Below are 57,671 nucleotides of genomic sequence, written 5' to 3'. Positions count from 1 at the left end.
TGCTCGACGTGCGCTCGATCACCTTCGGCGCGCGCTGAGGGGCCCGCCGCGATGGCCGAACTGACCCCGCAGGAGCGCCTGCAGCCCTCGCTGCTCGACCGGCTGACCGACCTGGCGCCGCACGAGCCCGAGGAGAGCCGCGAGGCGCGCGTGATCACGGCCGCGAAGCTGCGCGAGTGCGTGACGCGCGATATCGCCGCGCTGCTGAACTGCACGCGCCAGTGGGAGGACGAGGACCTGCCCGGCCTCGAGCAGGTCGGCAACTCGGTGCTCAACTTCGGGATTCCCGACCTGGCCGGCAGCGCGCTGTCGGGCATCGACGCGGGCGAGCTGCAGAGCCGCATCCGCGCCGCGCTGCTCGACTTCGAGCCGCGCCTGATCGCCGATACCGTGCAGGTCAGCGTCAGCACCGACGATTCGCGCATGGACAGCCGCTCGCTGTCGTTCCGCATCGATGCCGAGATGTGGGCCCAGCCGATGCCGCTCGGCCTCTACCTGCGCACCGACGTCGACCTCGAAACCGGCGAGTTCCGCGTCTCGCCAATGTTCGGCTGAAGCCCCATGGATCCCCGCCTGCTTCGTTACTACAACCGCGAGCTCCAGCACGTGCGCGAGATGGGCGCCGAGTTCGCGAGCGCCTACCCGAAGATCGCCGGCCGCCTCGGCATGGAAGGCTTCGAGTGCGCCGACCCTTACGTCGAACGCCTGCTGGAGGGTTTCGCCTTCCTCGCCGCGCGCGTGCAGCTCAAGCTCGACGCGCAGTACCCGGTGTTCACCCAGCACCTGCTGGAGATGGTCTACCCGCATTACCTGTCGCCGATCCCGTCGATGGCGGTGGTGCAGCTGCATCCCGACACGGCCGAGGACCTGCCGCCGGCCGGCCACGCGGTGGCGCGGCACACGGTGCTGCGCAGCCTGACCGGCTTCGGCGAGCGCACCGCCTGCGAATACCGCACCGCGCACGAGGTCAAGCTCTGGCCGCTGGAGCTGGCCGAGGCGCGCTACTTCGATACGCCGGCCGCGCTGGCCGCGGCGGGCCTGGTACCGCCGCCGGGGCGCGCCGCGCGTGCCGGGCTGCGGCTGCGGTTCCGCACCCTGGCGGGGGCCGAGGCGAAGATGCTCGCGCTCGACACGCTGCCGGTCTACCTGGCCGGCGCCGACGAGCTGCCGGCCCTGCTCTACGAGCAACTGCTGGCCAACGGCCTGGGCTACACGGTGCGCACCGCCTCGGCCAGCGAGGGCGAATTCGTCGAGCTGCATCACGAGCGGGCCGCGCTGCGCGCCAGCGGCTTCGACGAGGAGCAGGCGATGCTGCCCTACGGCAGCCGCTCGTTCAGCGGCTACCGGCTGCTGCAGGAATACTTCGCCTGCCCCGAGCGCTTCCGCTTCGTCGAATTCACCGGCCTGCGCGCGCTGCTGGCTCGCGCGCGCGGCAAGGAGTTCGAGATCGTGGTGTGGCTCGACCGCAGCGTGGCGCGCCTGCACAACGCGATCGACGCCGGCAATTTCCGGCTGTTCTGCACGCCGGCGGCCAACCTGTTCGAGCGGCGCGCCGATCGCATCCACCTGCAGGGCGGGCGCACCGAATATCACATCCTCGGCGACCGCACGCGGCCGATGGACTTCGAGGTGCACAGCGTGCTGGAGGTGCAGGGCTACGGCGATCGCCAGGAACCCGAGCAGCGCTTCCTGCCGTTCTACGACAGCAATTCGCGCAACTGGCACGGCGGCCAGGCGGCCTTCTACACGCTGCGCCGCGAGCCGCGCCTGCTCTCCACGCGGCAGAAGCAGAACGGCGCGCGCTCCAGCTACGTGGGCAGCGAGACCTTCATCGCGCTGGTGGACGGCAAGGATGCGCCTTACGCCACCTCGCTGCGCCAGCTCGGCCTGCGCCTGCTCTGCACCAATCGCGACCTGCCGCTGCACATGCCGGTGGGCAAGTCCTATACCGATTTCACGCTCGACACCGACGCGCCGGTGGCCTCGATCCGCTGCGTGGCGGGCCCGACCCGGCCGCGCGCGCCGGTCGCCACCGGCGAGACCGCCTGGCGGCTGATCAGCCATCTGCAGCTGAACTACCTGTCGCTGCTGGAGGACGAGGGCGAGCAGGGCGCGGCCTCGCTGCGCGAGATGCTGGGCCTCTACCACGACGAATTCGACGCCGCCGCGCGCCGCCAGGTCGAGGGCATCCGCCAGGCCTCGGCGCGGCCGGTGACGCGCCGCGTGCCGGTGCCGGGCCCGATCACCTATGGGCGCGGCCTGGAGATCACCCTAACCTGCGCCGACTCGGCCTTCGAGGGCAGCAGCGCCTTCCTGCTGGGCTCGGTGCTGCAGCATTTCCTGGCGCGCTACGTCTCGCTGAACGCCTTCACCGAGACCGTGCTGCGCACCCAAGAACGCAACGAGGTGGCCCGATGGCCCGCAACGCCCGGCAAGCGCCCGATCCTGTAGCGCTGGAGGCGGCGCTGCGCGAGCGGCCGTTCGACTTCGAATTCCTCGAGGCGATGCGGCGGCTCGAATGCGCCTACCCGGCCCGCCCGCGCCTGGGCCACTCGACCAAGCCGGCCGAGGATCCGGTGCGGCTCGCGCACGCGGCCACGCTGGAATTCCCGCCGCGCAGCATCGAGCGCTTCGAGCCCGGCGCGGGCGGCGCGCCGGGGCGGCTCTACGGGCTGTTCCTGGGCCTGTTCGGGCCGCAGGGGCCGCTGCCGCTGCACCTCACCGAACACGCGGTGGACCGCGAGCGCAATGCCAAGGACCCGACGCTGACGGCCTTCGCCGACGTGTTCCATCACCGCATGCTGAGCCTGTTCTACCGCGCCTGGGCCGATGCGCAGCCCACCGTGCAGTACGACCGGCCCGAGAGCGACCGCTTTCGCACCTATGTCGGCGCGCTGATCGGCATCGCCACGCCGCGCTTGCAGGACCGCGACGCGCTGCCGGACCAGTTCAAGCGCTTCTTCGCCGGGCGGCTGGTGCCGCAGGCGCGCAATGCCGAGGGCCTGCGCGGCCTGCTGGAGCACTACTTCGGCGTGCCGGTGCAGGTGCTCGAATTCGTGGTCGGCTGGATGACCCTGCCCGAGGACGCGCATCTGCGCATGGGCGGCGCGATGGCCTCGATGGGCCGCAACGCCACGCTGGGCGCCCAGGTGCGCGGTGCGCAGCAGCGCTTCCGGCTGCGCATCGGCCCGCTCGGGCTGGCCGAGTTCAACCGCTTCCTGCCCGGCGGCGAGGCGCTGCGCGAGCTGACGGCCGCCGTCAAGCTCTACGCGGGCGAGGAAAAGGGCTGGGACGTGCAGCTCGTGCTGAAGAAGGAGGAGGTGCCCGCCAGCCACCTCGGGCAGGCGGGCCGGATGGGTTTCAACACCTGGATGGGGCGCTATGCCAAGCCGGCCGATGCCGACCAGGTGGTGCTGACGCCGGTGGCCTAGCGCGGCGCACGCAGCACGGCGCGACGCGCCTTTCATTTCGAACCGGTGGCCGCCGTTGGCCCGGCGCCGCCTCACTGACTACAGGATGGACATCATGGCCGAGATCAGTCGCGGCGCCTTGTTCGGCAAGCTCAACGCGATCGCCTACCGGGGCATCGAAAGCGCCACCGTGTTCTGCAAGCTGCGCGGCAACCCCAACGTGGAGCTGGTGCACTGGATCCACCAGATCCTGCAGGCGCAGGATTCCGACCTGCATCGCATCGTGCGCCACTTCGGGCTCAACCCCTCGAACCTGGCGCGCGACGTGACGGCCGCGCTGGAGCGCCTGCCGCGCGGCAGCACCACCATCTCCGACCTGTCCTCCGAGGTGGAGGAGGCGGTCGAGCGCGGCTGGGTGTTCGCCACTCTGATGTTCGGCGAGGCCCAGGTGCGCACCGGCTACCTGCTGGTCGGCATGCTGCGCACGCGCCATCTGCGCCACGCGCTGCAGGCGGTCTCGGCCGAGTTCGGCAAGCTCAGGCCCGAGACGCTGGCCGACGAGTTCGCCGCGATCGTGGCCGGCTCGCCCGAGGACAGCCTGGGCGCCACCGACGGCTTCCGCGCCGACGCAGTGGGCGCAGCGGGCGCGGCGGGGGCCGCGCCGGGCGAGGCCAGCGGCGCGCTGGCGCCGGCCCAGATGGGCCGCCAGCAGGCCCTGCAGCAGTTCACCGTGGATCTCACCGCGCAGGCGCGCGAGGGCCGCATCGACCCGATCGTCGGCCGCGACGGCGAGATCCGGCAAGTGGTCGACATCCTGATGCGGCGCCGCCAGAACAATCCGATGCTGGTGGGCGAGGCGGGCGTGGGCAAGACCGCCGTGGTGGAGGGTTTCGCGCTGCGCATCGCGCGCGGCGACGTGCCGCCGGCGCTCAAGGACGTACAGGTGCGCACGCTCGACATCGGCCTGCTGCAGGCCGGTGCGAGCATGAAGGGCGAGTTCGAGAACCGCCTGCGCCAGGTGATCGACGAGGTGCAGGCCTCGCCGCGCCCGGTGATCCTGTTCATCGACGAGGCCCACACGCTGGTGGGCGCGGGCGGCGCGGCCGGCACCGGCGACGCGGCCAACCTGCTCAAGCCGGCCCTGGCGCGCGGCAACCTGCGCACCATCGGCGCCACCACCTGGGCCGAGTACCGCAAGCACATCGAGAAGGACCCGGCGCTCACGCGGCGCTTCCAGACCGTGCCGGTGGACGAGCCCGACGAGGCCAAGGCGGTCCTGATGATGCGCGGCGTGGCCAGCGTGATGGAGCGCCACCACCGCGTGCAGGTGCTCGACGAGGCGCTGGAGGCCGCCGTCAAGCTCTCGCATCGCTACATCCCGGCGCGCCAGCTGCCCGACAAGTCGGTCAGCCTGCTCGACACCGCCTGCGCGCGCGTGGCGATCAGCCAGCACGCGGTGCCGGCCGAGATCGACGACACCCTCAAGCGCATCGAGGCGCTCGAGACCGAGCAGGCCATCATCGCGCGCGAGCGGCAGATCGGCATCGAGGTGGAGGCCCGCGAGACGCAGGCGGCCACCGCGCTGGCGGCGTGATCGGGCGCGGACGCGTTCGAGGCGGGCTTGTCGCAGCCGGCCAGCGTGAACGCGGCGAGGCCGGCGACGGCGAGCGAGGCGAGCGCGCGGGCTGCCGGCAGGCCGGGGATCGGGCGGACCGAAAAACGGGAGGAAAGCTTCATGATGTCTGGCGCGTGCCTGCGCTCTCTCGATACGGGAATCGCGATGATACGACGGGCGGGGACCGGCGCTGCATCAAGCTGACAATTGCTTTCAGACCGGGCGCGAAATCTTTCGGATTCGACTGATAGGCGGGGGTCGACGGCCTGCCTATAGTCGATCGCGTCATCGATTCCGCCCCTGGGTTCCCTGCATGATGGATGTCCTCGACTGGCTGCTGGTGCTGGCTGTCGCGCTGGGCCTGACCTTCGCCTTCTGCCGGCGCGCGCGGCTCGCCTGGCCCGATGCGGGCGAGCGGCGCCGGCGCCGGCACGCCGCGCGGCTGCTATCGCTGGCGGTGGCGGGCCTGTGGGCCGCCGCGCTGATCGTGACGCAGGGCGTGCTCGCGCCATTCGACTGGCTCGACGAACCGGCCCTGCCCCCGGTGCCTGCCCTGCTGCTGGCCGCCCTGCTGTGCGTCGCGCTGTCGGCGTGCTGCGCGCGCCTCGGCTGGCGCCTGCTGCGCCCGCGCCGCCTGTTCTCGGCGCATTGACGCCGCTGGGCGCGGAGTCGCGCCTGGCGGTAGATATCAGGCGCACCGGAATCGTACGCACGCGCATCCCGCGCACCATCAAGCAGCAGACTCGCACCACTTCCAGACATGCGCCGGCACCACGCACGTGCCTGGCGCGCGACACGCCATCGACCCACCGAGCCGCTCGCGCGTCACCGTCCCGACACGGTGCGGCTCGCACCGATTTCACGCATCGTTTCACCTGATTGGCCCGAATCTTGCTCGACATGCCCTCTTTTCGAGCAAACACGGGCAACAGGATGGACAGTCTGAAAACGGCCGGCGACACCTTATTTCTCCTTCTCGGTGCAGCCATGGTGCTCGCCATGCACGCGGGTTTCGCCTTCCTCGAGCTGGGGACGGTGCGCAAGAAGAACCAGGTCAATGCCCTGGTCAAGATCCTGGTCGACTTCTCGGTCTCGACCATCGCCTACTTCTTCGTCGGCTACACGGTCGCCTACGGCGTGGAGTTCTTCGACGACATCGGCACGCTGGCCCAGCACAACGGCTACGCCCTGGTGCGCTTCTTCTTCCTGCTGACCTTCGCCGCGGCGATCCCGGCGATCGTCTCGGGCGGCATCGCCGAGCGCGCCAAGTTCAACCCGCAACTGATCGCCACCTCGGTGATCGTCGGGCTGGTCTACCCGTTCTTCGAGGGCATCGCCTGGAACGACCGCTTCGGCATCCAGGACTGGCTCGCGCACGCCTTCGGCGCGCCCTTCCACGATTTCGCCGGCTCGGTGGTGGTGCATGCCTTCGGCGGCTGGATCGCGCTGCCGGCCGTGATCCTGCTCGGCGCGCGCCACGGCCGCTACTCGAAGGACGGCCGGATCGCCGCGCATCCGCCCTCGAACATCCCCTTCCTCGCGCTCGGCGCCTGGGTGCTGGCGGTAGGCTGGTTCGGCTTCAACGTGATGAGCGCGCAGACGCTCGACAAGATCAGCGGCCTGGTGGCCGTCAACTCGCTGATGGCGATGGTGGGCGGCACGCTGGCCGCCTGGTTCGCCGGCCGCAACGATCCGGGCTTCACCTACAACGGGCCGCTGGCGGGGCTGGTGGCGGTCTGCGCGGGCTCCGACGTGATGCATCCGCTCGGCGCGCTGGTGACGGGCGCGGCCGCCGGCGCGCTGTTCGTGGTGATGTTCACCTGCGTGCAGAACCGCTGGCGCATCGACGACGTGCTCGGCGTGTGGCCGCTGCACGGCCTGTGCGGCGCGCTCGGCGGGCTGGCCGCCGGCGTGTTCGGCCAGCCGGCGCTGGGCGGCTTCGGCGGCGTGTCCTTCCTCTCGCAACTGGTGGGCACGCTGGGCGGCATCGCCGTCGCCCTGCTCGGCGGCACGCTGGTGTACGGCGTGCTGAAGGTGTCGCTCGGGTTGCGGCTCGACCAGGAAGCCGAATTCGACGGCGCCGACCTGTCGATCCATCGCATCTCGGCCACGCCAGAACGGGATTAGACGGCGCCTGCGCTCGCCCGCTTCGCGGGCAGGAAGCCGGGCGCCGCCCGCCTTCCTGCCCGCCGCCTCACGCTCTTCCCGCTCCCCCCCGCCACGCCTGCCCTTCCCGTCGACGGCCCTCGTCACCGGCTCCTGTCCGCCTCCCCGGCCGCGACGCGGCTCTCCAGGCACGATCGCGTCGCCCGGCCGCTGCCCCTCGCCACATGCCCGGGCCCACCGCCGCCTCGCCCTGCGCCCTCCAAGATTCCGAAATCAATACATTCAGCATTCAAAAAACTTTCACGAAGCGCACCTACACTCGCGTCCAGTTTTCCAAAATCCTTCGATATGCTTTCCATTGCATGACAAACGAAGGCCGTTTCGATCGACCACAACAACCGGACACCCCATGACCGCGCTGCCCAAAACCTCCCGACGCCAGGCCCTGAAGCTCCTCGTCGGCGCCCCGATGCTGCCGCTCGGCGGCCTCGCCCTGCCCGCGCTGCTGTCCGGCTGCGGCGGCGACGACGACACCCCGCCGGCAGCGGGCAACCCCGGCGGCGGCACCACCCCGGCGGCCTCCTTCGCGGCCGCCAGCTTCGTCTCGATGGCAGCGCCCACGCTGGCCAATCCGGCGGCGATGGCCACCACCACGGTGGGCTCGACGCTGAAGGTGTCCTTCACCGACGGCAGCGCACGCGACTACAAGCTGGCCTACAAGCCCTTCTTCACCACCGGCGACCTGGTGCCGAACGGCGCCGGCGGCACCATCCTGGCCGGCGGCTACTACGACATCAACAATCGCCCGATCGTCGACAGCTCGAAGGCCGGCAGCGAGCGCCAGTTCTACTCGGACTGCCCGGACGGCAGCTCGCTGCTCACGCTGGCCAACGCCAAGGTGCCGGGCGTGAAGGGCAAGCCGGTGTTCGCGGTGGTGCAGTTCGAATACACCACGCGCAACCAGAACGGCGACTCGACCTACGGCCAGCTGCCCTCGCCGATCGCGGTGCTGACGCTCGACCAGGACCCGGCCACCGGCGCGCTCACGCTGGTCAAGTACCACAACGTCGACACCTCGAAGGCGCATGGCCTGTGGATCACCTGCGGCGCGAGCCTGTCGCCCTGGAACACCCATCTGTCGAGCGAGGAATACGAGCCGGACGCGACCCTCGCCGCCACCGACAAGCAGTTCCTCGCCTACAGCCAGAACACCTTCGGCAGCCCCACGGCGGCCAATCCCTATCACTACGGCCACCTGCCCGAGGTGACGGTCAACCCCGACGGCACCGGCAGCATCAGGAAGCATTACTGCCTGGGCCGGATCTCGCACGAGCTGATCCAGGTGATGCCGGACCAGCGCACCGTGATGATGGGCGACGACGCCACCAACGGCGGCCTGTTCATGTTCATCGCCGACAAGGCGGCCGACCTCTCGGCCGGCACACTCTACGTGGCGAAGTGGAACCAGACCAGCTCGGCCGGCGCCGGCGCGGCCACGCTGAGCTGGATCCGCATCGGCCACGCCGGCAGCGACGAGATCGAGGCGCTCGCCAATACGCTGAAGGCCGCCGACATCATGGACCTGGCCACCGCCGATCCGAACGACGCCTCGTACACGAAGATCCACTTCGGCGGCAAGTTCAACTGGATGCGCATCAAGCCGGGCATGGAGAAGGCCGCGGCCTTCCTGGAGACGCACCGCTACGCCGCGCTGATCGGCGGCAGCATGGGCTTCACCAAGCTGGAGGGCACCACGGTCGACGCGAAGGACAAGGTGGTCTACACGGCGATGTCGCGCGTCGAGACCTCGATGGTCAAGGGCAACGCGCTCTCGCGCGACGTGGCGGTGGACCGGAAGATCTCGGCGGGCGCCGTCTATGCGCTGAACCTGAAGGGCGGCCAGCGCGACAGCGCGGGCACCGCGATCGACAGCGAATGGGTGCCGGTCGACATGAGCGCGCCGGCCGCGCTGGTCGGCGAGGACCTGGCCGCCGCCGACGCGCTCGGCAATACCGCCAATGCCGACAAGATCGCCAACCCGGACAACCTGAAGTTCTCGCAGAAGCTGCGCACGCTGTTCATCGGCGAGGATTCCGGGATGCACGTGAACAACTTCCTGTGGGCCTACAACGTCGACACCAAGACCCTCTCGCGCGTGCTGTCCTGCCCGTCCGGGGCGGAATCGACGGGCCTGCACGCGGTCGACGAGATCAACGGCTGGACCTACATCATGAGCAACTTCCAGCACGTGGGCGATTGGGAATCGCCGCTGCACGACAAGGTGAAGGCCACCCTGGACCCGCTGGTGCGAAGCAATTACAAGGATCGTTTCGGCGCCAGCGTCGGTTACCTGACGGCCGAGGCGACCGGCATCCAGCTCGGCAAGGCTTGAGGGCGCGAGCAGGGCAGCCGGCTCGCTGACCGACCGTCCTGTTCACAATCCTGAAACATCGTTTCATCCGTCGCGGCCTTCCCGGCCGTTGCCGCGCGCTGTCGATCCCGACAGCGCGCTTTTTTCTTTTTGTCGGCTTTGTGTGCGCGCCAGGCACGGCCCGCGGCCGTGGCCACGGTGTAAGCTGCGCTTTTGCCCCGCGGGCCAGGCGCGCCCCGGCAAGCTCGTTTCGGTCGAAAATCCCAACATTTGGGAAATCAGCTTCCGACGATCGGGGCAAAAAAAAAGCGCCACGGGGGACCGTGGCGCTAAAAAAGTTCTAGCCATTCCGAGGGCCGTGCTAGAACCTGAGAGACTGCATCGAAACCACGTTATCGGTAAATCTGGCGAAACGTTGTTTCGAAATTCAGGTACATTTTTTCCGTTTCCCGAGGACAAGTCAAGCGAAAAATACAGTCCCGTTGCGAATTTTGCGACATGCCGGCCGGATTTAACCTTGGAAAACAGGGGCCATTCGGCAATATCTCACGACATGAGATGTTGCTCATCAAATGTGCATGGCTCGGCATTTGTCGTACTATTTCGGAAATTTTGAAATTTTGTTTCGGAAAAAAGAGAGTGTTCCGTGTCGATATTGAATAACGCAGCCGCTGCCGCGCGCGATCGGGAATCCTCCACCGACGAGATCTCGGCGCTCGCCCGGGGGCTCGCGGTGCTGCGCCGGATCGCTGCCGCCGATGCTCCCGTCAGCAACCGCGAACTGACAGAATTAACAGGTATCCCCAAGCCGACCGTCTCGCGCATCACCGCCACCCTGGTGAGCGCCGGTTTCCTGTTCCGGCTGCCCGACAGCGAGCGCTTCGTGCTGACCGCGTCGGTGCTCGAGCTGAGCAACGGCTTCCTGCGCAACTTCGACATCCGCGCGCGCTCGCGGCCGTTCCTGATCGAGCTGGCCGAGCGCACCTCGCTGTCGGTCCATCTCGCCGTGCGCGACCGGCTCGACATGGTCGCGATCGACGTGATCCGGCCGCGCTCGGCGGTGCTCGTCACGCGGCTCGAGATCGGCTCGCGGATGGACATCGCCCGCACCGCGGTGGGCCGTGCCTACCTGGCCGCGCTCGAGGAAGGCGAGCGGCGCGAGCTGCTCGGCGCCCTGCAGGCCGCCCACGGCGACGACTGGCCGCTGGTGGTGGCCCGCCTGAACTCGGCCCTCGACGACACGCTGCGCAACGGCTACTCGCTGGCGATCGGCGAATGGCGCGACGGGCTCAACGCCATCGCGGCCGGTTTCGTCGGCCCCTCGGGCCAGCGCTACGCCGTCAATTGCGGCGGCGCCGCCCAGCAGTACCCGCCCGAGTGGCTGCTCGAAACAGCGGTGCCCGCCATGCACGAATGCATCGCCAAGATCACGCGCGAGATCGGCGGCGCGGTGCCGACGCGGCGCGGCTGAAGCCCCGCCACGGCCGCCAGCCGGCCCGGCCGACGGCGACCGCCATCTTGCCGGAGCACGGCTCGGCACGACCAAATCGAAATGAGCGGGCGGCGCCGGCGGGCTGGCCGGCGCCGCCCGCTTCGCCTGGCGCGACACGACATCGTATGGGGCCGCCGCGTCGGCGCCATGTCGGTGCGCGCCCCGCCGGCAGCGGGGCCGGCCGGCCCGCGCCCGCCGTCAGCCAATCGTCAAGCTCGCGTCACCCGATCGTCACGACAAAAAAACATGTGGTTACCCCAGTAAACCGTTGAAAGAAAGTCCTCTGGACGATAGGCCGGCTCGCAACGTAGCATCATGCAACCTCGCGCCGGGGCGCTGCCCGCCCGACGCTCCGCTCTTTCGCCGTCCGACGTGGCGCGCCTGCCTGGCGCACCCGCGCACGACGCCTCCCACGCCCGCTCACGCCAGCGTCAGCCAGATCGAACATGAACAATCAGGAATCGCAAACGCCTCGCTCCCCCGCCCCTCCGCCGCAGGATCCGGCGCCGCGCAAGCGCCGCCGGCCGATCGCGATCGGCGTGGCCGCGCTCGTCGTGATCGGGGGCGCGCTGCTGTGGTGGCATCCGTGGAAGAAGAACGAGGCGCCGGCCAACGGCCAGCAGGCCGGCCAGGGCGGCGGACGCCGCCACGGCGGCCCGGCCGACTTCGCCAACCAGCCGCAGCCGGTGCAGGTGGCCACCGCCTCGCGCGGCGAGATGCCGATCGTGCTGTCCGCGCTCGGCACGGTCACGCCGCTGGCCACCGTGACGGTGAAGACGCAACTGTCGGGCTACCTGCAGTCGGTCAACTTCACCGAAGGGCAGATGGTCAAGAAGGGCGACGTGCTGGTGCAGATCGACCCGCGCCCCTACCAGGTCGCGCTCGAGACCGCCGAAGGCACGCTGGCGCGCGACCAGGCGCTGCTGGCCACCGCGCGCCTGGACCTCAAGCGCTACCAGACGCTGCTCGCGCAGGACTCGATCTCGGGCCAGCAGGCCGACACGCAGGCCTCGCTGGTCAAGCAGTACGAAGGTACCGTGAAGACTGACCAGGCCTCGATCGACTCGGCCAAGCTGAACCTGACCTACGCGCGCGTGACCGCGCCCGTCTCGGGCCGCGTCGGCCTGCGCCAGGTGGATGCCGGCAACTACGTGACGCCGGGCGACACCAACGGCCTGGTGGTGATCACCCAGCTGCAGCCGATGAGCGTGATCTTCACCACCTCGGAGGACAACCTCCCGCCGATCCTGAAGCAGGTCAATGCCGGCCAGTCGCTGTCGGTGACGGCCTACAACCGCAACAACACGGTGCCGCTCGAAGCCGGCTCGCTGGAAACCTTCGACAACCAGATCGACACCACCACCGGCACCGTCAAGCTGCGCGCGACCTTCGCCAACAAGAACAACCTGCTGTTCCCGAATCAGTTCGTCAACACGCGCCTGCTGGTGGACACGCTGAAGGACGCGGTGATCGTGCCGACCGCCGCGGTGCAGACCGGCTCGATCGGCCAGTTCGTCTATATCGTCAAGCCCGACAACACGGTCACGGTGCGCAAGGTCAAGCCGGGCCCGGTGGACGGCGAGCGCACCAGCATCGCCGAGGGCGTGCAGGTGGGCGAGCGGGTGGTCACCGACGGCGTCGACCGGCTGCGCGAGGGCGCCAAGATCACCATCCCGGCCGAGCATCCGAAGGGCACCAGCGGTGCCTCGGGGGCCTCGGCCGCGCATGCCGCCTCGGGCGCCTCGGGCGCGCACGGCCATCGCCATCACGGCGCGTCCCAATCCGCCGCGCAATGACGACGCCTGATCGATGAATCCGTCACGTCTATTCATTCTTCGCCCGGTCGGCACCGCCTTGCTGATGGCGGCCATCATGCTGGCCGGCCTGGTCTCGCTGCGCTTCCTGCCGCTGGCCGCGCTGCCCGAGGTCGACTACCCGACCATCCAGGTGCAGACCTTCTACCCCGGCGCGAGCCCCGAGGTGATGACCTCCTCGGTGACCGCGCCGCTGGAGCGCCAGTTCGGCCAGATGCCCTCGCTGAACCAGATGTCCTCGCAGAGCTCGGCCGGCGCCTCGGTGATCACCCTGCAGTTCAGCCTGGACCTGCCGCTGGACATCGCCGAGCAGGAAGTGCAGGCCGCCATCAACGCGGCCGGCAACCTGCTGCCCTCGGACCTGCCCGCGCCGCCGATCTACGCCAAGGTCAACCCGGCCGACGCGCCGATCCTGACGCTGGCGATCACCTCCAAGACCCTGCCGCTCTCGCAGGTGCAGGACCTGACCGACACGCGCCTGGCGATGAAGATCTCGCAGGTCTCGGGCGTGGGCCTGGTGAGCCTGTCGGGCGGCAACCGGCCGGCGGTGCGGATCCAGGCCAACCCGCTGGCGCTGGCGCAATACGGCCTGAACCTGGACGACCTGCGCACCACCATCTCGAACCTCAACGTCAACACGCCGAAGGGCAACTTCGACGGCCCGACGCGCGCCTACACGATCAACGCCAACGACCAGCTGACCAGCGCCGACCAGTACAACGACGCGGTGGTGGCCTACAAGAACGGCCGCCCGGTGATGCTGACCGACGTGGCCAAGGTGATCGCCGGCACCGAGAACACCAAGCTCGGCGCCTGGGTCGATTCCGAGCCCGCGATCATCGTCAACGTGCAGCGCCAGCCGGGCGCCAACGTGATCCAGACCGTCGACGCGATCAAGGCGATCCTGCCCAAGCTGCAGGAGACGCTGCCGGCCGCGCTCGACGTGCAGATCGTCACCGACCGCACCACCATGATCCGCGCCGCGGTACGCGACGTGCAGTTCGAGCTGGCGCTGGCGGTGGTGCTGGTGGTGCTGGTGATGTACCTGTTCCTGGCCAACATCTACGCGACCATCATCCCGAGCCTGTCGGTGCCGCTCTCGCTGATCGGCACGCTGGCGGTGATGTACCTGGCCGGCTTCTCGCTGAACAACCTCTCGCTGATGGCGCTGACCATCGCCACCGGCTTCGTGGTCGACGACGCGATCGTGATGATCGAGAACATCGCCCGCTACGTGGAGGAAGGCGATGGGCCGCTGGAGGCCGCGCTCAAGGGCTCGAAACAGATCGGCTTCACCATCATCTCGCTGACGGTCTCGCTGATCGCGGTGCTGATCCCGCTGCTGTTCATGGGCGACGTGGTGGGCCGGCTGTTCCACGAGTTCGCGATCACCCTGGCGGTGACCATCGTGATCTCGGCGGTGGTCTCGCTGACCCTGGTGCCGATGATGTGCGCCAAGCTGCTGCGCCACACCCCGCCCAAGGGCGAGCACCGCTTCGAGACGCGCGTGCACGTGGTGATCGACAAGGTGATCGCGCGCTACGGCACGGCGCTGCGCTGGGTGCTGGAGCGCGAGCGCTCGACCCTGGTGGTGGCCCTGCTGACCCTGGCGCTGACCGCCCTGCTCTACGTGTACGTGCCCAAGGGCTTCTTCCCGGTGCAGGACACCGGCGTGATCCAGGCCATCACCCAGGCGCCGCAGGCGGTCTCCTACGGCTCGATGGCCGAGCGGCAGCAGGCGCTGGCCGCCGAGGTCCTGAAGAACCCGAACGTCGACGGCCTGACCTCCTTCATCGGCGTGGACGGCTCGAACATCACGCTCAACAGCGGGCGCATGCTGATCAACCTGAAGAACCGCGACGATCGCAGCGAATCGGCCACGCAGATCATCCGCGACCTGCAAAAGCAGGTGGCGAACCTGCCCGGCATCCAGCTCTACATGCAGCCGGTGCAGGATCTGACCATCGACTCGACGGTCAGCCCGACCCAGTACCAGTTCCTGCTGACCAGCCCGAACCCCGACGACTTCGCCACCTGGGTGCCCAAGCTGATGCAGCAGTTGCAGAAGGAGCCCTCGCTGGCCGACGTGGCCACCGACCTGCAGGCCAACGGCAAGTCGGTCTATGTCGAGATCGACCGCGCCACCGCGGCGCGCTTCGGCATCACGCCGGCCACCGTCGACAACGCGCTCTACGACGCCTTCGGCCAGCGCATCGTCTCGACCATCTTCACGCAGTCGAACCAGTACCGCGTGATCCTGGAAGCCGAGCCGCAGATGCAGCACTACGTGGAATCGCTCAACAGCATCTACCTGCCGGCCTCGGGCGGCGGCCAGGTGCCGCTGTCCTCGATCGCCAAGTTCCACGAACGCCCCGCGCCGCTGCTGGTCACCCACCTCGGCCAGTTCCCGGCCGCCACGGTGTCCTTCAACCTCGCGCCGGGCGCCTCGCTGGGCGAGGGCGTCAATGCCATCACCGCCGCCGAGAAGGCGATCGGGCTGCCGGCCTCGTTCCAGACCCGCTTCCAGGGCGCGGCGCTGGCCTTCCAGTCCTCGCTGTCGAACCAGCTGTTCCTGATCCTGGCCGCGATCGTGACCATGTACATCGTGCTGGGCGTGCTCTACGAGAGCTACATCCACCCGATCACGATCCTCTCCACCCTGCCCTCGGCCGGGGTGGGCGCGCTGCTCGCGCTGATGATCACCGGCCACGACCTCGACATCATCGGCATCATCGGCATCGTGCTCCTGATCGGCATCGTCAAGAAGAACGCGATCATGATGATCGACTTCGCGCTCGAGGCCGAGCGCAACGAAGGCAAGTCGCCGCGCGAGGCGATCTACCAGGCCTGCCTGCTGCGCTTCCGGCCGATCCTGATGACCACCCTGGCCGCCCTGCTCGGCGCGGTGCCGCTGATCGTCGGCTCGGGCGCGGGCTCGGAGCTGCGCCAGCCGCTGGGGATCGCGATCGCCGGCGGCCTGATCGTCTCGCAGGTGCTGACGCTGTTCACCACGCCGGTGATCTACCTCGGCTTCGATTCGCTGGCGCGCCGCGTGCGGCAAGCCTTCGAACGGCGCCGGCCGGCCGCCGGCGGCAACGGAACGGGCGCGTAAATGAACCTGTCGCGCCTGTTCATCGAGCGCCCGATCGCGACCACCCTGCTCGCGCTCGGGATCGCGCTCTCGGGCCTGTTCGCCTTCGTCAGGCTGCCGGTCTCGCCGCTGCCGCAGGTGGACTTCCCGACCATCTCGGTGTCGGCCTCGCTGCCCGGGGCCAGCCCCGACACGGTCGCCACCAGCGTGACCAGCCCGCTGGAGCGGCACCTGGGCTCGATCGCCGACGTCACCGAGATGACCTCGACCAGCTCGGTGGGCAGCGCGCGCATCATCCTGCAGTTCGGGCTGGACCGCGACATCGACGGCGCCGCGCGCGACGTGCAGGCCGCCATCAACGCGGCGCGCGCCGACCTGCCCGCCAGCCTCAAGAGCAACCCGACCTACAAGAAGGTCAACCCGGCCGACTCGCCGATCATGGTGCTGGCCGTCACCTCCGACACGGCCTCGCCGGCGCGCCTGTACGACGCGGCCTCCACCGTGCTGCAGCAGGCGCTCTCGCAGATCGAGGGGATCGGCGAGGTGGACGTGTCGGGCTCGGCCAACCCGGCGGTGCGCATCGAGCTCGAGCCGCACGCGCTGTTCCACTACGGCATCGGCCTGGAGGACGTGCGCGCCGCGCTCGCCTCGGCCAACGCCAACAGCCCGAAGGGCGCGATCGAATACGGGCCCACCCACTACCAGCTCTATACCAACGACCAGGCCTCGCAGGCTTCGCAGTACCGCGACCTGGTGATCGCCTACCGCAACAACGCGGCGGTGCGGCTCGACGACGTGGGCAGCGTGGTCGACTCGGTCGAGGACCTGCGCAACGTGGGCCTGGCCAACGGCAAGAAGGCGGTGCTGGTGATCCTCTACCGCTCGCCGGGCGCCAACATCATCGACGCGGTGGATCGCGTCAAGGCCTCGCTGCCGCAGCTCACCGCCGGCATGCCGGCCGACGTCGACGTGGCGCCGGTGCTGGACCGCTCGCGCACCATCCGCGCCTCGCTGACCGATACCGAGCACACCCTGCTGATCGCGGTGGGCCTGGTGGTGATGGTGGTGTTCCTGTTCCTGCGCAACTGGCGCGCCACCCTGATCCCGAGCGTGGCGGTGCCGATCTCGATCATCGGCACCTTCGGCGCGATGTACCTGCTCGGCTTCTCGCTCGACAACCTCTCGCTGATGGCCTTGATCGTCGCCACCGGCTTCGTGGTCGACGACGCGATCGTGGTGCTGGAGAACATCTCGCGCCATATCGAGAGCGGCAAGCCGCGCCTGCAGGCCGCCTTCGAGGGCGCGCGCGAGGTGGGCTTCACGGTGCTGTCGATCAGCCTGTCGCTGGTGGCCGTGTTCCTGCCGATCCTGCTGATGAGCGGCATCGTCGGGCGGCTGTTCCGCGAGTTCGCGCTGACGCTGTCGCTGGCGATCTTCGTCTCGCTGTTCGTCTCGCTCACGCTCACGCCGATGATGTGCGCGCGCCTGCTGCCCGAGCACGATCCCAAGCGCGAGGAAGGACGCGTGGGACGCTGGCTCGAGCGCGGCTTCGCGCGCCTGCAGCACGGCTACGACGTCACCGTGGTGTGGGCGCTGCGCCATCCACGCCTCATCATCCTGTCGCTGGTGGCCACCGTCGCGCTGAACGTGCTGCTCTACGTGAAGATCCCCAAGGGCTTCTTCCCGCAGCAGGACACCGGCATGCTGATCGGCGGCATCCAGGCCGACCAGTCCACCTCGTTCCAGGCGATGAAGCTCAAGTTCACCGAGATGATGAAGATCGTGCAATCGGACCCGAACGTGGCCACCGTGGCCGGCTTCAGCGGCGGACGCGCGACCAATGCCGGCTTCATGTTCATCACCCTCAAGGACAAGCCGGGCCGCAAGCTCTCGGCCGACCAGGTGATCGCCCAGCTGCGCCCGCGCCTGGCGCGCGTGGCCGGCGCGCGCACCTTCCTGCAGGCCGCCCAGGACCTGCGCGTGGGCGGCAGGCAGTCGAACGCGCAATACCAGTTCACGCTGTTCGGCGACTCCACCGCCGAGCTCTACCAGTGGGGGCCGAAGCTGACCGAGGCGCTGCAGGGCAAGCCGCAGTTGGCCGACGTCAACTCCGACCAGCAGCAGGGCGGCCTGGAGGCGATGGTCAACATCGACCGCGCCACCGCCGCGCGCCTGAACATCCAGCCCGCCGAGATCGACAACACGCTGTACGACGCCTTCGGCCAGCGCCAGGTCTCGACCATCTACAACCCGCTGAACCAGTACCACGTGGTGATGGAGGTCGCGCCGCAGTATTGGCAGGACCCCGAGATGCTCAAGCAGATCTGGATCAGCACCACCGGCGGCTCGGCCAGCGGCTCGTCCTCCACCAACGCCACCGCCGGCACCTTCGTGGCGGGCAGCGCGGCGGGCACCGGCACGGCCGGCACCAGCACCAGCAGCGCGGCGGCGATCGCCTCCGATTCGGCGCGCAACGCGGCGCTCAACTCGATCGCGGCGACCGGCAAGTCGAGCGCCTCCTCGGGCGCGGCGGTCTCGACCTCGAAGTCGACCATGGTGCCGCTCTCGACGATCGCCAGCTTCGGGCCGGCCACCACGCCGCTATCGGTCAGCCACCAAGGTTTGTTCGTGGCCACCACCATCTCCTTCAACCTGCCGCCGGGCGTGGCGCTGTCGGACGCCACCCGGGTGATCTACCAGACCATGGCCGAGCTCGGCATGCCGCCCACCATCACCGGCAGCTTCCAGGGCACCGCGCAGGCCTTCCAGAAGGCGCTGCAGGACCAGCTGCTGCTGATCGCGGCGGCCATCGCGGCGATCTACATCGTGCTGGGCATGCTCTACGAGAGCTACATCCACCCGGTGACGATCCTCTCCACCCTGCCCTCGGCCGGGGTGGGCGCCCTGCTCGGCCTGCTGCTGTTCAAGACCGAGTTCGGCATCATCGGCCTGATCGGCGTGATCCTGCTGATCGGCATCGTCAAGAAGAACGCGATCATGATGGTGGACTTCGCGATCGAGGCCACCCGCCAGGGCCGTTCCTCGTTCGACGCGATCCACGAGGCCTGCCGGCTGCGCTTCCGGCCGATCATGATGACCACCATGGCCGCCATGCTCGGCGCGCTGCCGCTGGCCTTCGGGCACGGCGACGGCGCCGAGCTGCGCGCGCCGCTGGGCATCGCAATCGTCGGCGGGCTGATCGTCTCGCAGGTGCTGACGCTCTACACCACGCCGGTGGTCTATCTGTACATGGACCGCATCCGCGTGGCCGCCGAGCGGCGCCGCGCGCGCCGCATGCCGCCGCCGCGGCCGGCCGGCGCGAGCGAATGAGGCGCGCGCCGCGATGAGGCAACGGGAAACCGCCCGCGCCGCGGCGCCGCTCGCAGCGGAGGCGCTGACGATGCGCGCGCTCGCGCGCGAGGCCGACGAGGCCGCCGTGCTGCGCCTGTTCCTGGCCGCCGCGCCGCCGGCTACTCGCCGTCGCTTTCCCGTCGGCATTCTGTAAGATATCGATCGATCCGCCGCCCTCGGCCATCCGGCCGGGCGCCACCGCCCACGCCTGCGTGCGGGGACGGATTCGGCATACACTGGTGGATCCTGCGTCGCCCGGCGCGGCCGGCGAGGATGCGGCGTCACGAAGGAGCGGTTCCATGTCGATGAAGGTATTGCTGATCGGCGCGACCGGCCGGACCGGCCATGCGCTCGCGGACCTGCTGCTCAAGCAGCGGGATTTCGAACTGACGGCGCTCGCGCGCCGGCCCGGCTTCGCCCTGCCCGGCGCGAATCCGGTGGTGGCCGACCTGAACGGCGATTTCTCGGCCGCGTTCCGCGGCATCAGCCATGCGATCTACGCGGCGGGCTCGGCCGAATCGGAAGGCGAGGCCCAGGAAGCCGCGATCGACCGCGACGCGGTCGGCCGCGCCGCCGAATACGCCAAGGCCGCCAACCTGCAGAAACTGGTGGTGATCAGCTCGCTGAGCGCCTACCAACCCGAGCGCGGCCCGGCCGAGCTGGCCCATTACTCGCGCATGAAGCGCGAGGGCGACGATCGCGTGATCGCCTCCGGCGTCGACTACGTGATCCTGCGCCCCGGCCCGCTGTCGGACCAGCCCGGCGTCGGCAAGATCGCGCTGACCGACCGCTGGCAGGAAGACGCCACGCCGGTGGCGCGCCAGGACGTCGCCTGGGCCGCCGTCGAGGCGATCAAGCTCGGCATCTCGCGCAAGATCATCGGCTTCATCGGCGGCGGCAGCCCGATCGAGCAGGCCTTGCGCGCCTGAAGCGCGTGGCCTGCCCGCCATGAAAAAAGCGCCCGAGGGGCGCTTTTTTTCGTCCGGCTCGCGGCCGCGCTTACTGCGTCTTGTGGGCAGCCGCCCAGGCCTTGACCGCGTTCATGGTGTTCTCCACGTGCTTGTCCGGCGACATGCTGGTGTACTCGTAGAGCACCTTGCCTTCGGGCGAAATCACGTAGGACACGCGGTTGGCGCGCTCCACGGCCGGCAGCTTGGCGTCGTACTCGCGGATGATCTTCGCGTCCGGGTCGGCGGCCACCGGGAATTTGCTGCGGCACTCGCTGACCGAGAACTTGGTCAGCGTGTCGATCTTGTCGGCCGACACGCCGATCACGGTCGCGCCGTACTTCTTGTAGTCGTCCACCGCATCCGCGAAGGCATGGGCCTCGATGGTGCAGCCGGTGGTGAAGGCGGCCGGGTAGAAGTACAGCACCACCGGGCCCTTCTTCAACTGGTCGGCCAGCGAATAGTCGTAGGTCTTGCCGCCGATCGAGGCCTGCGTGGTGAAATCGGGCGCCGCGTCGCCCGCCTTCAGCACCGCCTGCGCGGCCAGCGCGTGCATGGCCAGCGCCGCCACGGCCAGGGTCGACAGAATTTTCCGCTTCATTTTGTTCCTCGTTTTCAATAAAGTCCGAGAGTGTCCCGCCCCCGCTCGTTCGCCTGTCGAACGAATCGCCAGCCAAATCAAGCGATTTGCATACCAGTACCGCACCACTGGCTAAAGAATCGGAGCCGATAGCCGTTATTGCAACCGAACCAACGGTTCCAGCCTCACCAGCCAGCGAGAAACATGGAAGCCAACAGGAACACGTCGCCGCACAAGCGCACCTGGCGTCACGCCCTACGCGCGCTGCGCCGACTCGCCTGGTCCGGCGGCGCCTTGATGCCAGCCCGGGCCAGCGCGCCACGCGACGATGATACCGTCCGCCACTGGCTCGAACAGACCGTCGGCGCGGTCGATTTTCTTGCCCACGTCGACCGCGACCTGCGCTTCCTCTACGTCTCGGAAGCCAGCCTGCGTTTCATCGGCTATCACCGCGACTACCTGCGCACGCTGACCCTGCGCGACCTGATCCCCGAGCAGGATACCGCGACGCTCGAGGCCTTGCTCGCCCGCGCGAGCCAGACCGGCCATATCGAGAAGGCCACGGTCTGCATCGTCAAGTCGCTGACCTATCCGCTCGACGTGGAACTGCGCGCGGTGCGCAGCCATCACGCCGGCGTCGACGGCTACGCGATCGCCGCCTTCGACGTGTCGGCCTGGCGCGCGCTGGAGGCGCGCCTCACCTACGAGATGCACCACGACCCGATGACGGGGCTCGACAACCTGTCGGCGCTGATCCCCGGGCTGATGGAGGCGCAGCGCGCGGCCGACGAGGACGGCCGCTGCGCGGCGCTGCTGCTGCTCGACCTGGACGACTACCAGCGCATCAATCGCGGGCTCGGCTACGACGCCGGCGACATGCTGCTGCGCGACACCGCCCAGCGCCTGCGCGGCGCGATCGCCGACGAGGAGCGGCTGGCCCGGGTGGCCAGCGACAAGTTCGCGATCGTGTTCAACGCGCCCGATCGCGAGGCCGCGCGCGAGCGCGCCCAGACGCTGGCGCGGCGCCTGCAGGCGGCGATCCAGCCGCCCTACCGCTACGACGGCCAGTCGGTGCACCTGTCGGCCAGCATCGGCATCGCGCTGTACCCGGACGAGCGCCCGGCCGCCACCCGCCCGCATCATCACAGCCCGCTGCTGCGCCGCGCCGACCACGCGCTGACGCAGGCCAAGGCGCTCGGCGGCAATACCCTGGCCTTCCACCAGAGCGCGGCCGATCCGACCGACGCCGAGCGGCTCAAGCTCGAATCCGATCTCTACGACGGCGTGCGCAACGGCGAATTCTCGCTGCACTTCCAGCCGATCACGGAAAGCCGCAGCGGCGCGGTGGCCGGCGTGGAGGCGCTGATCCGCTGGCACCACCCGGTGCACGGGCTGGTGCCGCCCGCCACCTTCATCCCGCTGGCGGAATCAATCGGCCTGATTCATTACCTCGGCAACTGGGTGCTGAAGGCCGCCTGCATGCAGCTGGTGTCCTGGGACGACCAGGGCATCGTGCTCGAATACGTGGCCGTCAACGTCTCGCCGCAGCAGTTCCGCGACCCGCGCTTCGTGCAGGGCGTGCGCGAGGCGATCGCGCTGACCGGCATCAGCCCGCAGCGCATCGTGCTGGAGATCACCGAGAGCCTGCTGATGCACGACCCGGTCGGCGCCAAGGCCCTGCTCGAGGAGGTGGCCGCGCTGGGGATTCGTTTTGCCGTCGACGACTTCGGCACCGGCTACTCCAGCCTCGCCTACCTGCAACGTTTTCCGCTTGCCCGCCTGAAGATCGACCGCAGTTTCGTCGAAAATTTGTTGACGTCGCGCAATGATCGCGCGATCGTGTCGGCCGTCGTCGGACTTGCGCAGACGCTCGACCTCGAACTCGTCGCCGAAGGCGTCGAAACCGAGGCCCAGCGCGCACTGCTGACGGAAATGGGTTGCGACCATATCCAGGGCTGGCTCGTGTGTCGTGCGCTACCATCCGACGAACTCGCCCAGCGTTTCGAGGCTCGTCTGCTTCACCTGCGCGAAACGGCCTGAGGGCCGGCACCGAGCCATTAACCGTATGACGACATACACCGAACACCTGCCGAAAGCGGCGCTGCTCGACAAGCTGTGGGCGCGCATGAACGACCGCGGCGATTTTCCGATGCTGTCGGATTCGCTGCGCGCGACCATGGCCGCGATCGACAACGACAACCTCGACTTCACCGCGCTGGTGGGCGTGGTGCTGTCCGACTTCGCGCTCACGCAGAAGGTGATCCGGCTCGCCAACTCGGCGATGTACATCGCGTTCGGCGGCAACATCACCACTGTGACCCGCGCCCTGATGGTGCTGGGCATGGACGCGGTCGGCCACCTGGTGGTCGGCCTGAAGCTGGTCGACCACTTCCACCAGGGCGCCTCGCAGCGCATCGACGCCAAGCTGGAGCTGAACCGCGCGCTGCTCTCGGGCTGCGTGGCGCGCAGCCTGACCGAGGATGCGGAGCTGCGCGCCGGCGAGGAGGCGATCGTCTGCACCCTGATGCGCCAGGTCGGCAAGCTGCTGGTGGTGTTCTACCTGGACAGCGAGTGGGACGCGATCCGCCGCCGCGCGGCCGAACTCGGCGGCAACGACGCCGCCGCCTGCGTCGACGTGCTGGGCGTGGGCTTCGACGAGATCGGCCGGGAGGCCGCGCTGCGCTGGCGCCTGCCCGAGTCGATCCGCGCCAGCATCGCGCCGTTCGACCCGGCCGACGAAACCAGCGCGGAAAGCATCCAGTGGCTGCGCGCGGTCAGCGACTGCTCGACCGAGGTGGCTGCGGTGATGACCACCCCGGGCCTGAGCGCCGGCCAGCGCGACACGCGCCTGCTGGCGCTGGCCCAGCGCTTCGCCGCCACGCTCGAGATCGAGCCCGACGAGTTGGTGCGTATCGCCCGCGAGCTGGCCCACGACGAGGCCAGCGACACGGTGCTGCGCGAGATCGTGGCGCTGCGCGCCAACGCGGCGGCGCTCGAACGCGCGGCCGCCGAGCCGCAGGCCACGCTCGACACCGGGCTGGCCGACCTGCGCGCGCTGCCCACCGAGAACCAGCAGGAACACGTGCTGGCGCTGGCCTCCGAAAGCGTGCTGGCGGGCCTCGCGCTGTCGCGCACCATCATGTTCGTGCGCGATGCCGACGGGGTGTTTTCGGCCAGGCTGGGTTTCGGTTTCGGCGTGGAGGCCGCGCTGCCGCGCATGCGCTTTCACGAGACCTTCGAGCCCGACGTGTTCCACCTGGCGATCTCGAATTCGGTCGGGATCTTCATCGAGGACGCGCACGAGCCGAAGATGCGCCGCCGCCTGCCCGCCTGGTACCGCGACGCGCTGCCCGACGTGCACGGCTTCGTGCTGCTGCCGGTGCGCAGCGGCGATCACTGCGCGGCCCTGCTCTACGGCGATTGGTCGGGCCCGCAGCGCACCCAGCGCATCGCCCATCGCGAGATGGCGGTGCTCAACAATATCGGCGCCGAGCTGAGCCGCTTCTTCTCGCTGCGGGACGGCGAGGCGCACTGAGCCGCGCCCGCCGCCCGCGACGGACAAAAAAACCGGCCGCCCCCTGACGGGAGCGGCCGGTTTTTTCTTGTCGCCGGCTGCGGCGGCTTACTTCAGCACCACCGGCACGCTGAAATACTTCTTCGCCAGGTTGTCGATCGTGCCGTCGGCCTTCAGGTCCTTCAGCGCGCCGTTGATGGCGTTGCGCAGGTCGGTGTCGTTCTTGCGCAGGCCGAAACCGACGCCCGAGCCGAGGATCTCGGCATCGACCACCTGCGGGCCCGCGAACGCGAAGCCGGCGGCCTGCGGCTTGGCCAGGAAGCCCTTGGCGGCCGCTTCCGAATCCTGGAAGGTGGCGTCCAGGCGGCCCGACTTCAGGTCCTCGTAGGCCAGGTCCTGGGTCTGGTAGGGCACCACCTCGACGCCGGCCGGGGCCCAGCGCGCCTTGGCGTAGGACTCCTGGATCGTGCCCTGCAGCACGCCGACGCGCTTGCCCTTGAGCGAGGCGGGCGTGGGCAGCAGGCCGCTACCCTTCTTCGCGATCAGCTGGTTCGGGATCGAGTAGATCGGATCGGTGAACGCGACCGCCTTCTTGCGCTGGTCGGTGATCGTCATGTCCGAGTTGATCGCGTCGAACTTGCGGGCCTGCAGCGCCGGGATCAGGCCGTCGAAGTCGTTCTCGACCCACACGCACTTGACCTTCAGCTTCGCGCACACGGCATTGCCGACATCGATGTCGAAACCGGCGAGCTTGCCGTCGGGCAGCTTGTACTCGAACGGCGCATACGAGGCCTCGACGCCGAAGCGGATCTGCTTCAGGTCCGCGGCGCTCGCGCCGGACAGGGTGGACATCGCGGCGGCCGTCGCCACCGCGCCCGCGGCCATCTTTCGCCAGTTCAACTTCATCGGAAGGTTCTCCTCGAGATACAGATCGGTTCTTGGACAAACGGGCGCGCGCCCTCGTGGGACGGGCGCCCGGACACTACGCACGGGTCAAGCCGTGATGCGGCGGAAAACGCCACAAGGGCGCGATTGTACCGCCGAGCGCGCCGCGCCCCGCCGCGAGCGGGCCGGCTTGCCGCGCGACGCGGCGCGCGAAGGGCCGCGCCGCATCGAGCCAAACCGCGCCGGGCCGCCTTCAGCCGAGCGCGGCCAGCGTGGCCTCGGTGGTCTCCACCACCATCAGCCCGGCTCGCAGGCCCGGCTTGACCGCCGGGTTCGGGAACACGATGCGCTCCTCGTCGTGCGAGACCAGGTAGCGATAGTCGCCGTCGCGCGCGACCAGGGTGCCGCGCGCCAGCGGCGTGAAATTCGCCACGTCGCCGGCCACCAGCAGCTCGAAAGCCTCGCTCTGCTTGGTGAGCTGGCCGATCACGGTGAACACGCGCGGCAACGCGGGCGCCGCGGCGGCGGCATGCGCGGCTGCGCTGCCGACTTCACCCGCGATCAGCGCGCGCACCGCCGCATCGGCGCCGGCGAAGCGCGACAGCTCGTTCTGGCCGAACGGGCGCACCTTGCCGAGCTCCAGTGTGCAGGCCAGCGCCCCGCAGGCGCTCGCGCAGAACTGCGAATAGGTATTGCCCGCCTCGGTATGCAGCAGCACCGCCGCGATCCGCGCGCGCGCCAGCCAGTCGATCATGGCGCGCGCCGGCGGCTCGCCGATATGCGGCAGCAGCGCGAACTGCTCGAAGGCCGAGGCGCGGATCGCCGTGTGCATGTCGAGGTGCCAGCGCATCTGGCGCGACTCGGGGGCGGCGGCGAAGAACTCGCGCGCCGCGGCCTCGAGCACGGCCGCGCGCGGTGCGTCGCGGCTGCCTTCGCGCTGCGCGTGGCGGCCGTTGAACAAGCGGTTCAGGTCGTCGTCGAGGTAGCGCGTGCCGGCGCGCATCGCCGCCGGGTGGCCCAGCACCACCAGCAGGCGGTTCGCCAAGGACAGCGCGCCGCGCGCCAGGTCGCGCACCATCATCGACAGCAGTTCGATCGGCGCGGTTTCGTCGCCGTGCACACCGGCCGATACCAGCAGGCTGGCCGGCATCGCTGCGCCCGCCACCAACGCCGCCGGGCTCAGCGCCAGCAGACCTTCGCCGTGCCAGGCGTAGCGCACCGCCCCGCCGGCGCAAACGCCCTCGCGCGCGTCCGGCGTCCCGCCGGCCAGCGTGAAGGCGAGGAAATCGTCGAGCCAGGCGGGCGCGCCGCCGCGATCAGCGCTGGAAGTCATACAGCGAACCGAGCTTGAGGATCTGCGTCAGCTCGTCGAGCGCGGTGCGCGACTCATTGAGCAAGGCCGGGTCGGTCAGGTCGGACGGCGCGAGGCGGTCGCGATAGTGCTTCTCGATCCAGGCGTCGAGCGAGCCGAACAGCGCATCGTCGATCCACACGTTAGGCCGCACCGCCGCGCGCTCGGCCTCGTTCAGCACCACCCGCAGGCGCAGGCAGGCCGGGCCGCCGCCGTTCTTCATGCTCTCGCGCAGGTCGAACACCAGCACCTCGCCAATCGGCCCGTTGCCGGCCGCCAGCGCATCGAGATAGCGCCCCACGCGCTCGTTCTCGCGGCATTCCTGCGGCACCACCAGCACCTGCGAGCCGTCGGCGCGCGACAGCAGCTGGCTGTTGAACAGGTAGGAGCCGACCGCGTCGGCCACGCTCACCGCCGCCTCGGGCACCTCGATCACGTTCAGATGCGCGCCGCGCGCCGCGAGCGAGGCGCTCAGCGCGTCGTACACCGACTTGCGCTCGGCGAAGGCCAGTTCGTGGCAGAACAGCGTGTCGCGATTGCCGACCGCGATCACGTCGTTGTGGAATACGCCCGCATCGATCACCTCGGGGTTCTGCAAGGCGTAGACGGTCGCGTCCTCGGCCAGGCCGTGGCGCTGCGCCACCGCGCGGCTCGCCTCGAAGGTCTGGCGCGCCGGGAAGCGCTTGGGCTCGGGCCCGCGCCGGTATTCGCTGCGGCCGTAGACGAAGAACTCGACGCCGGCGCTGCCGTATTCGGCACACAAGCGCGTGTGGTTGGCCGCGCCCTCGTCGCCGAGCGCCGGCGTGCCGGGCAGCGCGTCGTGCACCATGAAGCGCGACTCGTCGGCGAAGATCGCCGACAGCGTGCGGCGCGTCGATTCGTGCTCGATCGCGCGATGCAGCTTGCTGCACAGGTTGGCCGGCGTGAAGTGGACCCGCCCGTCGCCGGTATCGGCCGAGGGGCTGACGGTGGCCGCATTGGCGGTCCACATCGCCGAGGCCGAGCTGGCGGCCGCCAGCAGCTCGGGCGCTTCCTTGGCGGCCTTGGCGATCACGTCGGCGTCCTTGCCCGAGAAGCCGAGCTCGCGCAGCAGGCGCAGCGAGGGGCGCTCCTGCGGCGGCAGCACGCCCTGCGCGAAGCCGAGATCGGCGAGCTGCTTCATCTTGCGCAGCCCCTGCCTGGCGGCGGCCTTCGGGTTGGCCGCCGACTTCTCGTTGCTCAGCGAGGCCACGTTGCCGAACGACAGCCCCGCGTAGTTGTGGGTCGGGCCGACCAGCCCGTCGAAATTCGCCTCGATGGCGTTGCGCGTTGCGTTCATGGTCGTTTCCTGCTCAGAAATGGAGGCCGGGCGAGAGGCTCGCCGGCATGTTCAGCCGTTCGCTCTCGACCGAGGCCATCGGGTAGGCGCAGTAGTCGGCCGCGTAATAGGCGCTGGGCCGGTGGTTGCCCGAGCGGCCGGCGCCGCCGAACGGCGCGGCGGAAGACGCGCCGTTGGTCGGCCGGTTCCAGTTGACGATGCCGGCGCGGATGCTGCGCTGGAAATGCGCCCAGGCATCGGCGTCGTCGGACAGCAGCCCGGCCGACAGGCCGTAGGCGGTGTCGTTGGCCAGCGCGATCGCCTCGTCGAAGCTGCCGTAGCGGATCACCTGCGCGAGCGGGCCGAAATATTCGGTGTCCGGAAGATCGCGCACCGCCGTGACGTCGAGGATCGCCGCGTTGACGAAGCCGAGCTTCGGGTCGCGCTGCTCCATGGCGATCAGCGCCTGCGCGCCGGCGGCCAGCAGCGAGGCCTGCGCCTCGACCAGGCGCGAGGCCGCGCGCGCCGAGATCACCGCGCCCATGAAGGGCTGCGGCTCGGCGTCGTAACGATCGGCGCGGATCCGCGCCGTGACCTCGACCAGGCGCGCCAGGAAACGCTCGCCGTGCGCGCCTTCCGGCACGAAGATGCGGCGCGCGCAGGTGCAGCGCTGCCCGGCCGACAGGAAGGCCGACTGGATGGTGTGATGCACGGCCGCGTCGAGATCGGCCACTTCGCCGATCACCAGCGGATTGTTGCCGCCCATCTCCAGCGCCAGCACGATCTCGGGCCGGCCGCCGAACTGGCGGTGCAGCAGGGTGCCCGTGTCCGAGCTGCCGGTGAAGAACAGCCCGTCGATCTGGCGATGGTTGGCCAGCGCCACGCCGGTCTCCTTCTCGCCCTGCACCAGGTTCAGCACGCCGGCCGGCAGCCCCGCGTCGCGCCAGGCCTCGACGGTGGCGCGCGCCACGCCGGGCGCCAGCTCGGAAGGCTTGAACACCACCGTGTTGCCGGCGATCAGGGCCGGCACGATATGGCCGTTAGGCAGGTGGCCCGGGAAGTTGTACGGCCCGAACACCGCCACCACGCCATGCGGGCGATGCCGCAGCACGGCCGTGCCGTCGGCCATTGCGGTGCGCTTCTCGCCGGTGCGCTCGTGGTAGGACGTGATCGAGATCTCGACCTTGGCGGCCATGGTCGCCACCTCGGTGCGCGCCTCCCACAGCGGCTTGCCGGTCTCGCGGCCGATCGCGGCGGCGAGCGCCTCCTTGCGTTCGCCGAGGATCGCGGCGAAGCGCTTGACGATCGCCACCCGCGCCTCGAAGTCGAGCGCCGACCAGGCCGCGAAGGCGCGGCGCGCGCTGGCCACGGCGAAGTCGACGTCGGACGGCGAGGCGCCGGCGCCCTGCCACACCGGCTCGTCGGTGCCGGGGTTGCGCGAGGAGAATTCGGGACCGCTGCCGGCGACCCAGTCGCCGTCGATGAAAAGTTCGGACATGGTGTTATCTCGGTTGTGACTTCAGCGCATAGACCCGCAGCGTCTCGCCGGCGGCCACGCCGAGCGCGGCGGCGTCCTCGGCGCTCAGCACGAAGCGGCCCGCCTCGGTGACGGCGCCGCTGGCCATGCCGACCCGGAAGTCGGCCAGCGAGGTGTTCGAGACCAGCGCGCGCGGCGCGCCCTCGCCCGCCTCGGGCGTGCCGATCTCGACCGGCACCAGCACGCTGTCGCGCACCGTGCGCAGGTCGCCGACGTGGCATTCGAGCACCGGGCCGGCGTCGAAGATGTCGACGTGGTTCTGGTAGCGCAGGCCCTCGGCCTCGAGCATCTTGCGCGCCGGCAGCGTGTCGCGATGGGTCAGGCCGATGCAGTCCTGCGCGTCCTGCGGCAACAGGTCGACATAGACGGGAAAGCGCGGCATCAGCTCGGCCAGGAAGGACTTGCGGCCATGCGAGCTGAGGTAGTCGGCGGCGTTGAAATCGATCTGGTAGAAGTGCGAACCGACCGCGCGCCAGAACGGCGAGCTGCCGTGTTCGTCGAAATGGCCGCGCAGCTCGGCGCAGATCCGCTCCGGGAAGCGCTCGCGGAACTGCGCGATGAACATGAAGCGCGAGCGCGACAGCAGCCCGCCCACGCCGGCGGTGCGATAGCGCGGGCTCAGGAACAGCGAGCAGACCTCGGCATAACCGGTCAGGTCGTGCGAGATGTTCAGGAGCGACATGCGGGTCCACACGCCCAGGTCCTGGCTGGCATGCACCACCGTGCTGACGCGATAGTTGTAGAAGGGCTGGGCCAGGCCGACCTCGGTCTCGATCCCGCACACGCCGGCGATATCGCCGCTGGCGGTGTCCTCCATCACGAAGAAATAGCCGGCCTCGGCGGGCGAGGCCGCGCCGTCGACGGTGCGCCGCGCGCGCTCGATGCGCGCGGCCAGCGCCTCGCGGTCGGGCTTGAAGGTGGTCAGGCCCGGGCCGGTTTCCTGCGCGAGCGCGACCAGCGCATCGACGTCGCCGGTCTGTACCACGCGAACCACGATCATCGTGCGTCTCCCGAAAGCGTGTTGGTCTCGTCGCGGCGATGCAGCGGCACGCAGCGCACGGTGTCGCCGTCCACCACGCCGAGCGCGGCGCGCGCGGCCGCGTCGAGCGGCGCGTCGATCGCATTGCCCGCGGCCGCCTCGGGCAGGTCGGCCAGCACGCAGCGGAACGCGTCGCCCTCGCCGGTGGCCACCAGGTGCGTGAGGCCGGCGGCATCGGCATCGGCGCTACTGCCTGCTTGGCCGGCGTGGCCGGCATTGCGCACGGTGCGCGCGCCGTTATGCGTGACGCAGGCGATGCGATCGATCTGCGCGGTCAGCACCGGGCCCGCATCGAAGATGTCGACGTAGCGATCCGGCTCGAAACCTTCCTCGAGATGGATGTCGTAGGCCAGCAGGCCGTGCTGGTTGGGCTCGCCCAGCACGCGCTGCGCGGCTTCCGGCAGCAGCGGCACATAGACGGGATAGACCGGCATCACCTCGGCGATGAAGGTACGGCTGCGGCCGCCCGATTCGACCTCGATGTCGGCGAAGTCGCGCCGGAAGAACTTGCGGCCCACCGCCTCCCAGAACGGCGAGGCGCCGTTCTCGTCGGTCACGCCGAGCAGCAGCGAGAACACCTCGGGCGTGAAGCGGCGGCGATGCGCGGCGATGTACATCATGCGCGCGCGCGACACCAGGTGCGCCGCCGCGTCGCCGCGCAGGGAGGGATCGACGTAGAAGCCCGCCAGCCGGCTCTTGCCGGTCAGCTCGTGCGACATGGTCAGCGCGTGGATCTTGCGGTTCACGTGCAGCTCGCGCGAGGCGTGGATCAGCGCGTCGTTGCGGAACGCGTAGAACGGCTCCGAATAGCCCGCCGCGGCGACGATGCTGGCCGTGCCGAGCAGGCGCCCCGTCTCGCTGTCCTCCAGCACGAACAGGTAGAACTCCTCGCCGGGGAAATCGGCGTCGGCGCGAAACGAATCCTCGGACAGCGCCACGCGCGCCTCCAGCGCGCGACGGTCGTGCGGCAGCGAATGCAGCACCGGCCGCGCGGTGCGGGCCATCTGCGCGAGCGCGTCGAGATCGGCAAGCCTGCCGGGGCGTACGAATAGCATCGTCGTTCCTGTGGACGGAGGAAGGCGGGACTCAGCGGCCCGCGGCGATCGCCGCGACCACCGCGTCGACCGCGCGCGCGAAGCGCTCGAGGCCCTCGTCGAGCACATCGAGGGGGATCACCAGCGAGGGCACGAAGCGCAGCACGTTGGGCCCGGCGATCAGCATGATCACGCCGTGCTCGGCGGCGGCCGTGACGAAGTCCTTGGCGCGGCCCTCGAAGGCCGGGTTCAGCTCGGCGCCGAGCAGCAGGCCCTTGCCGCGGATCTCGCTGAACAGGCCATGCTTGCCGTCGAGCTCGCGCAGCCTGGCGCGGATCCGCTCGCCGCGCTCGGCCACGCCGGCCAGCAGCTTCGGATCGCTGACCAGTTCCACCACCTTGTCGGCGATCGCCGAGGCGAGCGGGTTGCCGCCGTAGGTGGTGCCGTGCACGCCCACCTTGAAGTGCGCGGCCAGTGCCTCGGTGGTCAGCATCGCGCCGATCGGGAAGCCGTTGCCGAGCGCCTTGGCGGTGGTCAGGATGTCGGGCGTCACGCCCGTGTCCATGTAGGCGTAGAAGTGGCCGGTGCGGCCCACGCCGGTCTGCACCTCGTCGAAGATCAGCAGCGCGCCGTGCGCGTCGCAGGCCTCGCGCAGCGCCTTCAGGAAGGCCGGATCGGCCGGGATCACGCCGCCCTCGCCCTGCACCGGCTCGACGATCACCGCGCAGGTGCGCGGGCCGATCGCGGCGCGCGCGGCCTCGATGTCGTTGTAGGGCAGATGGTGGATGCCGCCCGGCTTCGGGCCGAAGCCGTCGGAATACTTCGGCTGGCCGCCCACGCTGACCGTGAAGAAGGTGCGGCCGTGGAAGGATTGCGCGAACGAGACGATCTCGTACTTGTCCTCGCCGAAGCGATCGAAGGCGACGCGTCGCGCCAGCTTCAGCGCGGCCTCGTTGGCCTCGGCGCCGGAGTTCGCGAAGAAGGCGCGATCGGCGAAGGTCAGGCTCTCGAGACGCCGGGCCAGGCGCAGCACCGGCTCGTTGGTGTAGCCGTTGCCGATGTGCCAGAGCTTGCGGCCCTGCGCCTCGAACACCTTCAGCACTTCCGGGTGGCCGTGGCCGAGCGCGGTCACCGCGATGCCGCCGGCGAAATCGACGTAGTCCTTGCCGGCGGTGTCCCACACGCGGGAACCCTCGCCGCGGTCGGGCACGAACGGGGCCGGCGAGAATACCGGCACCATCACGTCATCGAAAGTCTGTCGGGTCACGTTCTCGGAGGTCATGGCGGTTCCTTGGTCCAGAAATCACAGCGTTCAGTGTAGGCAACGGGGCGCGATACGTCTTGCGCAATTGCGACGGGTTCTATCGGCTTGGCCGGGGGCGCCTCGCGCCGGGCGCGCGGTGCCGGCCGGCATCACGAAACATGCCGCGGCGGCGGCGCTGCCAGCCTGGCGGCATCGGCCCCCGCCGCTTCAATCCTCGTCGCCGCGCTCCACCAGCGCGCCGGCGCGCGGCTCGCTCGCGCCGCCGTGCTGCTTCTCCAGCCAGGCGCGGCGATCCTCGCGCGGCGTCACGCCGAAGCGCTCGCGGTAGGCGTTCGAGAAATGCGCGGCCGAGGAGAAGCCGCAGGCCAGGCTCACCTGCACCACCGACTTGCTGGTGCGCTGCAGTTGCGTGCGCGCCTTCAAGAGGCGCAGGTTCAGGTAGTACTTGGACGGCATCGCGCCGAGATACTGGCGGAACAGCCGCTCGAGCTGACGTCGCGAGATGCCGACCAGGGACGCGATCTCATCCGTGGTGAGCGGGTCCTCGACGTTCGCCTCCATCAGCTGCAGCGCATCGTTGAGGCGCGGATGGCGCTCGCCCGGCGCGGTCACGAAGGGAATCCGCTGGCGCGACTCGCCGCTGCGCGGCGTGCCGCAGCCGAGCGCGTCGGCGATCCGCTCGGGCAGCTCGGGGCCGTGGTCGCGGCCGATCATGGCCAGCATGAAATCGATGCTGGCCTGGCCGCCCGCGCAAGTGGCGCGATCGCGGTCGATCTCGTAGATCTGCTGGGTGACGATGGTGCGCTCGAACTGCTCGGCGAACTGCTGGTAGGTCTCCCAGTTCACGGCCACACGATAGCCGGCCAGTTGCCCCGCCATCGCCAGCCACCACACGCCGTGATGGATGCCGCTGACCAGCGGCGTGCGCTGGCCCACGCGCGCCAGGCTGGCGAGGAACAGGCGGTAGTCGGCGAACTGCTGGAAGCGCTCGCTCACCACGATCAGCCAGTCGCAGGCGACAGCGTCGTTGAAGGCCGCGTCGGCCTGCCAGCTCGCGCCGCCCGCGAGCGGCACCGGCTTGCCGTCCCAGGAGCAGACCTGCCAGCGATAGAGCGCCCGGCCCTCGATCTCGTTGGCCAGCGCGAGCGCATCGACGATCGGGCCCACGCCCGACATCGACACGGGCGGCAGCGCGACGATCGCGACCTGCGTCGCGCGCGCGGCGCCGCCGGGACGACCGATCGCTGCCACCACCGCGCCGCCCCTTACTTGAGGCTGCCCGACAGGAATTGCCTGAGGCGCTCGCTCTGCGGACGCGACAGCACCTCGGCGGGGTCGCCCTGCTCCTCGGTACGCCCCTGGTGCAGGAACATCACATGGTTCGAGACGTTGCGCGCGAAGCCCATCTCATGCGTCACCACGATCATGGTGCGGCCTTCCTCGGCCAGCTTCTGCATCACCTTCAGCACCTCGCCCACCAGCTCCGGGTCGAGCGCGGAGGTGGGCTCGTCGAACAGCATCACGTCGGGATGCATGGCCAGCGCGCGGGCGATCGCCACGCGCTGCTGCTGGCCGCCCGACAGATGCGAGGGATACTGCTTCTCGACGCGCGGCGGCAGCCCCACCTTCTCCAGGTACTCGCGCGCGCGTTCCTCGGCCTCGCGACGGGAGATGCCCAGCACGTGCAGCGGCGCCTCCATCACGTTCTCGAGCACGTTCATGTGCGCCCACAGATTGAAGTGCTGGAACACCATCGCGAGCTTGGTGCGAATGCGCTGCAACTGCTTGTGGTCGGCCACCTCCAGCGCGCCGCTCTTGTCGGCCCTGGTGCGCACGGTCTCGCCGTCGACCACGATCTGCCCCGCATTGGGCCGCTCCAGGAAATTGATGCAGCGCAGGAAGGTGCTCTTGCCCGAGCCGCTGGCGCCGATGATGCTGATCACGTCGCCGGCCTTGGCGTCGAGCGAGACGCCCTTGAGCACCTCGTTGTCGCCGTAGCGCTTGTGGATGTCGTGGGCCGCCAGCTTGCTGGCGGCGTTCGGCTGCGTGGTCTGAGCCAACTGGCGTCTCCCGGGATGAGGTCGATTCAATGACGGCCGGCCGCGAGATACGCGAGCCAGTGGCGCTCGGCCCGGCGAAACGCCGCGACGAGTGCGAACGATACCGCAAGATAGATCAGCGCGGCGATCCCGAACGACTGGAACGCCATGTAGGTGGCGGAGTTCGCGTCGCGCGCCACCTTCAGGATGTCGGGCACGGTGGCCGTGAAGGCGACCGTGGTGGCATGCAGCATCAGGATCACCTCGTTGCTGTAGAGCGGCAGCGCGCGACGCAGCGCCGAGGGCAGGATCACGCGGCGATACAGGGTCCAGCCGCCCATGCCGTAGGCGCGCGCGGCCTCCACCTCGCCGTGCGAGGTGGCGCGGATCGCGCCGGCGAAGATCTCGGTGGTGTAGGCGCAGGTGTTCAGCGCGAAGGCCAGGATCGCGCAGTGGAAGCCGCTGCGGAAGAAGGCGTCGAGCAGCGAGTGCGATCGCACGAACTCCAGGCTGTACATGCCGGTGTAGATCAGCAGCAACTGCACGTAGAGCGGCGTGCCGCGAAACACGTAGGTGTAGGCGCGCACCGGCATCGACAGCCAGCGCTTGCGCGAGACGCGCGCCACCGCCAGCGGGATCGCGCAGACGAAGCCGATGCCGATCGAGGCGACCAGCAGCCACAAGGTGACGGCCAGGCCCGAGAGCCGCTGGCCGTCCCAGAACAGGAAGGCCTTGCCGAATTCCTGGAGGATCTCGATCATAGTTCCGCGTGCCTCACGCCCAGCGAGTAGCGCCGCTCGAGCTGCCGCAGCACCAGGTTGGAGACCGTCGTGATCGCCAGGTAGATCAGCGCCGCGACGAGGATGAAGAAGAACATGTTGAAGGTGCTCTTGCCGGCGTCCTGCGCGGCCTTCACCACATCGGCCAGGCCGATGATCGAGACCAGCGCGGTGGCCTTCACCAGCACCTGCCAGTTGTTGCCGATGCCGGGCAGCGCGAAGCGCATCATCTGCGGGAACAGGATCCGCGTGAACACGCGCAGGCCGCTCATGCCGTAGGCGGCGCCCGCCTCCAGCTGGCCGCGCGGCACCGACAGGAAGGCGCCGCGGAAGGTTTCGGTGAAGTAGGCGCCGTAGATGAAGCCGAGCGTGAGCACGCCGGCCACGAACGGGTCGATGTCGATCTGGTCCCAGCCCAGCAGGTCGGTCAGCTCGTTGAGCCAGATCTGGATGCTGTAGAACAGCAGCAGCATCAGCACCAGGTCCGGCACCGAACGGATCAGGGTGGTGTAGGCGGTGCCGATGCCGCGCATCACGCGGTTGGCGGACAGCTTCGCGACGGCGCCGAGCAGGCCCAGGATCACCGCGGCGGCCAGCGACAGCACCGACAGCTCGATGGTCTGCACGGTGCCCGCCCAGATGACGGGGCCGAATCCGTAGAGGAACACGCGCGTCTCCTGAGATTGTCGAGTCGAATGGGACCGTCGCGCGGACGGCCTCGGAATGGGGCGGATACTCGCAAGCGAAAAAAACCGGCTCAAATGGGGCGCGGCCGGAATGCTGCAACGCAGCAACGGCTTGCGACGAGCTTGCGGGAAGCCTGGGCGCCCGCAATCAGGGGAGCCGGGCGAGCGCACGGGCGGGCGCGCCGGCTGCGGGCGCTGCTGCCGTCGCGCGTGTTTTTACAAGTTTCGGGTCGCTTTTTCGATAGCGGGCGCGGCACGATCCGGCGGCGCATGACGTATTTCGTCTTGACATAGTTGCGGAGTGCAACCAATACTGTTGCGACTCGCAACCATCTGAGCCCCATCATGGATTTCATCGACCTCCCCGAGCAGAGCCGCGACGCGACCATCCTCGAATTGCGGGACTTCTCCCGCAAGCTGGTGCGCGAGCTGGGCTTCATGCGCACCACGCTGGCCGACAGCGAACTCGCGCCCTCGGCGGTGCACGCGATCCTGGAAATCGGCATGGCGCCCGGCATCAGCGCCAAGGACCTCGGGCAGCGGCTGCGCCTGGACAAGTCCAATACCAGCCGGCAGCTCGCCCGTCTGGAGGCGGCAGGCTACGTGGAGCGCCGCGCCGACAGCGAGGACGCGCGCGTCTCGGCGCTGAGCCTGACGGCCGAGGGCCGGAAGCTGCGCGGCCGGATCGACCGCTTCGCCACCGAGCAGGTGTCGAACGCGCTGCGCCACCTGGCGCCGGCCGACCAGCAGAACCTGCTGCGCTCCTTCGCGCTCTATGCCGATGCGCTGGCCCGGGACAACGACGCCAAGCCCTCCCCTGCCCGGGCCGAGGCCTCGAGGATCGTCGAGGGCTACCTGCCGGGCTGCATCGGCGACATCGCCGGCCTGCATGCGCGCTTCTACGCCGAGCATTACGGCTTGCCGGCGTTCTTCGAGAAGCTGGTGGCCACCGAGCTGGCGGAATTCGCCAACCAGTTGCCGGCCGCGGGCAAGGCGCTCTGGCTGCATGTCGAGCAGGGCCGCGTGCTGGCCTCGCTCGCGATCGACAGCGATCTGCAAACGGGCATCGCGCGCCTGCGCTGGTTCATCGTCGACGAGGCGCTGCAAGGCAGCGGCGTGGGGCGCGAGCTGATGACGCGGGCGATGCGCTTCGTCGACCAACAGGGCTTTCGCGAAACCTGGCTCAGCACCTTCAAGGGACTGGACGCGGCGCGCCATCTGTACGAGTCCTTCGGCTTCGTGCTGAGCGAGGAACACGAGGGAACGCAATGGGGCAGCCAGACCGTCGAGCAATGTTTCACCCGCGCCGGGACGGCATCGTGACGTGCGCGACCGAGCCCTTGCCGCCGTCTGTCGAGGAACTGCTGGCGTTCGATACGCTGACGCTGCGCGAGCATACCGAGCAGGCCGGCGACGCCTTCGATCCCGATGCGCAGCGCGAACGGCTGCGGCAGGCGCTGGCCGCCTACGAGATCCGTTCGGTGCGACGCGACGGCGAGCTGGTGGCCTACGCGATGCTGCGTCCGGAATCGGCGAGCTGCTGGTTCGTAGGCGCGTTCGGCATCCATCCCCGGCATCGCGGTTATGGGGTGCTCGGCGAGTTGCTGGCGCAGCTGGCCGAGCTGGCCGGCGCGCGCGGCATCCGCGAATTCAGGAGCCACGTCTACCGCACCAACCGCCTGTCCATCGCCTTCCATCGCAAGCTGGGATTGCGCATCACGCGCGAGAACGACAAGGGCTTCGAATTCGTCGTCACGCTGGACGAGCTGGCCAATCACGCCGCCATCCTGCGCGCGACCCGCGCGTGAGCACCCGCCGGCTCCCATTCAGGCCGTGACGACCGGTAGTTCGATGAGGTTCGGCAGGCCCGAGGCGATGCCGTGTTCGACGGCCGCCGCGATTTCGCCGGCTCGCTCGACACGACGTGCCGGCAGGCCCCAGGATGCCGCCAGCGCCAGGAAATCGATCGGCGGTTCGTCGAGATCCATGCCGATGAAACGGCCGGCACGCACGCTGGCGAAGTGATGCTGCGATTTCATGAAGTTCTTCAGGATGTCGTACGAACGGTTGTTGACGATCACGAAGGTCACCGGCAGGCGCTCGTGCGCGGCCGTCCACAGGGCTTGCGGCGCGTAGAGGGCGGAGCCGTCGCCGATCACCGCCACCACCGGCTGCCGGCCGAGCCCCAGCGACACGCCGACCGCCGCGCCCATGCCCCAGCCGAGGATCGCCCCGCGATTGCCGTAGTACTGCCGCGTCGCGTCCGTGTCGAGCATGCCGCGGATCAGCGGCATCGTCGCGGGCGATTCGTCGACCAGCGGCGTGCCGCGTCCCAGCGCCCTGGCCAGCTCGTGCGCCGCCGCCCAGGGCGTGGTTTCGGGCCGGCGGAACTCGGATTCGGCACGCGCGCGAATCTCGCCGCGGCGCTGCGCGCGCTGGTCCGCCGCGCGGACCAGCGCGGCTTCGACTCCCGGGCGCCGGCCCTCCAGGCGATGGGACAGCAAGGGCAACAGCGCGCGCAGCGATTCGCGGATGCCGCCGACGCAAGCCAGCTCGCATGCATGAGTGCGGCCCGGCTGGTGCGGATCCGACGTCACTTGAAACAGCCGGCAGGAGGACGGCACGGCCGGCCCTTCGGTGTAGAGGATCGAGATCGAGAAATGGCCGCCCAGCACGAGCATCGCGTCGAAGGGCGCGAGGGCCTGGCGGATCGCCGATGCCGTGCCGGGCAGGTTGCCGGCCCACAGCGGATGCGAGCTCGGGAACGGCAGATGGGTGGGCCAGGACGAGCCGAACACGGTCGCGCCGAGCGCCTCGGCAAGCTGCACCGCCTCCTCGCTCGCGCCCGCCACGAACACTTCGTCGCCCGCGAGTATCGCGATCCGCCCCGGCGCGACGGATGCCAGCGCCTGCGCCAGCTCGGGCAGCGCGGCCGCGATCGCGCCGCGGTGGATCACGGAAGCCGCCGGCGGCTCGGCGGTGCCGGTGCGCTCCATCACGTCCATCGGCAAGGACAGGAACACCGGCCCCGAAGGCGCGGCGCAACTGTCGTGGAATGCCCGCCTGGCGAACCCGGCGATCTCGTCGGGATGCCGGATTTCATGCCCCCACTTGACCGCCGGCCGGGCGATATCGAGCAAGTCGCCATGCAGCAGCGGTCCGGCATGCACGTGCCGCGTGTCCTGCTGGCCGGCCGTCACGACCAGCGGCGTGTTTGCCTCCCTCGCGTTGAGCAGCGCGCCCATCGCATGGCCGAGCCCCGCCATCGTGTGCAGATTAACGAAACCGGGACGCCCGCAAGCCTGGGCGTAACCGTCCGCCATCGCCACCACCGCGGCCTCCTGCAGGCCCAGTATGTAGGACAGGCCATCGACGCCGGTCAGCGCATCGACGAAGGACAGCTCGGTCGTGCCGGGATTGCCGAACACATATTCCACGCCTTCGCTGCGCAGCACCTCGACGAGGATGTCGGCGCCGCGACGCGCCTTGCCGGGTTCGGGCGCGGCAGGGCTGCCGCCGGTGGATGGGATCCCCGTCATGGGGCCGGCCTGCTGATTCACGGTCATGGTGTCCTCCTGTCGAAGCGAGGGTAGACCGCGATCCGCGACGGCCGCTTGAACGTTATTGCGCTGCCTCGGCCAGCCCGTTCAGCGCGACCGGCTCCAGCGGCCCGGCGATACGCCGTGGACCTTCTTGAAATGGCGGCTGAAATGGCTCTGGTCGGCGAAACCGAAGGCGGCGGATACCTCGGTGGCCGACGCGCCCGAGCGCAGCGCGTCGCTGGCGCGGGACAGGCGTACCTGGTTGCGCCAGGCGTGCGGGGCCATGCCGACCTCGCGCGTGAAGATCCGCAGCGCATGAAACTTCGACAGGCCGACGGCCTCGGCCAGCACCGACAGTTCGAGCGAGGCCGTCAGGTCGTCGAGCATGCGCGCCTTCATGCGCGCCACTCGCGCCCCGTCCTGGCCGATCGGCCGTGAAGGGGGCCGCGCCTGCGCGTATCGCACCAGCAGCGTCGAGACCGCGTCGAGCAGCATGGATTCGGCGGCCAGCCGGTCCGCGCCGGACTCCAGCGCGCGATGCGCGCGCAAGGCGCGCGCCGCGAGGTCGGGGTCCCTGATGATGTCCGAGCCGAACCAGGGCGGCTCGGTGCCGGCCAGCCCGGCCTCGTCGGCGACCTGCCGGACGAAGCCGGTCGGCAGATAGAACGTGCGGCACTGCCAGCCGGCATCGGCCGCGCTCGACCCGGTGTGGATTTCGCCGGGATTGATGATCGGCAGCGAGCCGGCATCGGCCACGTGGCGCGTGCCGCGGTAGTCGTAGCGCTCCGCGCCGCCCTCGATCAGCGAAATCGTGTAGGCCTCGTGCCAGTGAGGCGAATAGGCGTGATCGGTGAAGCGGGCCGTCACCATGTCCGCGCCGGGAATCAGCTCCGAGCGCCAGTAGTGGGCATCGTTTCGGGGGCCAGCCTTCATTGTCGTCACCATCAGCGTGCCTCGCTCAGCGCCCGGTCGGCAGGTCCGAGCGCGAGGTCGTCGATACCAGCCCGTCGGGACCGAAATGCGCGTTGAAGAACGCGTCCTGGTTCACGCCGTCCTCGCGCCAGCGCCAGCTCCAGACCGTTTCCGGCTTGAGCGGATACTGCGCGACCTCGGTCGGCTTGCCCAGCAACTGGCGCACCTCGTCCTGCGTCATGCCGGGGCGGATCATCGCGAAGTTGTCGGCCGTCAGCACCTGGGTCGCGCCGAGGAACAAGCCGTTGCGGTCGATATCGACCATGTAGGTCTCGTCGCCCATCGGCCCGCGCGGATACTCGAGCCGCTTCGAGCCGTCGATCGCCTGCCGTTCCGTCTCCGGCTTGCCCAGGCGCGAGCGCACTTCCTCCTCGGTCGAGACGCCGGGCTTCAGGCCGCGCAGCAGCAACGGCGCCGGCTGGATCGCACGAAAGAATTCCTTGAGTCGATGCACGACCACCTCGTTCTCGTGGCTGTCGCAGCCGCCGAGCAGAAACGTCGCGGCAAGTGCCGAGGCGAGCAGCCAGGGCCGGGCCGGCCGGATTACCGATTCCATCATCGATTACGGGCGCGCGGTTCGCGCGGGGAAAAGGACAAGCTGGAAGGATACGCGCCTATGGGGGCGTGCAACAACATCGGTCGCCGGATTCGGACCGGGCCGAGCGATCAGGACTGCTTCGGGCCGGGTCGCCCCTGCTGCGGCCGCGCTCGGGTGGGGCGGCCTTCAGACATTTCCGGTCGAGCCGCTTCGTCTCTCGCGTCGCTCGCACCGGTCGCGATCGGCGGTCTCGTGCCTGGCTTCGTGCTTTGCCTCGCGCCCGGCTTCGCGACGCGCCACGACGATCTCCGCGCCCTGCCACGACACCAGCGCCAGGGCGCCGAACAGCAGCTCGCGGGCACGCTTGACCAGCGCCAGCGACAGGGCCGTCTCGCGATCGACGCCGAACATCTGCGCGAGCAGCACCACCGTCGCCTCCTGCACGCCGAGCCCGCCCGGCACCATGAAGGCCGCGTGCCGCACGGCCTGCACCATGGCCTCGATGGCGATCGCCCCGCCCGCGGACACGGGATGCCCGAGCAGGGCCAGCGCCCAGTAGATTTCCAGCGCCCCGCTCACATAGCCGGCCAACTGCCAGCCGAAGGCCCGCAGCAGCAGGCCCGTGCGCGACATCAGCGCCTCGATGGCCGCGTCGAGCCGCTTGCCGTCGACGCCCTGCAGCAGCGCGCCGGTGTCGCCGAGCAGCCGGCCGGCGAAACGCTCGATCGCGTGGAAGATCCCGCCGCGTCGCAGCAGCGCGAAGGCCAGCACGGGCACCGGCACCGACAGCACGAGCGCCAGCGCGATGGTCCTCGCGCCGCCGCCGAGGCCCGTGCCGGCCAGCAGCAGCACCAGCCCGAGCGCGGAGAACGCGTACTGCACGGCCACCGTGACCAGCACCTCGACGATCACCGAGGCGCTCACGAACGCCACGTCCGGTACCCGCCAGCGCGCGAGCCGGATCCCGACGATCTCGCCGCCCACGCCGACCACCGGCAGCAGGCGATTCACCGCCTCGCGCACCGTGGCGACCCACCAGAGGAAGCCCAGCGGCGCGCGCCGGTCGAGCAGCAGGCGCCAGGCATGCGCGTCGAGCAGCAAGGGAAATGCGTGGAAGGGCACCAGCCAGAGCAGGGCGAAACCGGCGCGTCCGATGATGCGAACCACGTCGCCGACGCCTTCGTGGACCACCAGCCCAAGCAGCAGCGCGATGCCGAGCGGCCAGCCCAGCCGCCGGACCCACTTCGTCATCGCGAGCGCGCGCGGGAAGCGCGCTCCGCATTCGCCTGCGCGTCGCCCTGGCGCGATGCCGCGCCCCGCCCTGCCCCGTTCGCGTCGCCCGCTTCGCCGAACACGGCCGCGAAACCGCCGCGCGCCACGCCGGCCGCCTCGAGCGCGGCCGCCACGCGCGGCGAGAGCAGCGCCGCGAGTTCCTCGCCGGGACGGTAGTCGTGCATCGAAGGCGTGATCGGGCCGTCGCCGGGCTCGGCCGGATGCGAGTAGATCTCGCCGACGCCCGAAGGCGGCAGCGCCGCGATCGCATCGAGCAGCGCGCGCTCGTCCATGTGCCCGGTGTGCTCGATCCCGACCACGTAGTCGTTGTGCGCGATTCCTGCCCGGTCGAGCCTGGCGCGCACCAGCGCGATCCAGGGGCGCAGCCAGGCCGGCGCGCAACGCTCGAAAGGCAGGCGCACCGCTCGCAGCCCGTAGTCGCGCCCGATCTCGACGATCATCGACAACACGGTGGGATGCAGGTGGAAATGCTTGTGTGCGTTGACATGATCGAGCGGCAGCCCGCTCGCCGCGAAAGCCTCGAATTGCGCGCGGATCTCGCGACGCAGTTGCGCACGCACGCGCGGCAGGAAGAAGAAGCGGCAGCCGTCCTTCGCCATCGCGTCGCCGAAGCGGCCGTCGGCCCCCACCAGCGCCGGGATCTCGCGCGCCGGCAGCATCGCCGCGCCATCGGCCAGCACCAGGTGCAGCCCGACCGCCAGCGAGGGCAGCCGCCGCGCGCGCGCCACCGCGTCGTGCGCGGCGGGCGCCGCCACCATCAGGCTCGCGGCCGTCAGCACGCCCTCGCGATGCGCGCGCTCGACCGCCGCGTTGACGCGCGGATGCAGGCCGAAATCGTCGGCGGTGAAGATCAGCGCGCGCGACGGCGACGTGGCCATCGCGCTCAGGCCTCGTGCGCGCGCAGGAAGCGGAAGAACTCCACGCCTTCGCGCAGGCGCCGCTTCATCATCTCCCAGCTGCCCAGCATCTCGCGCACGATCTCCCAGATCTTCGCGGGCCGGAAATAGAAGGCCCGATAGAAGTGCTCGAGCTCGTGATAGATGTCTTCCTTCGACAGGTGCGGATAACCGATCGCGGCGAGCTGCACGCCTGCCTTGCTGACCAGGTTGATGGTCTTGTTCTCCTCCAGCCAGCCGTTCTCGATCGCCTGCTCGTAGAGCCGCGTGCCCGGATAAGGCGCCGCCAGCGAAACCTGGATCGTGTGCGGATTGATTTCCTTCGCGTATTCGATGGTCTTGCGAATGGTGTCCCTGGTCTCGCCGGGCAGGCCCAGGATGAAGGTGCCGTGGATCTTGATGCCGAGCTTCCTGCAGTCCTCGTTGAAGCGGCGCGCGATGTCGGTGCGCAAGCCCTTCTTGATGTTCAGCAGGATCTGGTCGTCGCCCGATTCATAGCCCACCAGCAGCAGGCGCAGCCCGTTCTCCTTCATGATCTTCAGCGTCGCGTACGGCACGTTCGCCTTGGCATTGCAGGACCAGGTCACGCCCAGCTTGCCGAGCCCGCGCGCGATCTCCTCGACGCGCGGCTTGAAGTCGGTGAAGGTGTCGTCGTCGAACATGATCTCCTTCACTTCCGGCATGTTGTCGCGAATCCACTTCACCTCGGCCAGCACGTTCTCGACCGAACGCACGCGGTAGCGATGGCCGCCGACCGTCTGCGGCCACAGGCAGAAGGTGCACTTCGAACGGCAGCCTCGGCCGGTATAGATCGACACATAGGGGTAGTTCAGGTAGCCGATGAAGTAGTTGTCGATCTTCAGGTCGCGCTGGTACACCGGCGCCACGAACGGCAGCGCGTCCATGTCCTCGATCATCGGGCGCGCGCCGTTGTGCTCGATCGCGCCGTCGGCGGCGCGGTAGCTCAGGCCGAGGATATCGGCGAAGGGCTTGCGCTCGGCCACGTCGCGGCAGGTGTAGTCGAATTCCTCGCGGCAAACGAAGTCGATCGCGTTGGACGCCACCAGCGAGTTGTGCGGATCGACGGCCACCTTGGCGCCGACCATGCCGATCAGCACCGAGGGCTTGCGCTGCTTGAGGTCTTGCGCGAAGGCCGCGTCGGTCGGGAACGAGGGCGTGCTGGTGTGGATGATCACCAGCTCGTAGTCGGCGGCGATCTCCAGCGTCTGTGCCACCGACAGGTCGTCGGCGGGCGCGTCGAGCACGCGGCTGCCGGGCACCAGGGCGGCGGGCTGGGCCAGCCAGGTGGGATACCAGAACGAGCGGATCTCGCGCTTGGCCTGGTAGCGCGAGCCGGCGCCGCCGTCGAAGCCGTCATAGGACGGCGCCTGCAGGAACAGCGTCTTCAGTGGGGTTGCGTTTGCTTGCATGATTCGTCTCGATACGATCAGGTTCGTCAATCCGCGCGGCGGGCCGCGCGCCCGTTCAGTCCAGTTCCGTCGAAACGCGTCGCGCCGGGCGCGCGCCGCGCCGTTCTCATCGTCCTTCGCCGCCCTCGCCGAAGCTCGCGCGCGCGCCGCCGGCCACCGCGATGCGCGCGCCGCGCCAGATCACGTGGGTGCCGAACGCGGCCGCGATCCAGACGCAGAACAGCAGCGCGTCGCGCACCGGCACCAGCGGCAGGTCGCGCCAGAACACCAGCCGGCTCGGCGAGCCGCGCGCATGCAGCACCAGCCGCGCCAACACGCCGGCGCTCGCCGCGCAGGCGGCGATCAGGCCGGGCAGCGTGGCTTCCAGGCGCACCGCCAGGTGCGCGCCCACCAGCAGCCAGGGTGCCGTGAAGGTGATCAGCAGGCTGGCGAAGCCGCCGCCCTTCAGCGAACGGATGGTGCGCAGCCAGCGCGTCTCGCGCGCCCACAGCGCGGCGAAGCTGGCCTCGATCACGTCGGTCCTCACGCTCACCTCGGACAGCACGGTGCGACGCCCCACGCGGCGCGGCAGGGCGGCCAGCCAGTAGTCGTCGGCCAGCTCGTCCTTGAGCGCGGCGAGGCCGCCGATCCGATCGAGCGTGTCGCGGGTGAGCGCCAGCGTCGCGCCGAAGCCGAAATCGGACGAACCGCCCAAGTGCGCGATGCGCACCGAGGGCGCGAACCAGGCGTCGACGAACTGCGCGCCGATGCGCGCCCAGAAACCGCCGACATCGCGTGCGTGATAGAGGCAGGTGACCACGCCGATCGACGGATCGGCCAGCGGCGCGCTCACGCGTTCGAGATAGTCGGGGCCGACGGCGATGTCGCTGTCGGCGATCACCAGGCGGTCGTAGCGCGCGCGCCCGGCGATGTTGATCAGGTTGCTGACCTTGAGGTTCTTGCCGTGCACGCGCGAATCGATCACCAGTTCGAGATCGCAGCCGGGGAAATTGGCCTGCACGCGACGCACCACGGCGATCGCCGGATCGGTGGGCGAAGCCACGCCGCAGACGATCTGGTAGCGCGGATGGCGCTGCGAACAGAAGGTGGCGAGGTTCTCGTAGAGACGCGGCTCGGCGCCATAAAGCGGCTTGAGCACGCTGACCGGGGCGCGCCAGCCCTCGCGTGCCGCCGACGAGGGCATGCGCGGCGCGGGCGCCAGCGCCGCGAACCAGGCATAAGCGCAGGCCGCGCAGGTCAGCGCGACCAGCAGCCAATCCACCACGCTGAACAGGCCGGTCATGATGCGCTCCCGGCGGCGGCACGGCCGCCTCGGAGCAGGAAGAAACGCGATGCGGTAACGACGACTGCGACTGACACGGTCCCGACTCCTGGCGCCCGGGCCGAGGCCCCAGGCGATGGTGGTATCGATCGTGAACGCCGCCGATTCGGCGATTGCCGCTTGATCCGGCCATCGCTTTTCATGAATCCCGCGGCGTGTCTTGAATATCGGGGCAGAGTGTATCAGCGAACTCCGAAACCCTGCCCGGAGCCACTCACGACATGGCAGAAACTGCACATATCGACACAGATGATCAACTTTTCGACGCAATAACGGGGGCGATAACGTAAGCGATTCGCATGCCGATTGCCAGCTTCCTTGTCAGACTCATGTAGCATTTCCACTAAAAATCTGTCGATTCAAATGGATTTCGACAAATATTTCGGCGTATTACCGCCGATTCCGCCCACGTTATCGAAGAAATATGACGGTCACATATCGTGCAATTGATGTGCTGTTCTGTCGCACTCGCGGAACCTTCGGCGCCGAGCGGCACGGCGCTGCCGCCGGCAGGCTCACCCTGCGCCCGACAGGGTTATCGGCGCGCCGTCAGCGGGCTCGACAGGGCTTTGGCACAATCGGCGGCACCCGACGTCATGATCCCGCCGCGCAGTAAGGCAGGCGCATCGCCAGCAGGCCGCGCCCGCGCCGCACGGCAGCCGTGACGCCCCACTTTCCGATATCCACCCGCCCATGATCCCGTTCTCCGTTCTCGATCTCGCGCCGATTCCCCAAGGCGCCGATGCCGGCCAGGCGTTCCGCAACTCGCTCGATCTCGCCCAGCACGTCGAACGCTGGGGCTACCAGCGCTACTGGCTGGCCGAGCACCACAACATGCCCGGCATCGCCAGCGCGGCCACCGCCGTGGTGATCGGCCATATCGCCGGCGGCACCAGCACGATCCGCGTCGGCTCGGGCGGCATCATGCTGCCGAACCACGCGCCGCTGGTGATCGCCGAGCAGTTCGGCACGCTCGCCTCGCTCTACCCGGGCCGCATCGAGCTGGGCCTGGGCCGCGCGCCCGGCACCGACCAGACCACCGCGCGCGCGTTGCGGCGCGACCTGGTCGGCAGCGCCGATTCGTTTCCCGACGACGTGGTGGAGCTGCAGCGCTATTTCGCCGAGCCGGTGGAAGGCCAGCGCGTGCGCGCGGTGCCGGGCGCGGGGCTGAACGTGCCGCTCTGGCTGCTCGGCTCGAGCCTCTTCTCGGCGCAGCTGGCCGCCATGCTCGGCCTGCCCTTCGCCTTCGCCTCGCACTTCGCGCCCGACTACCTGATGCGCGCGCTGGAGATCTATCGCGCGCAGTTCCGGCCGTCGGCCACGCTCGACAAGCCGCATGCGATGGTGGGCATCAACGTGTTCGCGGCCGACACCGACGACGAGGCGCGGCGCCTGTTCACCTCGCTGCAGCAGCAGTTCCTGAACCTGCGGCGCGGCACGCCGGGCAAGCTGCCGCCGCCCGTCGAGGTGCTCGAGGGCAGCGAGTTCGAACTCGCCAACGTGGCGCAGGCGCTGTCGTTCGCGGCGGTGGGCTCGCGCGACACGGTGCGCGAACGGCTCAAGCGCCTGATCGCGCAGACCGGCGCCGACGAGCTGATCGTCGCCGCGCAGATCTACGATCACGCCGCGCGCGTGCGCTCCTACGAGATCACCGCGCAGGTGCGCGACGAGATCGCGGCGCAAGGCGCCTGATCGCTTGATCCAAGGGAAGGGAAATCGCGCGCGACGCCCGCTCGGGCGCCGCGCGCGCGGGGCGAACGCCCCTTATTTCGCGGCCTGGCCGCCCGCGGACGCGGCTGCCGCGTGCGGTGCCGCGAGCCAACCCAGCAGCGCCTTGTGGAAGGCCGCCGGATCCTGCATCTGCGGCGCGTGGCCGAGCGCGGGAAACTCGATCAGCGTCGAGCCCGGAATCGCCGCGTGCGCGCGCTTGCCGAGCTCGGGATAACGACCCAGCCTGGCATGCACCTCGGGCGGCGCGACGTCCTTGCCGATCGCCGTGGTGTCCTTGTCGCCGATCATCAGCAGCGTCGGCACGCGGATCAGGCCGAACTCATACACCACCGGCTGGCTCAGGATCATGTCGTAGAGCAGGGCCGAATTCCAGGCCACGATATCGCGGCCCGGGCCGCGGTACATGCCGGCCAGCATCTGCACCCAGCGCTCGTAGTTCGGCGACCACTCGCCAGCGTAGTAGGTGCTCTGCTCGTAGCGGCGAATGCTGTCGGCGGTGGTCTTCAGCTCGCGCGCGTACCAGTAGTCCACCGTCAGCGGCGGCACGCCCAGCGCCTTCCAGTCCTCCAGGCCGATCGGGTCGACCAGCACCAGCTGCTGGGTCGCCTTCGGGTACATCAGCGCGTAACGCACGGCGAGCATGCCGCCGGTGGAATGGCCGATCACGGTCGCCTCCTTCACGCCCAGCGATTCGAGCAGCGCATGCGTGTTGTGCGCGAGCTGCTGGAAGCTGTACTGGTAGCGCTCGGGCTTGGTCGACTTGCAGAAGCCGATCTGGTCCGGCGCGATCACGCGATAACCGGCGCGGCTCAGCACCTCGATCGACCCTTCCCAGGTGGCCGCGCAGAAGTTCTTGCCGTGCAGCAGCACCACCGTGCGGCCGTTCGCGTGCTCGGGCTTGACGTCGAGATAGGCCATCTGCAGCGGCTCGCGCTGCGAGGTGAAGGCGTAGCGGTGGACCGGGTAGGGATACTCGAAACCCTCGAGCTCGGGGCCGTAGGCCGGACCCTCGTTGCCGGCCGCGGCCGAGGCGAGCGCTGCCGGCGAGGCGGCCGGCAGCGTGACCGCGCCCGAGGCGAGCGCCTCGGACTCGGCGGCAAGGCTCGCCGACGCGGGCGCGAGCAGCGCGGCGGCAAGGGCCGCGCCGCCGAGCATGCCGGCCGGGAAGCGTGCCGACGAGCACGCCGACAAGCAGGCCGACGAGCAGGCCGACAAGCACGCTGACAGGCGCGAGGAAACAATCGTGCGGATCGAAAACATCGTGGGATACCGGGCAAGAGGAAGGGAACGGCGCGACGTTCGCGATTTTACGTTCAGTAAGCCAGGGCTGCCGCGAGGCGCGCCGGCGCCCGTATTACCGCGTGTTTCCGCGCGGCTGCGACTTAATGTATCGTTCATGACAGCCCCGAACCCGCGACGAGCCGCCGACCATGAAGAACGTCCTCAGCATCCAGTCGCACGTGATCTACGGACATGCGGGCAACAGCGCGGCCGTGTTCCCGATGCAGCGCCTGGGCGTCAACGTCTGGCCGCTCAACACGGTCCAGCTCTCCAATCACATGCAGTACGGCAACTGGGCCGGCAGCGCGATCGACGCGGCCAAGATGGAGCAGTTGGTGGACGGCATCGCCGCGATCGGCGCGCTCAAGCGCTGCGACGCGATCCTCTCGGGCTTCCTCGGCTCGCCGGCGCAGGCGCATGCGGCGGTCGACATCGTGCGCACCGTCAAGTCGATGAACCCGAACGCCTGGTATTTCTGCGATCCCGCGATGGGCCAGACCGGCGGCATCCGGCCCGAACCCGGCGTGGAGGAATTCATCGTCACCGAGCTGCCCGCGCTCGCCGACGGCATGGCGCCCAATCACAGCGAGCTGCAGAAGCTGGCCGGGCGCCGCGTCGAGACGGTGCGCGAGGCGGTCGACGCCTGCCGCGAGATCATCCGGCGCGGGCCCAAGGTGATCCTGGTCAAGCACCTGCACGATCGCAACAGTCCCGCCGATCGCTTCAACATGCTGGCCGTCACCGAGCACGAGGCCTGGATCGGCCAGCGCCCGCTGTATGCCTTCCCGCGCCACCCGGTCGGCGTGGGCGACCTGACCAGCGCGGTGTTCGTGGCGCGGCGGCTGCGCGGCGACTCGGTGCGCGCCGCCTTCGAGCACACGCTGGCGGCCGTGCACGCCGTCGTCAAGGCCACCTACGACGCGCGCCGCTACGAGCTCGAACTGGTCGCCGCGCAGGACGAGATCGCCAATCCGAGCGAGTGGTTCGGCGCCTGGGTGACCGATATCGAGTGAGGCGCCGGCCGTTGGCCGCGCTTTCATCAACCGCCTGATCGGCCTTCGCCGCGCCGCCGGCTCGTCCACCCTGCCTCGCCCCTCTCGTCTCGATTCCCACGCGATACACCCCGCTTGAGCAGCTGGATCCCGTTGCGTCGCAAATGTGTCATTTTTAGGCAATACGATGCGTTTTGTTGCAATCGACCCAAGCTCGCGATGACCGCCTCCCGCTCCGCCCTTCCCTCCCATGCCCGCGTCGTGATCATCGGCGGCGGGATCATCGGCTGCTCCACGGCCTACCACCTGGCGCGCGCCGGCATCACCGACGTGGTGCTGCTCGAACAGGGCCAGCTCTCCTGCGGCACCACCTGGCACGCCGCCGGCCTGGTCGGCCAGTTGCGCACGCAGCGCAGCCTGACCCAGCTGGTGCGCTACTCGACCGAGCTCTATGCCTCGCTGGAGGCCGAGACGGGGCTGGCCACCGGCTGGAAGCGCTGCGGCTCGCTGTCGGTGGCGCGCACCGCCGAGCGGCTCACCCAGCTCAAGCGCAGCGCCGCCACGGCGCGCGCCTACGGCGTGGAATGCGAGTTGATCGACGCGCGCGCGGCCGGCGAGCTGTGGCCCGCGATGCGCAGCGACGATCTCGCCGGCGCGGTCTGGCTGCCCGGCGACGGCAAGGCCAATCCGACCGACCTCACGCAGTCGCTGGCGCGCGGCGCCCGCCAGCGCGGCGTGCGCATCGTCGAGGGCGTGCGCGTCACCGAGCTGCTGAGCGAGCGCACCGGCACGCGCCGCCGCGCGAGCGGCGTGAACTGGCGCGACAAGGATGGCCAGGGCGGCACGCTGGCCGCCGAGATCGTGGTCAACTGCGCGGGCCAGTGGGCCAAGGGCCTGGGCCGGCTGGCCGGGGTCACGGTGCCACTGCATTCGGCCGAGCACTACTACATCGTGACGGGCCGGATTCCCGGCGTGCATCCCGAGCTGCCGGTGATGCGCGACCCCGACGGCTACATCTACTTCAAGGAGGAAGTGGGCGGCCTGGTGATGGGCGGCTTCGAGCCCGACGCGAAACCCTGGGGCATGGACGGCATCCCCGAGGACTTCGAATTCCAGCTGCTGCCCGACGACTGGGACCAGTTCGAGATCCTGATGCGCAACGCGCTGCATCGCGTGCCCGAGCTGGAGACGGCCGAGGTCCGGCAGTTCTACAACGGGCCCGAATCGTTCACGCCCGACAATCACTTCATCCTCGGCGAGGCGCCCGAGCTGGCCAACTTCTTCGTCGGCGCCGGCTTCAACTCGATGGGGATCGCCTCGGCGGGCGGCGCGGGCCGCGCGCTGGCGGAATGGATCGTCGACGGCGAGCCGGGCATGGACCTGTGGTCGGTCGACATCCGCCGCTTCGCGCGCCTGCACGGCAACGACGCCTGGCTGCACGACCGCGTCAAGGAAACGCTGGGGCTGCACTATGCGATGCCCTGGCCGAACCGCGAGCTCGACAGCGCGCGCGGCGTGCGGCGCTCGCCGATCCATGCGCGGCTGGAAGCGGCCGGCGCCTGCTTCGGCAGCCGCATGGGCTGGGAGATCGCCAACGTGTTCGCGCCGCCGGGCCAGGCGCCGCGCATCGACTACCGCTTCGGCCGGCAGAACTGGCACGACTGGAGCGCGGCCGAGCATCGCGCCGCGCGCGAGGGCGTGGCGCTGTTCGATCGCAGCGCGCAGGCCAAGCTGCTGGTGAAGGGGCGCGACGCCGAGCGCGCGCTGCAGTCGCTGGCGGCCGCCGACCTGGCGGTGGCGCCCGGCACCGTGCTGCGCGCGGCGATCCTCAACGCGCGCGGCGGCTACGAATCGGATCCGGACGTCGCGCGCCTGGCCGACGACCAATTCCTGCTCCTTACGGGCGTCGCGCAGGTCACGCGCGACCTCGACCTGCTGGAGCGGCATCTCGATGCCGCCGGGCTGCACTGCATCGCCGTCGACGTGACGGGCCAGTACGCGCTGTTCTCGCTGCTCGGGCCGCGCTCGCGCGCGCTGCTGCAAAGCGTGTCGAAGGCCGCGCTCGACGCGGCGGCCTTCCCGCTCGGCACGATGCGCGAGATCGACCTGGGCCATGCCACGGTGCGCGCGCTGCATCACCCGATCGTCGGCGAGCCGGGCTGGGACCTGCTGGTGCCGGTCGAATCGGCGCTGCTGGTGTTCGACACGCTGCAGGCGGCCGGCGCCGCCTTCGGCCTGGCTTGCGCGGGCGAGTACGCGCTCGAGTCGCTGCGCATCGAGAACGGCCGCGCGAGCTGGGGCCGCGAACTGTCGCCGGGGCTCGATCCCTTCGAGGCGGGCCTGGACGCGCTCTGCCAGCACGCCGCACCCGGCGCCTTCCCGGGCGCCGCCGCGCTCGCGGCCAAGGCGGGACAGCCCTGCGCGCGGCGCGTGGTGGCGCTCAGCGTCGACGGCCGCCCCGACGTCACGCTGTGGGGCGGCGAGGGGATCCTGCGCGACGGTCGCCCGGTCGGCACGCTCAGCTCGGCCGCGTTCGGCCACACGCTCGGCGCGCCGGTCGCGCTGGGCGTGGTCGCCTGCGATCCAGGGCAGCCCGACCCGAGCCTGGGCCGCTACGAAATCGAGCTGGCCGGCGAGCGGCTCGCGGCGAGCCTGCACCGGTTTTCCCCGACTGCCGGAGATTCCGGGAAAAAGTGAAAATAAGCCGGCTTTCAGGCGATTTTCATTTTGTTTTCAGCATCGCAAACGTTGTCGCCAGTCACGCGAATGACACCGTTTGCTCGCTATTCTCGCCACCACATTCGCGGCGCAAGGGCACGCCGCGATCGTAGCTTTCCCAGCGGCCGTACTGGCACGGCCGTCCCTCCCCGCCGCACAGGAAGAAACAAATGACGACGAAGCATCGCCGTGACTTTCTGCGTCTGGCCGCCGGCACCGCCGGCGCCGCCGCGCTCAGCGTATTTCCCCCCGTGATTCGCAACGCGCTCGCGATTCCCGCGAACCGCCGCACCGGCACCATCCGCGACATCGAACACATCGTGATCCTGATGCAGGAGAACCGTTCGTTCGACCATTACTTCGGCACGCTGCGCGGCGTGCGCGGCTTCGGCGATCCGCGCCCGCTGGCGCTGGCCAGCGGCAAGTCGGTGTTCCACCAGCCGGCCGGCACGGGCGAGCTGCTGCCCTTCCACCCGAGCGCCGCGAACCTCGGCATGCAGTTCATCCAGGATCTGCCGCACGGCTGGCAGGACATGCACGCGGCCTGGAACAACGGCCGCTACGACCAGTGGGTGCCCAACAAGGGCACCACCTCGATGGCCTACATGCAGCGCGGCGACATCCCGTTCCACTACGCGCTGGCCGATGCCTTCACGATCTGCGACGCCTACCACTGCTCGATCCCGAGCTCGACCGACCCGAACCGCTACTACATGTGGACCGGCTACGTCGGCAACGACGGCCAGGGCGGCGGCCCGGTGCTCGGCAACGAGGAAGCGGGCTACGGCTGGACCACCTATCCGGAAGTGCTGGAGAAGGCCGGCGTGTCGTGGAAGATCTACCAGGACGTCGGCGAAGGCCTGAACGCGGCGGGCTCGTGGGGCTGGACCAGCGACAACCCGTACATCGGCAACTTCGGCGACAACTCGCTGCTCTACTTCAACCAGTACCGCAACGCGCAGCCGGGCAACCCGCTGTACGACAAGGCCCGCACCGGCACCGACATCAGCGCGGGCGGCACGCTGTTCGACGTGCTGAAGGCCGACGTGGCGAACGGCACGCTGCCGCAGGTATCGTGGATCTGCTCGCCGGAAGCCTATTCCGAACATCCGAACTGGCCGGCCAACTACGGCGCCTGGTACGTCGAGCAGGTGCTCGCCACGCTGACCTCGAACCCGGAGGTCTGGAGCAAGACCGCGCTGTTCATCACCTACGACGAGAACGACGGCTTCTTCGACCACGTGCCGCCGCCGTTCGCGCCGCAATCGCGCGACAACGGCCTGTCGACGGTGGCGACCACCAACGAGGTGTTCCCCGGCGACGCCACCCACGTGGCCGGCGCCTACGGGCTCGGGCCGCGCGTGCCGATGATCGTGGTCTCGCCCTGGACCAAGGGCGGCTGGCTGTGCTCGCAGACCTTCGATCACACCTCGCTGCTGCAGTTCATCGAGGCGCGTTTCGGCGAGCAGTACAGCATCCCGGCCTCGAACGTGTCGCCGTGGCGTCGCACCGTGTGCGGCAACCTGACCAGCGCCTTCGACTTCCGCGATCCGGACGCGCGCCTGCCGCAACTGCCGGACACCAGCGGCTACGCGCCGCCCGATCGTAACACGCACCCGAGCTACACGCCGATCCCGCCGAGCACGCAGGCGGTGCCGAAGCAGGAATCGGGGCTGCGTCCGGCGCGCGCCCTGCCCTACGAGCTGTTCGTGTTCGGCCGCGTCGATTCCACCACCGGCAAGTTCAAGCTGTGGTTCGCCAACACCGGCCGCGCCGGCGCGGCGTTCCAGGTGCAGGCCGCCAATCGCACCGACGGCCCCTGGGCCTACACGGTCGACGCCTATCGCCGCTTGTCGGACAGCTGGAGCACGGCCGCCACGCTCGGCCTCTACGACCTGTCGGTGTATGGCCCGAACGGCTTCTTCTGCCAGTTCCGCGGCACCACCTCGGCCGGCGAGGGCCGCACGCCGAACCCGGAAGCGCTGTACGGCTACGACGTGATCAACGGCAACCTCACGCTGCGCCTGTCGAACCGCGGCCGCACGGCGGTGCGCCTGACCGTGTCGAACGGCTATGGCGGCCATACGCGCACCTACGAGCTGTTCCCGGGCCAGCGCATCGACGACTACTGGGACCTGCGCGGCAGCCACGGCTGGTACGACCTGACGGTCAGCGACGGCACCTCGGCGGGTTTCCTGCGCCGCTTCGCCGGCCACGTCGAGACCGGCCGCGCGAGCACCAGCGATCCGGCGATCGCCACGCTGTAAACGGCGACGGCGAGCCTCGCGTGATGCGACGCTCGCCGTCTGCCGGGTCTCTCGCGCCGCCGCGGCGATCGTGCTGTCGATCGATCGCCGCGAGCGCCGCCCCGCTGCCCCGCCGGCCCATCGATGGCCGCCGGGGCAGCGGCTTTTCCGCAGTCCTTACCGGGTGATCTTCGGCTCGCCCATCGGCTCGCCGACCACGAAGGCGCCGCCCTGGTAGCGCTGCGCCGGATCGTCGAGATTGCGGTCCGGGCCGCTGGCGGGGAACAGGTGCTCGAACGGCGCCGAGCTGTCCTGCGGGCGGAAGCCGAGGAATTGCGCCTTGCCGTTGTCGATCCACTTGGTGCGGTTGTCCGACACGCCGTAGACGATCGCATGGCCGACGCGGTTGGTCATCAGCGAGCAGCGCACCAACTCGATGAAGTCGCGGAAGCTCAGGAAGGTCACCAGCATGCGCGGGTTCTTCGGCACGTCGAACGAGGAGCCGATCCGCAGGCACACCGTCTCCAGGCCGAAGCGGTCGTAGTAATAGCGCGACAGCGATTCGCCGAAGCACTTGGTGACGCCGTAGAGCGAGTCGGGGCGCATCGGCGAATCGATGTCGACCACCTCGGTGACGGGGTGGAAGCCCACCACGTGGTTCGAGCTGGCGTAGACCACACGGCGCACGCCGAACTGGTGGGCGGCGGCGTAGAGGTTGTAGACGCCGCGGATGTTGGCTTCGATCAGCGCATCGAAGGGCGCGTCGACCGAGATGCCGCCGAGGTGGATGATCGCGTCGACGCCCTCCACCAGCGCGTTGACGGCCGCGCGATCGGCCAGGTCCGCCACCACCGCTTCCTCGTGCGGGGCCGCGTCGCCGAGCGGGGCGATGTCGCTGACGCGGACGATGTCGGCCCAGTCGCCCAGCGCGGCGCGCAGTTGGCGACCGAGATTGCCCGCCGCGCCGGTCAGCAGCAGGCGGCGGAACGGCTTGGCGGTCGTGGAAGTCGGCGAAGTCACGGCGGGATCCTCTCTGAAGGTCGGTGTCGATACGGTGGCAAGGCGGGCCGCGAACGCAGCCGAAGGCCAGAACCGCGATCTTATACGATGACTGACGTTTTGGACACTGAGCGAGAACCCGTAGCCGGAACCGCGGCCGGCAATGGCCGCCCGCGGTTCACGTCAGCGGCGGCTTCCGGGCGACGCCGCGACAACCACGGCACCGCCAGCCGGCTTATTCGTGGCCGTCGCGGCCGGCTTCCGCCGCTTCGTGCGCGCGGCGCAGACGCTCGCGGCTGTTGGTCAGGTGGGTGCGCATCGCCGCGCGCGCCGCTTCCGGGTCGCGTCGCGCGATCGCCTCGAAGATCGCCTCGTGCTCATGGTTCAGACGTCCGACGTAGCGCTCCAGGTCGTCCCCGGCGAAGCGCGCCGAATTCACCCGCGCGCGCGGGATGATCGAGGTGCCGAGCTGGGTCATGATGTCGACGAAATAGCGGTTGCCGGTGGCTTGCGCGATCTGCAGGTGGAAGTGGAAATCGAGCTGGGCGGTGTCGCGCCCGCTCGAGGCGCTCTGCGCGATCGCGTCGAGCGCGCGGCGCAGCGCGACCAGATCGGCCTCGTTGGCGCGCTGGGCGGCCAGGCTGGCGCATTCGCTCTCCAGGCTGATGCGCAGCTCGAGCACGGCGAGCACGTCGCGCAGCGTGGTGATGGTGGCCGGGTCGATGCCGAGCGCGCGGCGGCGCTCCGGTGCCAGCACGAAGCTGCCGATGCCATGGCGCGTCTCGATCAGGCCGCTGGCCTGCATCCGCGAGATCGCCTCGCGCACCACGGTGCGGCTCACGCCCTGGCTGGCCATCACCTCGGTCTCGGTCGGCAGCTTGTCGCCGGGCCGCAGGGTGCCGTTCTCGATCTGCGACGTCAGTGCGTCGACGACGTCTTGCGCGAGGCTGCGAGCGCGGCGACGCGGGGGCACGGGAAGCGCGGGCACGGACATGGGGCCTGTATCCTTAAAATGATGATCCGATCGTGAGCGGATGAGGTCGAATTGGCGCGGCCATTATACTGCCTCGCTAGTCATCCGATGACTGATGTTTCCCCCAATCCTTTATCGGCGGGGATCTGGCGGGATCGCGCTGCACGCGGTCGGATGTCGAATCATCGCACTTCTGGAGCGGCCCATACAAGCCAGTCTCGGGAACGTGCCGTGCTCATCAGCGGGCTTGAACCGCGGCGTGGCAGAAGCGAGCGCAACGCCATCGCGCAGCCCAAATGGAAAGCCCGTCGAAAGAATCGTCGACCTGCCTCGTCGCGGCTCAGCCCGCGAACACGCCGCGCGCCATGCCGGCCGCCGCGAACACGATGACGATGATCAACGCAGCCTGCGCGTGGCAGATCCGCGAATAGCCATGGGCGCGCGAAACGTCGGGCACGCCGCCGCGTGCCACCGCGCCGCGCCAGCGGATCAGCGCCAGCATCGGTCGGATCTCCAGCAGCAGGATGATCACCAGGG

At 69.5% G+C, this 57,671-nt stretch carries 44 protein-coding genes and 1 pseudogene (2 of these 45 running past the window's edge); 22 read left to right on the top strand and 23 right to left on the bottom strand.

What is annotated here, in order from left to right; all coding sequences use genetic code 11:
* The 14 genes and pseudogenes from F3J18_RS03785 to F3J18_RS03720 form a co-directional block, all read left to right on the top strand.
* Positions 1 to 38 carry the 3' portion of a type VI secretion system accessory protein TagJ gene (locus F3J18_RS03785; RefSeq protein ID WP_166911415.1) on the top strand. The gene continues 784 nt to the left of window position 1, outside the view, so only the last 38 of its 822 coding nucleotides appear in the window; its start codon lies off the left edge, out of view; its stop codon occupies positions 36 to 38.
* Between the two features lie 13 nt (positions 39 to 51).
* Positions 52 to 555 carry a type VI secretion system baseplate subunit TssE gene (tssE, locus tag F3J18_RS03780; protein WP_025098242.1) on the top strand — a complete coding sequence of 168 codons (504 nt, stop codon included), beginning with the start codon at positions 52 to 54 and terminating at the stop codon, positions 553 to 555.
* Between the two features lie 6 nt (positions 556 to 561).
* Positions 562 to 2,451, top strand: a complete 1,890-nt coding sequence (gene tssF / locus F3J18_RS03775; protein WP_025098243.1) for a type VI secretion system baseplate subunit TssF — start codon at positions 562 to 564, stop codon at positions 2,449 to 2,451.
* On the top strand, positions 2,415 to 3,431 hold the full coding sequence (gene tssG, locus F3J18_RS03770) for a type VI secretion system baseplate subunit TssG (protein WP_025098244.1): 1,017 nt from the start codon (positions 2,415 to 2,417) through the stop codon (positions 3,429 to 3,431). The genes tssF and tssG overlap by 37 nt, the downstream gene beginning before the upstream one ends.
* Positions 3,432 to 3,525: 94 nt before the next feature.
* Positions 3,526 to 4,962, top strand: a pseudogene (locus F3J18_RS03765) (AAA family ATPase); the annotation flags it as partial.
* A gap of 376 nt (positions 4,963 to 5,338) precedes the next feature.
* A complete protein-coding gene (locus tag F3J18_RS03760; RefSeq protein ID WP_166911413.1) occupies positions 5,339 to 5,677 on the top strand; it encodes a hypothetical protein in 339 nt (112 codons plus the stop codon).
* A 281-nt stretch (positions 5,678 to 5,958) separates the two neighbouring features.
* Positions 5,959 to 7,152: an ammonium transporter gene (locus F3J18_RS03755; protein ID WP_025099724.1), complete on the top strand. Its 1,194-nt coding sequence runs from the start codon at positions 5,959 to 5,961 to the stop codon at positions 7,150 to 7,152.
* Between the two features lie 388 nt (positions 7,153 to 7,540).
* On the top strand, positions 7,541 to 9,523 hold the full coding sequence (locus F3J18_RS03750) for an alkaline phosphatase PhoX (protein WP_166911411.1): 1,983 nt from the start codon (positions 7,541 to 7,543) through the stop codon (positions 9,521 to 9,523).
* Between the two features lie 625 nt (positions 9,524 to 10,148).
* Positions 10,149 to 10,973 carry an IclR family transcriptional regulator gene (locus tag F3J18_RS03745; RefSeq protein WP_013697196.1) on the top strand — a complete coding sequence of 275 codons (825 nt, stop codon included), beginning with the start codon at positions 10,149 to 10,151 and terminating at the stop codon, positions 10,971 to 10,973.
* Between the two features lie 467 nt (positions 10,974 to 11,440).
* The gene (locus F3J18_RS03740; RefSeq protein ID WP_166911409.1) at positions 11,441 to 12,790 is read left to right on the top strand and encodes an MdtA/MuxA family multidrug efflux RND transporter periplasmic adaptor subunit; all 1,350 of its coding nucleotides are present in this window, start codon (positions 11,441 to 11,443) and stop codon (positions 12,788 to 12,790) included.
* Positions 12,791 to 12,803: 13 nt separating this feature from the next.
* A complete protein-coding gene (locus F3J18_RS03735) occupies positions 12,804 to 15,920 on the top strand; it encodes an MdtB/MuxB family multidrug efflux RND transporter permease subunit (protein WP_166911407.1) in 3,117 nt (1,038 codons plus the stop codon).
* The gene (locus F3J18_RS03730; protein WP_166911405.1) at positions 15,921 to 19,229 is read left to right on the top strand and encodes an efflux RND transporter permease subunit; all 3,309 of its coding nucleotides are present in this window, start codon (positions 15,921 to 15,923) and stop codon (positions 19,227 to 19,229) included.
* Between the two features lie 13 nt (positions 19,230 to 19,242).
* Positions 19,243 to 19,404 (top strand): hypothetical protein, encoded by a 162-nt coding sequence (locus F3J18_RS03725; protein WP_166911403.1) that lies wholly within the window; start codon positions 19,243 to 19,245, stop codon positions 19,402 to 19,404.
* Between the two features lie 145 nt (positions 19,405 to 19,549).
* The gene (locus F3J18_RS03720) at positions 19,550 to 20,179 is read left to right on the top strand and encodes an SDR family oxidoreductase (RefSeq protein WP_166911401.1); all 630 of its coding nucleotides are present in this window, start codon (positions 19,550 to 19,552) and stop codon (positions 20,177 to 20,179) included.
* A gap of 70 nt (positions 20,180 to 20,249) precedes the next feature.
* On the opposite strand, the gene F3J18_RS03715 is transcribed toward F3J18_RS03720, so the two are convergent.
* Positions 20,250 to 20,798 (bottom strand): peroxiredoxin, encoded by a 549-nt coding sequence (locus tag F3J18_RS03715; RefSeq protein ID WP_025099717.1) that lies wholly within the window; start codon positions 20,796 to 20,798, stop codon positions 20,250 to 20,252.
* Between the two features lie 276 nt (positions 20,799 to 21,074).
* Here F3J18_RS03715 and cdpA point away from each other — a divergent pair, with 276 nt between their 5' ends.
* A complete protein-coding gene (gene cdpA, locus F3J18_RS03710) occupies positions 21,075 to 22,817 on the top strand; it encodes a cyclic di-GMP phosphodiesterase CdpA (protein WP_200873221.1) in 1,743 nt (580 codons plus the stop codon).
* 25 nt (positions 22,818 to 22,842) lie between these two features.
* The gene (locus F3J18_RS03705; RefSeq protein ID WP_013697188.1) at positions 22,843 to 24,312 is read left to right on the top strand and encodes an HDOD domain-containing protein; all 1,470 of its coding nucleotides are present in this window, start codon (positions 22,843 to 22,845) and stop codon (positions 24,310 to 24,312) included.
* An 87-nt stretch (positions 24,313 to 24,399) separates the two neighbouring features.
* On the opposite strand, the gene F3J18_RS03700 is transcribed toward F3J18_RS03705, so the two are convergent.
* The 11 genes from F3J18_RS03700 to hisQ all read right to left on the bottom strand — a co-directional run bounded on the left by F3J18_RS03700 (position 24,400) and on the right by hisQ (position 36,184).
* Positions 24,400 to 25,197 carry an ABC transporter substrate-binding protein gene (locus F3J18_RS03700; protein WP_025099715.1) on the bottom strand — a complete coding sequence of 266 codons (798 nt, stop codon included), beginning with the start codon at positions 25,195 to 25,197 and terminating at the stop codon, positions 24,400 to 24,402.
* 232 nt (positions 25,198 to 25,429) lie between these two features.
* The gene (astE, locus tag F3J18_RS03695; RefSeq protein ID WP_025099714.1) at positions 25,430 to 26,509 is read right to left on the bottom strand and encodes a succinylglutamate desuccinylase; all 1,080 of its coding nucleotides are present in this window, start codon (positions 26,507 to 26,509) and stop codon (positions 25,430 to 25,432) included.
* Positions 26,493 to 27,845, bottom strand: coding sequence for an N-succinylarginine dihydrolase (astB, locus tag F3J18_RS03690; protein ID WP_025099713.1), 1,353 nt, complete (start codon positions 27,843 to 27,845; stop codon positions 26,493 to 26,495). The genes astE and astB overlap by 17 nt, the downstream gene beginning before the upstream one ends.
* 13 nt (positions 27,846 to 27,858) lie before the next feature.
* Complete coding sequence (astD, locus tag F3J18_RS03685; RefSeq protein ID WP_166911399.1) at positions 27,859 to 29,322, bottom strand: succinylglutamate-semialdehyde dehydrogenase; 1,464 nt, start codon at positions 29,320 to 29,322, stop codon at positions 27,859 to 27,861.
* Positions 29,323 to 29,326: 4 nt separating this feature from the next.
* A complete protein-coding gene (gene astA, locus F3J18_RS03680) occupies positions 29,327 to 30,361 on the bottom strand; it encodes an arginine N-succinyltransferase (RefSeq protein ID WP_025099711.1) in 1,035 nt (344 codons plus the stop codon).
* Positions 30,358 to 31,455 (bottom strand): arginine/ornithine succinyltransferase subunit alpha, encoded by a 1,098-nt coding sequence (aruF, locus tag F3J18_RS03675; RefSeq protein WP_166911397.1) that lies wholly within the window; start codon positions 31,453 to 31,455, stop codon positions 30,358 to 30,360. Before aruF ends, astA begins: the two co-directional genes overlap by 4 nt.
* 31 nt (positions 31,456 to 31,486) lie before the next feature.
* Positions 31,487 to 32,716: an aspartate aminotransferase family protein gene (locus F3J18_RS03670; protein ID WP_166911395.1), complete on the bottom strand. Its 1,230-nt coding sequence runs from the start codon at positions 32,714 to 32,716 to the stop codon at positions 31,487 to 31,489.
* Positions 32,717 to 32,905: 189 nt separating this feature from the next.
* Entirely contained in the window at positions 32,906 to 33,874 is a 969-nt protein-coding gene (locus F3J18_RS03665) for a GlxA family transcriptional regulator (protein WP_240154683.1), read from the bottom strand.
* Positions 33,875 to 33,963: 89 nt separating this feature from the next.
* Positions 33,964 to 34,758, bottom strand: a complete 795-nt coding sequence (locus F3J18_RS03660; protein ID WP_105859049.1) for an ATP-binding cassette domain-containing protein — start codon at positions 34,756 to 34,758, stop codon at positions 33,964 to 33,966.
* Between the two features lie 26 nt (positions 34,759 to 34,784).
* Positions 34,785 to 35,498 (bottom strand): ABC transporter permease, encoded by a 714-nt coding sequence (locus tag F3J18_RS03655; RefSeq protein WP_013697178.1) that lies wholly within the window; start codon positions 35,496 to 35,498, stop codon positions 34,785 to 34,787.
* Positions 35,495 to 36,184 carry a histidine ABC transporter permease HisQ gene (gene hisQ / locus F3J18_RS03650; protein WP_025099706.1) on the bottom strand — a complete coding sequence of 230 codons (690 nt, stop codon included), beginning with the start codon at positions 36,182 to 36,184 and terminating at the stop codon, positions 35,495 to 35,497. Before hisQ ends, F3J18_RS03655 begins: the two co-directional genes overlap by 4 nt.
* Positions 36,185 to 36,547: 363 nt before the next feature.
* Between hisQ and F3J18_RS03645 the strand changes: the two genes are divergently transcribed.
* Both F3J18_RS03645 and F3J18_RS03640 read left to right on the top strand, forming a co-directional pair.
* A complete protein-coding gene (locus tag F3J18_RS03645; RefSeq protein ID WP_166911393.1) occupies positions 36,548 to 37,525 on the top strand; it encodes a helix-turn-helix domain-containing GNAT family N-acetyltransferase in 978 nt (325 codons plus the stop codon).
* A complete protein-coding gene (locus F3J18_RS03640; protein WP_345891747.1) occupies positions 37,522 to 38,010 on the top strand; it encodes a GNAT family N-acetyltransferase in 489 nt (162 codons plus the stop codon). The genes F3J18_RS03645 and F3J18_RS03640 overlap by 4 nt, the downstream gene beginning before the upstream one ends.
* Before the next feature lie 18 nt (positions 38,011 to 38,028).
* Here F3J18_RS03640 and F3J18_RS03635 read toward each other — a convergent pair whose 3' ends face one another.
* From F3J18_RS03635 to hpnI, 7 genes are all read right to left on the bottom strand, one after another.
* On the bottom strand, positions 38,029 to 39,768 hold the full coding sequence (locus F3J18_RS03635) for a thiamine pyrophosphate-binding protein (RefSeq protein WP_240154682.1): 1,740 nt from the start codon (positions 39,766 to 39,768) through the stop codon (positions 38,029 to 38,031).
* An 81-nt stretch (positions 39,769 to 39,849) separates the two neighbouring features.
* A complete protein-coding gene (locus tag F3J18_RS03630) occupies positions 39,850 to 40,677 on the bottom strand; it encodes an AraC family transcriptional regulator (RefSeq protein WP_166911389.1) in 828 nt (275 codons plus the stop codon).
* A gap of 25 nt (positions 40,678 to 40,702) precedes the next feature.
* The gene (bamE, locus tag F3J18_RS03625; RefSeq protein WP_096749464.1) at positions 40,703 to 41,275 is read right to left on the bottom strand and encodes an outer membrane protein assembly factor BamE; all 573 of its coding nucleotides are present in this window, start codon (positions 41,273 to 41,275) and stop codon (positions 40,703 to 40,705) included.
* Between the two features lie 165 nt (positions 41,276 to 41,440).
* Positions 41,441 to 42,505 carry a lysylphosphatidylglycerol synthase domain-containing protein gene (locus tag F3J18_RS03620; protein WP_166911387.1) on the bottom strand — a complete coding sequence of 355 codons (1,065 nt, stop codon included), beginning with the start codon at positions 42,503 to 42,505 and terminating at the stop codon, positions 41,441 to 41,443.
* Positions 42,502 to 43,425: a hopanoid biosynthesis-associated protein HpnK gene (hpnK, locus tag F3J18_RS03615; protein ID WP_166911385.1), complete on the bottom strand. Its 924-nt coding sequence runs from the start codon at positions 43,423 to 43,425 to the stop codon at positions 42,502 to 42,504. Before hpnK ends, F3J18_RS03620 begins: the two co-directional genes overlap by 4 nt.
* A gap of 5 nt (positions 43,426 to 43,430) precedes the next feature.
* Positions 43,431 to 44,852, bottom strand: a complete 1,422-nt coding sequence (hpnJ, locus tag F3J18_RS03610; RefSeq protein ID WP_166911425.1) for a hopanoid biosynthesis associated radical SAM protein HpnJ — start codon at positions 44,850 to 44,852, stop codon at positions 43,431 to 43,433.
* 127 nt (positions 44,853 to 44,979) lie between these two features.
* Complete coding sequence (gene hpnI, locus F3J18_RS03605; protein ID WP_025098876.1) at positions 44,980 to 46,155, bottom strand: bacteriohopanetetrol glucosamine biosynthesis glycosyltransferase HpnI; 1,176 nt, start codon at positions 46,153 to 46,155, stop codon at positions 44,980 to 44,982.
* A gap of 732 nt (positions 46,156 to 46,887) precedes the next feature.
* Here hpnI and F3J18_RS03600 point away from each other — a divergent pair.
* The gene (locus tag F3J18_RS03600; RefSeq protein ID WP_025098875.1) at positions 46,888 to 47,886 is read left to right on the top strand and encodes an LLM class flavin-dependent oxidoreductase; all 999 of its coding nucleotides are present in this window, start codon (positions 46,888 to 46,890) and stop codon (positions 47,884 to 47,886) included.
* Between the two features lie 72 nt (positions 47,887 to 47,958).
* On the opposite strand, the gene F3J18_RS03595 is transcribed toward F3J18_RS03600, so the two are convergent.
* Entirely contained in the window at positions 47,959 to 49,185 is a 1,227-nt protein-coding gene (locus tag F3J18_RS03595) for an alpha/beta hydrolase (protein WP_025098874.1), read from the bottom strand.
* Positions 49,186 to 49,355: 170 nt separating this feature from the next.
* Here F3J18_RS03595 and pdxY point away from each other — a divergent pair, with 170 nt between their 5' ends.
* The 3 genes from pdxY (at position 49,356) to F3J18_RS03580 (ending at position 55,183) form a co-directional block, all read left to right on the top strand.
* Positions 49,356 to 50,219, top strand: coding sequence for a pyridoxal kinase PdxY (gene pdxY / locus F3J18_RS03590; protein ID WP_013697166.1), 864 nt, complete (start codon positions 49,356 to 49,358; stop codon positions 50,217 to 50,219).
* Between the two features lie 198 nt (positions 50,220 to 50,417).
* Positions 50,418 to 52,895: an FAD-dependent oxidoreductase gene (locus F3J18_RS03585; protein ID WP_166911383.1), complete on the top strand. Its 2,478-nt coding sequence runs from the start codon at positions 50,418 to 50,420 to the stop codon at positions 52,893 to 52,895.
* Between the two features lie 191 nt (positions 52,896 to 53,086).
* On the top strand, positions 53,087 to 55,183 hold the full coding sequence (locus tag F3J18_RS03580; protein WP_025098871.1) for a phospholipase C, phosphocholine-specific: 2,097 nt from the start codon (positions 53,087 to 53,089) through the stop codon (positions 55,181 to 55,183).
* Between the two features lie 156 nt (positions 55,184 to 55,339).
* Here F3J18_RS03580 and F3J18_RS03575 read toward each other — a convergent pair whose 3' ends face one another.
* The 3 genes from F3J18_RS03575 to F3J18_RS03565 form a co-directional block, all read right to left on the bottom strand.
* Entirely contained in the window at positions 55,340 to 56,182 is an 843-nt protein-coding gene (locus tag F3J18_RS03575) for an NAD(P)-dependent oxidoreductase (protein ID WP_013697163.1), read from the bottom strand.
* Between the two features lie 214 nt (positions 56,183 to 56,396).
* Positions 56,397 to 57,155: a FadR/GntR family transcriptional regulator gene (locus F3J18_RS03570; protein WP_013697162.1), complete on the bottom strand. Its 759-nt coding sequence runs from the start codon at positions 57,153 to 57,155 to the stop codon at positions 56,397 to 56,399.
* A gap of 319 nt (positions 57,156 to 57,474) precedes the next feature.
* On the bottom strand, positions 57,475 to 57,671 hold the final stretch of the coding sequence (locus F3J18_RS03565) for a DUF2214 family protein (RefSeq protein ID WP_025098869.1). 271 nt of this gene lie beyond the right edge of the window; only the last 197 of its 468 coding nucleotides appear in the window; the start codon falls outside the window, past its right edge; its stop codon occupies positions 57,475 to 57,477.

The sequence above is a fragment of the Burkholderia sp. Ax-1720 genome (genome assembly GCF_011753035.1).
GTDB lineage: Bacteria > Pseudomonadota > Gammaproteobacteria > Burkholderiales > Burkholderiaceae > Burkholderia > Burkholderia gladioli.
The sequence above is the reverse complement of the archived record's forward strand: the minus strand, read 5'-3'. Positions and strand labels throughout refer to the sequence as shown.

Excerpts from the sequence above, each read along its gene's own strand:
- tssE (WP_025098242.1), top strand. The coding sequence starts at position 52 with ATGGCCGAACTGACCCCGCAGGAGCGCCTGCAGCCCTCGCTGCTCGAC.
- tssF (WP_025098243.1), top strand. The coding sequence starts at position 562 with ATGGATCCCCGCCTGCTTCGTTACTACAACCGCGAGCTCCAGCACGTG.
- tssG (WP_025098244.1), top strand. The coding sequence starts at position 2,415 with ATGGCCCGCAACGCCCGGCAAGCGCCCGATCCTGTAGCGCTGGAGGCG.
- F3J18_RS03760 (WP_166911413.1), top strand. The coding sequence starts at position 5,339 with ATGATGGATGTCCTCGACTGGCTGCTGGTGCTGGCTGTCGCGCTGGGC.
- F3J18_RS03755 (WP_025099724.1), top strand. The coding sequence starts at position 5,959 with ATGGACAGTCTGAAAACGGCCGGCGACACCTTATTTCTCCTTCTCGGT.
- F3J18_RS03750 (WP_166911411.1), top strand. The coding sequence starts at position 7,541 with ATGACCGCGCTGCCCAAAACCTCCCGACGCCAGGCCCTGAAGCTCCTC.
- F3J18_RS03740 (WP_166911409.1), top strand. The coding sequence starts at position 11,441 with ATGAACAATCAGGAATCGCAAACGCCTCGCTCCCCCGCCCCTCCGCCG.
- F3J18_RS03735 (WP_166911407.1), top strand. The coding sequence starts at position 12,804 with ATGAATCCGTCACGTCTATTCATTCTTCGCCCGGTCGGCACCGCCTTG.
- F3J18_RS03730 (WP_166911405.1), top strand. The coding sequence starts at position 15,921 with ATGAACCTGTCGCGCCTGTTCATCGAGCGCCCGATCGCGACCACCCTG.
- F3J18_RS03725 (WP_166911403.1), top strand. The coding sequence starts at position 19,243 with ATGAGGCAACGGGAAACCGCCCGCGCCGCGGCGCCGCTCGCAGCGGAG.
- F3J18_RS03720 (WP_166911401.1), top strand. The coding sequence starts at position 19,550 with ATGTCGATGAAGGTATTGCTGATCGGCGCGACCGGCCGGACCGGCCAT.
- F3J18_RS03715 (WP_025099717.1), bottom strand. The coding sequence starts at position 20,798 with ATGAAGCGGAAAATTCTGTCGACCCTGGCCGTGGCGGCGCTGGCCATG.
- cdpA (WP_200873221.1), top strand. The coding sequence starts at position 21,075 with ATGCCAGCCCGGGCCAGCGCGCCACGCGACGATGATACCGTCCGCCAC.
- F3J18_RS03705 (WP_013697188.1), top strand. The coding sequence starts at position 22,843 with ATGACGACATACACCGAACACCTGCCGAAAGCGGCGCTGCTCGACAAG.
- F3J18_RS03700 (WP_025099715.1), bottom strand. The coding sequence starts at position 25,197 with ATGAAGTTGAACTGGCGAAAGATGGCCGCGGGCGCGGTGGCGACGGCC.
- astE (WP_025099714.1), bottom strand. The coding sequence starts at position 26,509 with ATGACTTCCAGCGCTGATCGCGGCGGCGCGCCCGCCTGGCTCGACGAT.
- astB (WP_025099713.1), bottom strand. The coding sequence starts at position 27,845 with ATGAACGCAACGCGCAACGCCATCGAGGCGAATTTCGACGGGCTGGTC.
- astD (WP_166911399.1), bottom strand. The coding sequence starts at position 29,322 with ATGTCCGAACTTTTCATCGACGGCGACTGGGTCGCCGGCAGCGGTCCC.
- astA (WP_025099711.1), bottom strand. The coding sequence starts at position 30,361 with ATGATCGTGGTTCGCGTGGTACAGACCGGCGACGTCGATGCGCTGGTC.
- aruF (WP_166911397.1), bottom strand. The coding sequence starts at position 31,455 with ATGCTATTCGTACGCCCCGGCAGGCTTGCCGATCTCGACGCGCTCGCG.
- F3J18_RS03670 (WP_166911395.1), bottom strand. The coding sequence starts at position 32,716 with ATGACCTCCGAGAACGTGACCCGACAGACTTTCGATGACGTGATGGTG.
- F3J18_RS03665 (WP_240154683.1), bottom strand. The coding sequence starts at position 33,874 with ATGTCGGGCGTGGGCCCGATCGTCGATGCGCTCGCGCTGGCCAACGAG.
- F3J18_RS03655 (WP_013697178.1), bottom strand. The coding sequence starts at position 35,498 with ATGATCGAGATCCTCCAGGAATTCGGCAAGGCCTTCCTGTTCTGGGAC.
- F3J18_RS03645 (WP_166911393.1), top strand. The coding sequence starts at position 36,548 with ATGGATTTCATCGACCTCCCCGAGCAGAGCCGCGACGCGACCATCCTC.
- F3J18_RS03635 (WP_240154682.1), bottom strand. The coding sequence starts at position 39,768 with ATGACCGTGAATCAGCAGGCCGGCCCCATGACGGGGATCCCATCCACC.
- F3J18_RS03630 (WP_166911389.1), bottom strand. The coding sequence starts at position 40,677 with ATGAAGGCTGGCCCCCGAAACGATGCCCACTACTGGCGCTCGGAGCTG.
- bamE (WP_096749464.1), bottom strand. The coding sequence starts at position 41,275 with ATGATGGAATCGGTAATCCGGCCGGCCCGGCCCTGGCTGCTCGCCTCG.
- F3J18_RS03620 (WP_166911387.1), bottom strand. The coding sequence starts at position 42,505 with ATGACGAAGTGGGTCCGGCGGCTGGGCTGGCCGCTCGGCATCGCGCTG.
- hpnK (WP_166911385.1), bottom strand. The coding sequence starts at position 43,425 with ATGGCCACGTCGCCGTCGCGCGCGCTGATCTTCACCGCCGACGATTTC.
- hpnI (WP_025098876.1), bottom strand. The coding sequence starts at position 46,155 with ATGACCGGCCTGTTCAGCGTGGTGGATTGGCTGCTGGTCGCGCTGACC.
- F3J18_RS03600 (WP_025098875.1), top strand. The coding sequence starts at position 46,888 with ATGATCCCGTTCTCCGTTCTCGATCTCGCGCCGATTCCCCAAGGCGCC.
- F3J18_RS03595 (WP_025098874.1), bottom strand. The coding sequence starts at position 49,185 with ATGTTTTCGATCCGCACGATTGTTTCCTCGCGCCTGTCAGCGTGCTTG.
- pdxY (WP_013697166.1), top strand. The coding sequence starts at position 49,356 with ATGAAGAACGTCCTCAGCATCCAGTCGCACGTGATCTACGGACATGCG.
- F3J18_RS03585 (WP_166911383.1), top strand. The coding sequence starts at position 50,418 with ATGACCGCCTCCCGCTCCGCCCTTCCCTCCCATGCCCGCGTCGTGATC.
- F3J18_RS03580 (WP_025098871.1), top strand. The coding sequence starts at position 53,087 with ATGACGACGAAGCATCGCCGTGACTTTCTGCGTCTGGCCGCCGGCACC.
- F3J18_RS03570 (WP_013697162.1), bottom strand. The coding sequence starts at position 57,155 with ATGTCCGTGCCCGCGCTTCCCGTGCCCCCGCGTCGCCGCGCTCGCAGC.